This is a genomic window from Pseudomonas sp. NPDC098747 (assembly GCF_044760045.1).
Lineage (GTDB): Bacteria > Pseudomonadota > Gammaproteobacteria > Pseudomonadales > Pseudomonadaceae > Aquipseudomonas.
In genome coordinates this window covers 1-51011 of the sequence record NZ_JBIWAL010000039.1, presented here as the reverse complement: position 1 = coordinate 51011, position 51011 = coordinate 1, and the positions used below count along the sequence as shown (strand labels likewise).

Here is a 51011-nt window from a genome sequence, read left to right as displayed (position 1 = left end):
GACGAACGCCTGGCCCATCGCTGCCGGCGCCTGATCCGTCTTGAAGCCGGGCTGTTGGTCGCCCCTCTGGAGCCTTGATGGCACGTCTGCCGCTGTTGCGTCTGTTCAGTCTCGCCATCCGCCAACTGCTGCGTGATGCCCGCGCCGGAGAGTTGCGGGTGTTGTTCTTTGCCCTCGTCGTGGCGGTCGCGGCGAGTACCGCCATCGGTTATTTCGGCGCTCGCCTCAACGGCGCCATGATGTTGCGTGCCACCGAGTTTCTCGGCGCAGACCTGGTGCTCGAAGGCAGCTCGCCGGCCCGTGAGGAGCAGATCAGAAGCGGCACCGAGCTGCGTCTGAACCATGCGCAAGTGGTGGAGTTCTCCAGCGTCATCGCCACCGACAACAGCATTCAGTTGTCGAGTATCAAAGCGGTCGATCGCGCTTATCCATTGCGCGGCGAACTGAAAAGCGCCCCGGCGCCCTTCGCCACTGAAGAGCCCGGCGGCGAACCGCAATCGGGCGAAGCCTGGGTCGAGGCACGCCTGCTGACCGCGCTGGATCTGAAGATCGGCGACAGCATCGATGTCGGCTCGAAGACATTGAAGCTGACCCGGGTGCTGACCTATGAGCCGGATCGTGCCGGCAATTTCTATAGCCTGACGCCACGGGTGCTGATCAACATTGATGATCTCGCCGCCACCGGCGTGGTGCAGCCCGGCAGCCGGGTGAGCTACCGCGAACTGTGGCGCGGCGAGCCGCAAGCGCTGGAAACCTATCGACAGTTGATCAAACCGGGGCTCGCGGCGAACCAGCGGATACAGGATGCCCGCGACGGCAACCGACAGATTGGTGGCGCGCTGGGCAAGGCCGAGCGCTATCTGAACATGGCCAGTCTGGTCGCGGTGTTGCTGGCTGGGGTGGCCGTCGCACTGTCGGCCAATCGCTTCGCCAGCCGCCGCTTCGATGCCAGTGCCTTGTTGCGCTGCCTCGGCTTGTCACGCCGCGAAACCATGGTGTTGTTCAGCCTGCAACTGACCGTACTCGGTCTGCTCGCCAGCCTCAGCGGTGCCTTGCTTGGCTGGTTGGCACAACTGGGTTTGTTTGCGCTGCTGCATGACCTGGTGCCGAGTGACGTGCCAGCGGGCGGCCTGTTTCCGGCCATCGCCGGGATCGGCACCGGGTTGGTGGCGCTGGCGGGGTTCGCCCTGCCGCCGCTCGCCGCGCTGGGTCGTGTGCCGCCCTTGCGCGTGCTGCGCCGCGACATGCTGCCGATTCCATCGAGCACGTGGATGGTTTACGGCGCCGCTTTGGGCGCTCTCGGCCTGATCATGTGGCGCCTTAGCCTTGATCTGCTGCTGACGTTCGCCCTGCTCGGCGGTGGCGTGGTCGCAGCGTTAGTGTTGGGTGGCTTGTTGCTGTTGTTACTGCAAAGCCTGCGGCGGATGCTCGCCCGTGCATCGTTGCCGTGGCGTCTTGGCCTTGGCCAGTTGTTGCGCCATCCACTGGCCGCTGCGGGCCAATCATTGGCGTTCGGGCTGATCCTGTTGTCCATGGCACTGATCGCGCTGTTGCGCGGCGAACTGCTCGACACCTGGCAAAACCAACTGCCGAAAAACGCACCCAACTACTTTGCCCTGAACATTTTGCCGGCAGACAAACAGGCTTTCACCGATCACCTGATAAAGGTGTCTGCGCAAGCGGCGCCGCTGTACCCGGTCGTGCCGGGGCGGCTGATCAGCATCAACGGTGACCCGGTGCAGCAAATCGTCAGCAAGGATTCTGCCGGCGACCGCGCGATTCAACGTGACCTGAGCCTGACCTGGGCCGCCGATATGCCCGCTGGCAACAAACTGACGGCCGGATCGTGGTGGACTGAACAGCCAACCGACGATGTCCCGGGTGTGTCGGTGGAAGGCAAAGTCGCCGAGAGCCTCAAACTCAAACTGGGCGATCACATGGTGTTCAGCGTTGGCGGAGTCAATCGCGAAGCGAAAGTCACCAGCCTGCGTGATATCAACTGGGACAACTTCCAGCCGAACTTCTTCATGATCTTCCAGCCCGGCACATTGAAGGATCTGCCGGCGACCTACCTGACCAGCTTCTATCTGGCCGCGGGTCACGACCAGCAGATCGTCGAACTGTCGCGTGCCTTCCCGGCGGTGACCATACTTCAGGTCGAAGCCTTGCTTGAACAACTGCGCAGCATCCTCGCCCAGGTCACCTTGGCCGTGGAATACGTGTTGTTGTTTGTCTTGGCGGCGGGCATGGCCGTGTTGTTTTCCGGGTTGCAAGCGACGCTGGATGAACGCATTCGCCAAGGCGCGCTCCTGCGTGCTTTGGGTGCCGAGCGGCAATTGCTGATCAAGGCTCGGCGTATCGAGTTCGGCCTGCTCGGCGCGGTCAGCGGTTTGCTCGCGGCAATTGGCTCGGAAGTGGTGAGTCTGGTGTTGTATCGCTACGCGTTCGATCTGCCGTGGCATCCGCATCCGTGGCTGCTGGTACTGCCACTGATTGGCGCAGTGCTGATCGGCGGCGCCGGTGTGTTCGGCACGCGCCGGGCACTCAACGCAAGTCCGCTGACAGTGTTGCGCGAGGGTTGATAGACTCCAGCGCTCGTCACCACAAGAAGTTGCCATGAGCCGTTATCGCCCTCCCCGCACCGCCGGCACCGCGCTGATCACCCCTGAAGGTGAAGCGCGGATGCGCGCTGAATTCCATGAGTTGTGGCACGTGCGTCGTCCGCAAGTGACGCAATCGGTCAGCGAGGCGGCGGCTCAGGGCGATCGCTCGGAAAACGCTGAATACACCTACGGCAAAAAGATGCTGCGCGAAATCGACGGTCGTGTGCGCTTCCTCACCAAGCGTCTGGAAGCGCTCAAGATTGTCAGCGAAAAACCCAGCGATCCGAACAAGGTCTACTTCGGTGCCTGGGTGACCATCGAAGACGAAGACGGCAAGCAATCGCGCTACCGCATCGTCGGTCCGGATGAACTGGATTTGAAGCTGGGCCTGATCAGCATTGATTCGCCCTTGGCCCGCGCCTTGATTGGCAAGGCGCTGGATGCCGAAGTGCGCGTGCAAACCCCGACCGGCGAGCAATGCGTGTACATCGTGGCGATCGATTACCCGTAAGCGCAATCAGCGACGGGCGATCAACCCTTGCCGCGCGACCCGCACCAGTTGCTTGATCATCTGCGGTGCGTCTTCCTGGCTGGGCGCCTGAATCACGGCCAGATCAAAACTGTCAGTGGCAAACCGCGCGAGCGACTCACCGTCTTCAACGAACTGGATCAGGAACGCGGCAGGGCCGCCGCTGCGCCGTGGCCAACCATCGAGATAACGCAACAGCGTCGGCTGATGTTGACCGCCAAGGAGGATTTTTGGATTGCGCTGGGTGATGTGTGCCGTGATCGGCGCGGGACGTGCTGGAGGGCGTAATGCATTCATTGTGTCGTGTCTCTGCCTCAAAAGTCTGCATGGCAGGTGAGAGGCAACACCGAACCAGCGCTTTAGCGGTATTTCGAAGCCCTGTTCCGGCTTCTGACGGTGACTGATCGAGTCACCTGGCGCCCCGCAAGTAGCTGTTTAAATCGGCGCATGGGCAACATCCTAGAGAACGTGACCGATCAGTGTCAAGAATCAGCCAAAACAAAAAAGGCCCGCACAATGCGGGCCTTTGGCTTGAGCCAGAGCGGTCAACCGGCGATGGCGCGGTCCACCGAAAGCTTGCCGGCGCCTTCGATCAGCACCGCGAGGCTGCCACCGAGCAAAGCCAAGGCGAACTCGTAACCGTTGTTGGCCATGAACAGCCCGTTGCTGATGTGCACGGTGAAGATCGCTACCAGCGACAGGAAGGTCAAACCTAATGCTGCCGGACGGACCAGCAGGCCGATGATCAGCGCCAGGCCACCGAAAAACTCGGTGCCACCCGACAGAACAGCCATGGCATAACCCGGTGTCAGACCCAGACTTTCCATGAACTGCGCGGTGCCGGCAAGACCATAACCACCGAACATTCCGAAGAGTTTCTGTGCGCCGTGTGCGGCGAAGATCACGCCGACCACAATACGCAGGATGGTCAGGCCGTAGCCAGCGCGGGTGAACAGTACCTTGTTGATCAGAGAGCTCATGCTGCGTTCCTTGTTTTGCGAGAAGTGTGTGTTGGTTGGCCGCTATATTAATCAGTTATTTTCATGTTAAAAGCGCAAAAAACCCGCCATAACAATCAATTTAATTGATCATTTCCGTGAGACGACTTTCTGTCCACCGGGCTCCAACGACTCCCGCTCCCGATCGAACGCCAAGTAATACTTGTTCACGCTATTAACATAGCTGACGGCACCCATTCCCACCTGCTCCATGGCAATGCGCTCGACCTGGAAGAACCACTGGTTGGGGTTGAGCCCACGGCGCCGGGCTTCGGCGCGCATGCCTTGCACTCGCTCGGGGCCGATGTTGTAGGCCGCCAGCGTGAAAGCCATGCGTTCGCGCTCGTTAAGTTTGGGGCTGTTGAAGAACTTGCGGCGGATCAGCGCCAGGTACTTGGCTCCGGCCTGCACATTCGCATCGAGATTCTGGATATTGTTCACGCCGACGCGCTGGGCGGCGGATGGCGTGATTTGCATCAGCCCGGTCGGGCCACTGCCGCTGCGGGCATTGGGTTGCAGCGCCGACTCCTTGAACGCCAGCGCTGCCAGATTCAACCAATCCATGTTTTGCGCAGCCGCGTGTTTTTGCAGGGTCGGGCGCAGTTTCTCCAGGCGCTGACGGTCGGCCTTGGCCAATGGATAGTGGACCTTGTAGAGCCGACGATAGATACGTAGAAACGCTGCATCTTCGTTCGCTGGTTTCTTGTAACCGCTGATGAAACGGTCGACGCTGGCCCGCAACATCGATGCATCACGGCGCACGAACCAATATTCCTCACCCGGCTCGCTGATCATCAGTTGTCGATCCACACGCAGCTTGGGCAGGATCTTGCCCCAGCGCTCGGCAATCGGTAGTTCAACGACGGTCAGGTGGAAGATGCCGCCCTGCACCATTTCCAACACGTCTTCGACGGCCAGCGTCGGATCGACCCATTCGATCTTGATCGGCGCAAGTTTGCGCAGCGCCAGTTTTTGATTGAGCTGACTGACCGCCTCCCCTGCTGCACTGCCGGTGGGCAACGCAAGGGTTTTACCGGCGAGCTGTTCGACCTTGGTGTAGCGCCGCTCGCCTTTGATGCCCACCAGCACCAACGGCACGTTGCTGGCGATCGGCTCACTGCTGGCCACCGCATAACCCGGTTGCAGTTCGAGCAATTCCCCAGGCGCGACCAAGTCACCTTCCCCACGCTGCAACGCGCCGAGCAGTTGATCCTTGGCTTTGGGAATGATCTTGAGGGTAATTTCCTGGCCATCCCGGGAGTGACCATTGAGGTATTGCTCGAAGGCGCGCAGGCGATGGTATTCGACGCCGATTGCCTGGCCCTGGACTTCGCCGGAGCTGTTGCGGCTCTGGTTGACCAGCACCCGCAACACGCGGCTGCTGCGAATCTCCGAAAGATCGCGAACCTTGACGGCGGGCACCGCTTGCTGCGGCCCGGGCAGGCGCGCAACCGCCGTCATCGGCAGCAGCAACGATGCACACAACAGCAGCAAAACCGAGGGACGAATCATCCACTCTCCGGAAAGAATACGGGGCGAAATCAGCGGTGAACGGTTGAAATCACCGACGAAAACAGAGCGCCTGGAGCGCTGGCAACGTGCGAGAGACTGGCACAGTGATGGCATTACTGCCAACCCACGCGGCGTCGCGGCATCAAAAGACAGCGTTAACTCATTGTAGTTCTTGGCTTTTCTTATGAATCTACAGCTCTGGTATGCTTTCCGGCCTTCGGCCCGAGGTAGCAACCATGCAACTCATCGATATCGGCGTCAACCTGACCAACCCCAGTTTCGCCGAAAAACACCAGGCCGTACTCGACCGCGCCTATACCGCCGGGGTCTGCCAACTGGTGCTGACCGGCACCAGCGTCGAGGGTAGCGAGCAGGCGCTGGAGCTTTGCCAGCAACTGGACGAAAGTGGCCAACGACTGTTCGCCACCGCTGGGATTCACCCGCATTCGGCGAGTGACTGGAACGCTGACAGCGCTCGGCGCCTGCGCAGTTTGCTGAAGGAGTCGAATGTGGTCGCGGTGGGTGAATGCGGGCTGGATTTCAACCGCGATTTCTCGCCGCGCCCGCAGCAGGAAAAAGTCTTCGAAGAACATCTGGCGCTGGCCGTTGAACTGCAATTGCCGGTGTTCCTCCACGAGCGCGATGCTAGCCAACGCCTGCTGGAGATTCTCAAAGACTTCCGCGATCAACTGCCCGCCGCCGTGGTGCATTGCTTCACCGGCGAGCAAAAGGCCTTGTTCAGCTATCTCGATCTGGATCTGCACATCGGCATTACAGGCTGGATCTGCGACGAGCGCCGGGGCACGCATCTGCATCCGCTGGTTAAAGAGATCAAGCGTGGACGGCTGATGCTCGAGAGCGACGCACCGTATTTGCTACCACGCACCTTGCGACCGAAACCGAAGAATGGGCGCAATGAACCGGCGTATCTGACTGACGTGTTGCGTGAGGTGGCGTTGCATCGGGGTGAGACCGAGGAAGACCTGGCGGCGCACACGACTGCGTGTGCACGGGCATTTTTCAACCTGCCGGTTTTTTCCTGACACAAAAGCCCAATGTGGGAGCGAGCTTGCTCGCGAATGCGGTGTATCAATCAACACGGCTTCGTCTGACACAGCGCATTCGCGAGCAAGCTCGCTCCCACAGGGGATCTGCGGCGTGGCTTGTTGACGTACATCAAGGTCCCGGACCTGCATAGCGGCACAATGCTGGCACCTTGCCAAAACTGTTTCCGCTATCAGAGAAAACCTCCATGGGTGCCTGGCTTAGCAATATCTCGCTGAAATACAAATTCTGGGCGGTCAACGCGGTCGCCTTCGTCACTACCCTACTGCTGGTGCTGTACGCCGTTCAACTTGAACAGCAGGCGCGCAGTCACGCGGCACAATCGTCGGCCCAAACTCAGGCACAGTTGCTCAAAGCCTGGCCGGCCGTGCAGCCGCTGCCCAAGGCCGAGCAACTACTGACGTTTAAACGCGGCGAAGCACCGCGCCTCAACGATCAGCCGCTGCTGGAGATAACCGACAGCAACGGCTGGCACGAGATCAATCACCTGCCCCTGTTCGGCGACAATCTGCTGATCGGCGCCGAAGTCTTCAGCCGCGCCGACGGCCAGCAAGTCGCGGTCGTCGCCCATGGCCCGAGCCTTACTCAGGTGTTCGGTGAGCGCTTCGCCAACTATGCGGTGGCGGTGTTCATCCTGATGCTGGCGATGCTCGGCGCTTCGCAACTGCTGATTCGCTTCCTGCTCAGCCAGCTCAACACGTTGAAAGACGTGATGCTGCACGTTGAAAAAAGCGGCGACCTCTCCGCCCGAGTGCCGCTGGCCTGCAAGGACGAAGTCGGGCAAATGGCCAATGCGTTCAACGCGATGCAGGCCGGTTATCAGCGCGTGGTCACCACGGTCGCCAATACCGCACGGCAACTGGATGTCGGGGCTGCACGCCTGGCGTCGAGCATGAACGAAGTGCGTCACGGCATGCTCGGCCAGCAGAGTGAAACCGATCAGGCGGCCACGGCGATCAACGAAATGACCGCCACCGTTTACCACATCGCCCAGCATGCCGGCGCCACCCGCGATCTGTCACAAACCGCCGACGTCCTCGCCGGTAGCGGCCAGCAGGTGGTGGCGCGGGTGCAGCATTCGATTGCCGGTCTGTCCAGCGGCGTGCAACAGACCGCCGAGATGATTCGACGGCTGGCCGAGGACAGCCAGAAGATCAACGGCGTGGTCAGCGTGATTCACAGTATTGCCGAGCAAACCAATCTGCTCGCGCTCAACGCCGCCATTGAAGCGGCTCGCGCCGGCGAGATGGGCCGTGGGTTCGCGGTGGTCGCCGATGAAGTGCGCAACCTGGCCAAACGTGTGCAGACCTCGACTGACGAGATCACCACCATGGTCTCGGCGTTGCAGGCCGGCACGCGTGATGCGGTGGATTTCATGCAGGAGAGTTCGTACAAGGCTGACGACTGTGTGCAACAGGCGCAAGAGGCTGGCGAGGCACTCGCGGAGATCACCGGGGCGGTGGCGCAGATGCGTGAGAGCAACACGCAGATCGCCGTGGCGGCAGAGCAACAAAGTCAGGTGGCCGAGGAGATGAATCGGGCGGTGGTGAGCATTCGCGATGTGACCGAGAACACCGTGCAGCAGACAGTGGATTCGGCGACGACCAGTAATGAGTTGGCGACTTTGGCTGGGGAGTTGAGCAAAGCGATAGGTCAGCTGAAACTTTGAGGCCCCCATCGCGGGCAAGCCCGCTCCCACAGGGATCTCTAGCGGACACAAATTCTGTGGACACCCGTGAACCCTGTGGGAGCGAGCTTGCTCGCGAAGGCGTCAGCTCGGTCAACATCAATTCCTGCGATGAAGCCTATCGCGCTCATAGCCAAGCTTGATTCGCCGCCCTTCCCGCCCGGGCCTATTCTTCAATCATGTGTTCAGCATGGATCGAGGAGTAGCAGACATGGGCAAACGTCATCCCAACCTTCCCGCGTGGCAATGGCGCGCGCACCCGGGCAATCACCAGCATCCGACCCATCAGGTTCTGCACTTGATCGCCGTGCCGTTGTTCATCGTGGCGTTTCTGTTGATCGTCTCCGGCGTGTTCAGCCTAAGCCTGCCCAGCGTGGCCATCGGTGTGATTGGCATCGTCGCGGCGCTGGGTTTACAGCGCCACGGCCATCACCTGGAGGCGTGAGCGCCACGGTCGGCATTGAATCAGGCAAAGATCGTGACGGTCTGGCGACTCATGGCGATCAGTTCCCCTTGCGCGCTCCACAACTTGGCGGCGACATGACCGTAGCCGTCGGCGGCGTACTCGATGTCTGCCAGATATTGGCACCAGTCCAGCGTACTCAAGTCGCGTAGCGGCTGAACGAATTCGATGGTCCAGGTCAACGTGCTGCCGGGTGCAGGCTTCTTCAGATACGGCAACAGCGCCGGTGGCCATGCGTCAACCAGCGCCAGCAGATGCGCCTCACTGACCGGCTCTTCTTTCACATCCCCACGCAGTCGCACCCAACCGCCCATCAGCCGCGATGGGGTGCCGGTAAACGGCATGCCGCCGGTAGTCCAGCGCATCGCCAGATGGCGCATGAACTCTGGCGTCACACCTTTGATGTAGGGCAATTCCTGGCATTCGTCCCAGTGCTTCATTTGCGGCGCGGGATACGCTTCGACCGCTACTTCTGAGGGTCGCGAGGCACCGAAGCTGCCCTGGACGATTGTCACCACCTGACCGTTCTGCATCGCCCGGCCCAGCACTTGGCTGACGGCTTTGCCTTCTCGCAGAACATCGACTTCAAAACTTACCGGCACTTCAGGCTCGACCGGGCCGACAAAGGTGATCGCAAGCGAACGCACCGGGCGATCCGCCGGCACTTTGGCGCGCATGGCTTCGTATTGCAGGGCGGCGACCAGGCCACCGAAACTGGCGCGGCCCTGACCCCATTCGGCAGGAATAGTCAGCGTCGAGTCGCGGTGGACCGCATCAAGCAGATCGCTAAAGCGCATGACAACCTCAGAAAGCAAAAATGAATGCAGGGATCTTACCCAGCCCGGCAGAGCGCCGCAGCGTCTATTCCGGTCAAATGGGCAGACAGATAGGCCTTACGCCGCAATTTCGAACACGATAAACAGCCCTGTGGGAGCGAGCTTGCTCGCGAAAGCGGCGTGTCAGACGACGTTAATTCGACTGACACGGCCTCTTCGCGAGCAAGCTCGCTCCCACGATGACTGTCGGGATTTCAAAATTATTTAAAGCAGGATGAGCTGAGTTTTTCGAGCACCCGATCTGCCTTGGCTTCAGCCTTGATCATGGTCGCCTGCCACGTCGCAACACACGGCTGCAGATCCGCTTCCAACTCGGCCCGCGCCAGCCACTGCCAGCAATCATGCCAATCACCCAAGGCCCCTTGCGCAGACTTCAGCCGCTCCAGCGCTGCCGCCGGCAAGCGATCCAGTTCGGGATAGGCTTCGATGCCATAACGCACACGCTTGATCAACAGACGCAAGCGATGGCGGTCATGAGCCGGATCGTGCAGCGCCTCGTCGAGTTTTTCCCACTGTTTGCCGAGGCGTTTTTCGATGCGTTTGTCCAAACCTTTGAGCAGGCCCTGACGCTGCGAGGCCCGCAGGAAACGCGGAAAAGCGTCGAGAATCATCAGCAGCGAGGCCACTTCCTGACTCGCCGCCAGCGCCGGATAAGCCTCGGCCATCTGCGCCATGCGCCGTTGTGCGGCTTGGGGTTGATCGTGTTCGAGCAGGTACGCCGCCAGCACTTCGCGATCACGCCACGGCGTGGTCAACTGGCCGACCGCCGACGCCGCGTTTTCCAGTTGCTCGACACCCGGCAAGCCGCGCAACGGTCGCAACAGGCTGCGCAAGCGCCGCACCGTGGTGCGCAGATCGTGCAGCGCCTCGGGGTCGGTACGCGCGGTGAGGCGCGCCTGACAAGCCAGCAATCGCACTTCCAGGCTCAGGACATGAGCCACCAAGCCGTCAACCAACGCAGACATCACTTGCTCCCTGATTCAAAAAGCTTGGCAACTGAGTCTGCAACTTCGCGGCCTCAGCGCACTTGCGTTACGTCAGCAGCTTAGCGGCCAGCGCGGGATTCGCGAATGTAGAAACGCGCCTTCTCGGCCTTGCTGGCGCAGCCTTCAAAGCCTTCGAATTGCTGCTGGGTCTTGGCGGCCGTCAGCAACGACAGGGCTTTGGAATAACTCACGGTGCCGGCGAAGCCTTCGGCCTTGGCCAGGTCCAGCTCACGCCACGCGGTGTCGAGCTGGCTGCCACAGCTGTCGCGATAAGCGGTTTTACCGGCGCAACCGGCCAATACCAGGGCCATCAACGGTACACAGATCCAGGCTTTCATCACTCACACCTCAAAGATAGGTCAACAGTCGTGCACGTAAGACGATAAGGCTGAGAAAAAGTGCCTTGGCGCCCCATGAATATGCGGTGGCAGAAGGATAGCCCCGAGTGATCACAGAGTATCGAAAAAACGACGTCATCGACGCGCTGAGCGACTTCGGCGATTGAGCCGCTTGCTCGATGGGTGCATTGTGCAGCCTTGTCGGGAGGAAGTTTGATGAAAAAGCGTGTCGCACTGGTGCTGGGCTCCGGTGGCGCCCGGGGTTACGCCCATATCGGAGTCATTGAAGAGATTGAACGACGCGGTTATGACATCGCCTGTATTGCCGGTTGTTCGATGGGCGCGGTGGTCGGCGGAATCTACGCCGCCGGTAAGCTCGATGAATACAAGAACTGGATCGAAAGTCTGGATTACCTCGACGTGCTGCGCCTGGTGGACGTGAGTTTCCGTCTCGGCGCGATTCGCGGTGAAAAGGTCTTCGGCCAGATCCGCAAGATCGTCGGCGATATCAACATTGAAGACCTGCGTATCCCTTACACCGCGGTCGCCGCCGACCTCACCAACCAGCAGGAAATCTGGTTTCAGGAAGGCTGTCTGCATCAGGCCATGCGCGCCTCGGCGGCGATTCCCAGCCTGTTTACCCCGGTGATGCAAGGTAACCGGATGCTGGTTGACGGCGGGATACTCAACCCGCTGCCGATCGTGCCGGTGGTGTCGAGTCATTGCGATCTGATCATCGCGGTCAATCTCAACTCGACCAACCAGCGGCATTACAAATTACCGGTGATCCAGCGCCCTCCCGCCTTTCGTTCGCGGTTCGACAGCCTGATCAGTTCGCTCGGTTCGAAGATGCCGTTCCGCCGCACCCAGGCCGAGAAATTGTTGAAGCTGCAAGAGGAAGCACTGCGTGCCGAGGCAGCGAGCATCAACCCGTGGCTCGAAGGCGCCGAACCGGAATCGCAACAACCCGCCGCCGCGCCCGAGCGCGAAGGCGCACCGAAGTCCGCTACCGGCTCGTTCATTATCGATAACGTCGGGCCGGCGTCATTGCTGGACTTGATCAACCAGAGTTTCGAGGTGATGCAGACCTCGTTGGCGCAGTACAAGATTGCCGGGTATCCACCGGACATCCTGATCAACGTGCCGAAGCGCGTGTGCCGGTTTTTCGAGTTTTACAAGGCGCCGGAGCTGATCGCGTTGGGGCGCGAGATTGCGCGGGATACGATGGATCGGTATGAAGAGGAGCAGGGCAGAGAGTCCTGAAGTTCTCGGCTGACTGTCAGCCCCCCTTCGCGAGCAAGCTCGCTCCCACAGGAGACTGCATTCCAATGTGGGAGCGAGCTTGCTCGCGAAGGGGCCGGACCAGCCCACACAAAAACTACAGACTGCTCTCACTCAACAGCCGATAACCAACCCCCGCCTCCGTCACGATAAACCGCGGCCGTGTCGGATCATCCGCCAGTTTCTGGCGTAAATGCCCCACCACGATCCGCAGGTAATGACTGTCCTCGGTATGCGTCGGCCCCCAGATATCCTTGAGCAATTGCTGCTGAGTGATCACCCGTCCCGGATGCCGCGCCAGTTGCGCCAGCACCGCATATTCCTTGCGAGTCAGGGCCACTTCGACGCCATCAAGCAACACCCGCCGATAGGCGAGATCCACCGTCAGCGGGCCGAAACTCAGCGCTGCTTGCTGCGCCTCCCCTGCCGGCGCCTGACGCAACAACGCGCGCACCCGCGCCAGAAATTCCTGAATGCCGAACGGTTTGGTCACGTAGTCGTTGGCGCCGCCATCCAGCGCCTCGACCTTCTGCCCTTCGCTAGCGCGCACCGACAGCACCAGCACCGGCGCCGTGGCCCACTCGCGAAACTCACGCAGCACTTGCTGGCCGTCCATGTCCGGCAGGCCGAGGTCGAGCACCAGCAGGTCCGGTTTATTCAGCGCGGCTTGCGCCAGGCCCTCGGCACCGGTGCCGGCCTCCAACACTTTGTAACCTTGTGAAACGAGGCTGATGCGCAGAAATTTGCGGATCTGCGGTTCGTCGTCGATGACCAAAATGGTCGCGGTCTGGCTCATGAATTCACATCAACACAAAAGATTGGCAAGAGAGTAGCGCAGTCGGGTTCAGGCTTCATTGTCCATCCCCGGTTGCGCCTGCAATGGCAGGTGCAAGGTGATGCAGGTGCCGCGCCCGTCGATGCCGTCGGCGACACTGATTCGCCCGCCATGCGCACCGACCATGCCCTGACAAATCGCCAGGCCAAGGCCGGTGCCCTGGCCGCCGCGATCACCGCGTGCTGCGGTGTAGAACATGTCGAAAATCTTCGCCCGCTCGTCTTCGGGAATCCCCGGACCTTCGTCGCTGACCGAGAAGAAAATCTCCTTATCGTCTGCACCTGCGCGCAGTTGCAAGCGGCCGTGAGGTGGCGAGAAACGCGCGGCGTTTTCCAGCACATTGACCAGCGCCTGTTCGATCAACGCGGCGTGCACGTACAGCAACGGTAACTCGGCCGGCACCTCGGTGCTGACCTGCAACGGCGCCAGCACAGCGCGCAGACGATTAAGCGAACTGCCAACGATATCGGCCGGCGACACCCAGTCGCGCGCCAGTTTCAGCGCGCCATGGCCCAGGCGGGTCATGTCGAGCAGATTCTGGATGTAGCGGTCGAGGCGTTCGGCTTCATCGCGGGTGCCTTCGAGCAGCTCGCGGCGATCCTCCAACGGGATCGCTTCACCGAGGGCCAGCAGGCTGTCGATGCTGCCGCGCATGGACGTCAGCGGCGTGCGCAAATCATGGGACACCGAGGCCAGCAGCGCGCTGCGCAATTGCTCGGTTTCGCCGTGCAGCCGCGCTGCTTCCAAGTCATCCGCCAACTGTGCGCGGGCCAGGGCTTGGGCCAGTGGCTGACTGAGCGCGGTGAGCAACCGGCGACGCTGGCCGCTCAAGGTCTGGCCTTCTTTGGCGCACACCCCGAGCAGCGCCAGCGGACCGTCCTCGACCGACAGCGGCCACCACCACCAGCGACCGAACGGCAGCGTGCCGGTGCCCATCCCGGCCGGTTGATCATGTTGCCACGCCCAGTCGGCAGCAGCGCGTTCGGACTCGGTGAATTGCAGCGGCCCGCCGGTTTCAACTTTCCAGCCACCCTGCCCGTCACGATTGAGCAAGCAGATTTGCAGGTCGCTCCAGCCATTAAGGTGCTGCGCGGCGGCACTGACCACGGCTTGGCGGTCGGTGGCGGCGGTGAGTTTGCGCGACAGGTCGAGCAGCTCGGAGGTTTCTTCCTGGGTGTCGCGCAGCGCCTGCAATTGCCGACGCTGACGCGCAGCGAGGTTGCCGGTAAGCGCCGCCATCAACAGGAAAAACAACAACGTCAGCACGTCTTCTTCACGCTGAATGCTGAACGAAAAATTCGGTGGAATGAATAGAAAGTCGTAGGTCAGAAATGACAACGCCGCACACGCCAGTGCCGGCCCCAGACTGCTGCGCACCGCCACCAGCAACACGGCCGCAAGGAACACCAGCGAGATGTTCGGCAGCGGCAACACACTTGACACTGCCCACGCCAGTGCAGTGGCCAACACTGTGGCGACCAGCGCCAGCATGTAGTCGAACCAAACCAGCGTCAGTGGGTTTCGAGTTCGCGGTTGATGCTGTTGTTGATCGCTGTCGAGGACGTTGATTTCCAGGCCATGGGCCTGGCGCAGCAACCGCGCGGCCAGACCGCCACCGAACAAGCGACGGCGCAGACGCGGACGGGACTGCCCGACAAGCACCAGACTGGCGCGGCGTTCGGTAGCATGCTGGATCAGGGTTTTCGCCACCTCTCCGGCACGCAGCAATACCACTTCGCCGCCCAAGCGTTCGGCCAGTTGCTGAGCACTTTGCAGACGCAAACGCGATTGCTCGTCGCGCACACTGCCGTTGTCGATATGCACCAGACTCCAGGGCAAATGTCGCCGCTGCGCGACGCGGCTGGCGTGACGCACGAGGCGCTCGGCCTGAGCATCGCCATCAATGCCGACCAGCAAACGTCCACGCACCGCCGGGGCTGCCTGACCGAGCTGGCGATAGCCTTGGGCGAGGTCGTTATCGACCTGTGCCGCCGCCGTTTGCATCGCCAGTTCGCGCAATGCGGTGAGGTTGGTCTGGGTGAAAAACGCATCGATGGCTGCCCGTGCCTGCTCCGGCACATAGACCTTGCCTTCGCGCAGCCGCTCGAGCAATTCGCGCGGCGGCAGGTCGATCAGCAACAACTCAAAGGCTTCTTGCAGCACCCAGTCCGGCAGGGTTTCGCGCACCTGCACGCCGGTGATGCCGCGCACCTGATCGTTGAGGCTTTCGAGGTGCTGGACGTTGACCGTGGTGAACACGTCGATGCCGGCCGAGAGCAGTTCCTGAATGTCTTGCCAGCGTTTCGCGTGACGACTGCCGGGGGCGTTGCTGTGGGCCAGTTCATCGACCAGCACCAGTTTCGGTTTGGCGGCGAGGATGCCGTCGAGGTCCATTTCTTCGAGCATCACGCCACGGTATTCCGAGCGCACCAACGGTTGCTGCGGCAGGCCGCCGAGCAGCGCTTCGGTTTCGGCCCGGCCGTGGGTTTCGACGACGCCGGCGATGACTTTCACACCTTGGCGCAGTTGGGTGTGGGCGGCCTGGAGCATGGCGTAGGTCTTGCCGACACCGGGCGCGGCGCCAAGGAAAACCTTGAGCCGGCCACGGCCGTCGCGGGGCAGGTCTGCTAACAGTGCGTCGGCGCGGCCGGAGTCGCTCATGCTTGAAGTTCTCTCTTCCTGATAGGTTTGCGGTGGCAGTCATGGCCTCTTCGCGAGCTTGCTCGCGAATGGCCGCGCCGTAGAGTTACAGCTTCTCGAGCGCCATGTTCAGCGCCAAAACATTCACCACCGGCGGCCCCACCAGCGGCTGTTCGATGTGCGCATCAAGCAGTTGCTGCACGGTCGACACCGGCAGATTACGCGCTGCCGCGACACGCGCCAGTTGATAGGCAATTGCCGCCGGAGGCAAGTGCGGATCGAGGCCGCTCCCGGAGGTGGTCAACAGCGCCAGCGGCACCGGGCCTTGACCTGGAACCTGCAACTTGTTGGCGTCGTCGATCACGCGGGTGGCCAATGCAGGATTGCTCGGCGCCAGGTTACTCGCACTGCTGGAAACAGTGGCAAAGGCACCAGCCGATGGCCGCGGATGGAACCAGGCATCACCGACAAAATCCTGGGCGATAAGCGAGGAGCCGCGGACCTTGCCGGCAGCGTCGTGTACCAGGCTGCCGTTGGCCTGCTCGGGAAAAGCGACCTGCGCGACGCCCGTGACGACCAGTGGATAGGCAACGCCGGTGACGAGGGTCATCAGCACCAGCAGGCTCAGGGCCGGACGTATCATTGTGGACATTTCTAGTTCCTCGAATTCGTTGGGCTAACGTTGGTGGGGTGTCAGGGATGTTTCTTCCCCCTCACCCCAGCCCTCTCCCCCAAGGGGGCGAGGGGGAAAGGGAGCCGATTTTCGTGCTTTTCAAAACCTGAGTTCGACTCGTTATCTCAAGTCGGTGCATCTCCCAAAACGCCTCGGTCAGTACCCTCTCCTTTTCGGAGAGGGGCTCTTGAAATCTCGTATTCGGCTCGGTATCTCAGGTCGGTGCAACTCGCCAAAACACCTCAATCAGTCCCCTCTCCCCCCGGGAGAGGGCTAGGGTGAGGGGCTCTTTTCAGCCTCACACCAGATGCAACGCCGTGAGCAGCATGTCGATCGCCTTGATCCCCACGAACGGCACCAGAATCCCGCCCACGCCATAAATCAGCAGATTGCGTCGCAGCAACGCCGCCGCACTCGCCGCTTGTACACGCACACCGCGCAGGGCCAACGGAATCAGCACCACGATGATCAACGCGTTGAACACAATGGCCGACAGAATCGCGCTCTGCGGACTGGTCAAATGCATGATGTTCAGCACGCCCAATTGCGGGTAGATCGAGGCGAACAACGCCGGCAGAATCGCGAAATACTTGGCGATGTCGTTGGCGATGGAAAAGGTCGTCAGCGCACCACGGGTCACCAGCAATTCCTTGCCGATCTGCACCACGTCCAGCAGCTTGGTCGGGTCGCTGTCGAGGTCGACCATGTTCGCCGCTTCGCGGGCAGCTTGCGTGCCGTCGTTCATCGCCATACCGACGTCGGCCTGAGCCAGCGCCGGGGCGTCGTTGGCGCCGTCGCCGCACATCGCGACCAGACGACCGTCGTTCTGCTCAAGACGAATGCGCGCGAGTTTCTTCTCCGGGGTAGCTTCGGCGAGGACGTCATCGACGCCCGCTTCAGCCGCAATCGCAGCAGCGGTCAGCGGGTTGTCGCCGGTGACCATCACTGTGCGAATCCCCAGTTTGCGCAGCTCGGCAAAACGCTCGCGGATGCCCGGCTTGACCACGTCCTTGAGGTGGATAGCGCCGAGCAATTTACCGTCGGCGCAGACCAGCAACGGCGTGCCGCCGCTCTGGGCGATTTTGTCGATTTCCCGCGACAGCGCCGGGGCCAGATCGGCGCGTTGTTGACCGATGAAACTCAGCAGCGAATCCACCGCGCCTTTACGGTAAACACGGCCCTGATAGTCGACACCGGACAAACGGGTCTCAGCGCTGAACGGCACGGCGGTCAGGGTTTCCGGTGAAGGCTCTGGTTGCGGATGCAGACCGCGCAGATACTCGACAATGGATTTGCCTTCGGCGGTTTCGTCCGCCAGCGAGGCGAACAATGCGCCCTCGGCCAAATCACGACCCGTCACGCCCGGCGCGGCATACACCGCGCTGCAACGACGGTTGCCGAAGGTGATGGTGCCGGTCTTGTCGAGCAACAGCACATGCACGTCGCCCGCTGCTTCCACCGCACGACCGGATTTGGCGATCACGTTCAGACGCACCAGACGATCCATCCCGGCGATACCGATCGCCGACAGCAGACCGCCGATGGTGGTCGGAATCAGCGTCACCAACAGCGCCACCAAAAACACCAGCGGCAGGCTGCCGTTGGCGAAGCGGGCGAACGGTTGCAGGGTCACGACCACCAGCAGAAAGATCAGGGTCAGACCGATCAGCAGGATATCCAGCGCGACCTCGTTCGGGGTCTTCTGGCGTTTGGCGCCTTCGACGAGAGCGATCATGCGGTCGAGGGTCGATTCGCCCGGGTTGGCGGTGATCTGCACCAGCAGCCAGTCGGAGACCAATCGGGTGTTGCCAGTGACGGCCGAGCGGTCGCCGCCGGATTCTCGAATCACCGGCGCCGATTCACCAGTAATCGCCGCTTCGTTGACCGCGGCAATGCCTTCGATGACTTCGCCGTCACCGGGGATCATCTCCCCCGCTTCGACACGGACCACATCGCCCTTGCGCAAACTGGTAGCCGGTACGACCTGAAAGCTGCCGTTAGCCTGTTTACGTCGAGCGCTGAGGCCTTCGCTGCCAGCCTTGAGGCTGTCGGCGCGGGCCTTGCCGCGACCTTCGGCCAAGGCTTCGGCGAAGTTGGCGAACAGCACGGTGAACCACAGCCACAGGGCGATTTGCGCGGCGACGAACGTCGGCACATCAGCGTCTGGAATGAAGCACAGCACGGTGGTGAAAATCGCGGTCAGTTCGACCACCAGCATCACTGGCGAACGCTTTAGTTGCCGTGGGTCGAGCTTGACGAAAGCTTGCACCAGCGCCGGGCGCCAAAGTGCACTGATTGCGGTTTTCGCCTGTTCCGGCGCCTTGGCGGCAGCCGGTTTGATGGCGGGCATATTCATCATGGACTCCTTAGAAGCCTAGGCTCAGATGTTCAGCGATTGGACCCAACGCCAAGGTCGGCAGAAAGGTCAGGCCGCCCACCAGCAAAATGGTCACGGTCAACAGGGTCACGAACAGCGGGCCATGGGTCGGGAAGCTGTTCTGGCCGATCGGTGCGGTTTTCTTCATCGCCAGGCTGCCGGCCAACGCCAGAACCGGGAGGATGTAGCCGAAGCGACCGATCAACATGCCCAGGCCGAGCATCAGGTTGTGGAACGGCGTGTTCGCGCCCAAGCCAGCGAACGCCGAACCGTTGTTGGCGCTAGCCGAGGTATAGGCGTAGAGCAACTGGCTGAACCCGTGCGGGCCGGGGTTGCTGATGCTCGCCGCAGGACCCGGCAGGGTGGCGGCAATCGCGCCGAGTACCAGCACGCCAACCGGCATCACCAGCAGCGTAACCACGAGCAGTTGCACTTCGCGCGCCTGGAGTTTTTTGCCGAGGTATTCCGGCGTGCGGCCAATCATCAGACCGGCGAGGAACACCGCGATCAACACGTTGAGCAACATGCCGTAGAGCCCGGCACCGACGCCGCCGAAGATCACTTCGCCGACCATCATGTTGACCAACGCAACCATGCCGCTCAGCGGATTGAGGCTGTCGTGCATGCCGTTGACTGAGCCGTTCGACGCTGCCGTGGTGGTCACCGACCACAGCACAGTCGCGGTGGTGCCGAAGCGCGCTTCCTTGCCTTCCAGCGGTGCGGTCTGTTCGACGGCAGCGTTGTTCAGGGTCGGATTCGGCTGATATTCAGCCCACAACGAAGTCGCGCCGCCGATCAGGAACAGCGCCAGCATGCAGGCGATGATCGCGCGGCTCTGACGCAGGTCCTTCACGTAATGGCCGAACATGAACACCAGCGCCGCCGGGATCAGGATGATCGAGGCGACTTCGAACAGGTTGCTCCACGCGGTCGGGTTCTCGAATGGGTGCGCCGAGTTGACGCCGAAGAAGCCACCACCGTTGGTGCCCAGTTGCTTGATCGCAATCTGACTGGCGGCCGGGCCCAGCGGGATCACTTGATCAACGCCCTGCATCGTCACCGCATTGACGTATTGCGCGAAGGTTTGCGGCACGCCCTGCCAGACCAGATACAGTGCCAGCAACAGGCACAGCGGCAGCAGGCCGTAGAGGGTGGCGCGGGTCATGTCGACCCAGAAGTTGCCCAGCGTCTTGCTCGACTTGCGCCCGATGCCACGGCACAACGCGACCAGCACGGCGAGACCAGTGGCGGCGCTGACGAAGTTTTGCACGGTGAGGCCGACCATCTGGCTCAGGTAGCTGAGCGTCGCTTCACCACTGTAGGACTGCCAGTTGGTGTTGGTCATGAAACTGACCGCGGTGTTGAACGCCTGCGTCCACTCCTGGCCCGGCAGATTCTGCGGGTTCAGCGGCAGGTGATCCTGGAACAACAGAATCGCGAACAGCAGCAGGAAACCGGCAAGGTTGAAGGCCAGCAGCGCCAGCGTGTATTTCTGCCAGCTCTGTTCGTCCTGCGGATTGACCCCGGCCACGCGAAAACAACCGCGCTCGACCGGGCCGAGAATCGGCGTCAACCAGGTGCGCTGACCTTCCATCACTTTGTAGTAGAAGCGCCCGAGGAACGGCGCCGGCAGCAAGACCACCGCAAAGAACGCGAGGATCAGCCAATAGTCATAACTGTGCATAGCCGCTCCTAGTTCCGATCCGCGCGCAACAGCGCAACCAACAGATAAATGAACAGCCCCACTGCCAATAGCAGTGACACCCCGTCCAGAACGCTCATGGAAGATCTCCGTGTTACGGCGTATTGCCGCGTGTGCAGTGATTGTCGGGAAGGAAGCTGTAAAGGAACGAGAGCGAGGGTGCGCGCGGGGCATAAAGAAAGCGTAAAGAGTGGGTTTATGCGTTCGTTACAGCTGAGTTTTGCGGCGTCTGGACTGGCCCGCTCGCGGGCAAGCCCGGCTCCCACAGGTTCAGCGTCAGGACGCAATTGTGTGATCAACTCAAATCCCTGTGGGAGCGGGCTTGCCCGCGATGGCGGCATTACAGACTCCATCGCACCCGGCTGGAGCACAAAAATGCCGACATCCACCGCTGAACATTCCCGATACGACAGCTTTCAGCCCATTACGACCCGCCAATACAAAATGGCACGCCCACTGCACACGCCCTCCCCGAGCTTTCCAAACCGTTCAGGGAGCAAACGCATGAACACACAACTCAAACCCACGCTGGGCACGTTGCACCTGTGGGGTATCGCCGTGGGACTGGTTATTTCCGGGGAATATTTCGGCTGGAGTTACGGCTGGGGTGTGGCCGGGACGCTGGGGTTTCTGGTGACCTCATTCATGGTAGCCACCATGTACACCTGTTTCATCTTCAGCTTCACCGAACTGACCACGGCAATTCCCCACGCTGGCGGGCCGTTTGCCTACAGCCGCCGGGCCTTCGGTGAGAAAGGAGGATTGATCGCCGGGTTGGCAACGCTGATCGAATTCGTCTTCGCACCACCCGCGATTGCGCTGGCCATCGGTGCTTACCTCAACGTGCAGTTTCCGGCGCTCGATCCGAAACATGCAGCCGTCGGCGCCTACATTGTGTTCATGGGCTTGAATATCCTCGGGGTGAAACTGGCGGCGACCTTCGAGCTGATCGTCTGCGTGCTCGCCGTCGCCGAATTGCTGGTGTTCATGGGCGTGGTCGCTCCGGCGTTCAGCTTCAGCAACTTCGCTCTTAATGGCTGGGCCGGTTCAGATGTGTTCGGCGCCCCGGCGATTGCCGGGATGTTCGCAGCAATCCCCTTCGCGATCTGGTTCTTCCTGGCCATCGAAGGCGCGGCCATGGCGGCCGAAGAAGCCAAGGATCCGAAACGCACGATTCCCAAGGCGTACATCAGCGGCATTTTAACTCTGGTGGTGCTGGCGACGGGCGTGATGTTCTTTGCCGGCGGCGTTGGTGACTGGCGCACACTGGCGAACATCAACGATCCGCTGCCGCAAGCCATGAAAACCGTGGTCGGCGAAAACTCCGGCTGGCTGCACATGCTGGTATGGATCGGCCTGTTCGGACTGGTGGCGAGTTTCCACGGGATCATCCTGGGTTACTCGCGACAGTTTTTCGCCCTCGCTCGCGCCGGTTACCTGCCCAGTTCGCTGGCGAAACTGTCGCGCTTCCAGACGCCACACCGAGCGATCATTGCCGGCGGCATCATCGGCATCGCGGCTATTTATAGCGACGGCCTGATCAACCTCGGCGGCATGACCCTCACCGCTGCGATGATCACCATGGCCGTGTTCGGCGCGATCGTGATGTACATCATGAGCATGCTCAGCCTTTTTAAACTGCGTAAATCCGAACCGAATCTGGAACGTACTTTCCGCGCGCCGTGCTATCCGTTGGTTCCGATGATTGCACTGGTATTGGCAGTGGTTTGCTTGGTGGCGATGGCGTGGTTCAACACGCTGATCGGGCTGGTTTTCCTTGGCTTCATGGCGGTAGGGTTTGGTTACTTCTTGATGACCGGACAACTGCGCGCTGATGCCCCAGCGGATGCGATGTTGACTGGCCGTTGAGGATTTCGAGTGCAGCAGGCATAACGGGCCTAGAATGGAACCACTGCGAGTTCACTTCGCTCAAAAGTTGTATGCAGCGGTTCACGGCGAAATCCTCGCCCACCGATCTGCCTTTAAGGAGAGCCGTTATGCCTTGGTATGCCTGGTTGATTCTGGTCGTTGCAATCGGCTCGATCGTGGGCGGGTTGATGATGTTGCGAGACACCGCCAACAAGGTCGAACTGACCGATGAAGAACGCAAGCGCGTTGCGCAACGCAACGCGGAAATGGACGCGAAAGAAGCGCAAGACCGCTAAAGAAAAACCCCCGCCAAATTGGCGGGGTTTGTTTTTCAGACCCGTAACTGACCTTCTGCGTGTTTTTTAGAAGTAGAAGTACAGTCACCATTCAATTTTCCATGGTTATTATGGGGGTATTGTTGCGGAGAGCTCCAAATGCGTTATTCGCAGGACCATAAAGCCCAGACACATCAACGGATAATCAAGGAAGCCTCGGCACGATTCCGCAAGGATGGAATCGGCGCGACTGGCCTTCAGCCGTTGATGAAGGCTCTAGGCCTGACCCATGGCGGTTTCTATTCACACTTCAAGTCCAAGGACGAGTTGGTCGAAAAGGCATTGCAAGAGGCTAGCGACCAGGTTGATGGGCTATGCGCTGAAATCTTTTCGCAAGAACATCCGCTACAAGTGTTTATCGACACTTACCTGTCCGAATGGCATCAGACATCTCCACATGAAGGCTGCCCCCTCCTGACCATCTCTTCGGAACTGGGATTGCGCGGACAACCCAGTCCAACCAGCGACGCCGTGCTCAACGCGCGACTGGATCAGATCGAAAACACCCTCGAAAGTGACGATGGCGCCGACCGGGCCATCGTCATCATGTCGACCCTGGTTGGCGCGCTACTGCTGTCACGCAGTGTTGCGGATGCCGAGTTGGCTCAACGCATCCTCGATGTCACCCGCGAGCACCTCAAACAATCCAAAGACTAAGCCTGCCAACGCTTGAACAGCACGCTGGCATTCACACCGCCAAAGCCGAACCCATTGGATAACGCATATTCGATCGGCATCGGCCGGGCCTGGCCATGCACGATGTCCACGCCTTCGCTGGCGGGATCCGGATTTTCAAAGTTGAGCGTCGGCGGCACCACCTGATCGCGAATCGCCAACAACGTGAAGATCGCCTCGAGTCCGCCGGCAGCACCGAGCAAGTGGCCGGTGGCGGATTTGGTCGAGGTCACGGCGATTTTATTCTGCACGCCGAACAGCGCCTTGATGGCCGCCAGTTCGCCTAGGTCGCCAACCGGCGTGGACGTCGCGTGAGCATTCAGATGCTGGACCTGATCCGGCGTGATACCGCCCTGAGCCAGGGCCAGCGCCATTGCCCGCCGTGCACCACTGCCGTCCTCCGGCCCGGCGGTCAAGTGATAGGCATCGGCAGTGGTGCCGTAACCGACCAGTTCCGCCAATGGTTTCGCACCACGAGCCAAGGCATGCTCAAGCGACTCGATCACCAACAGGCCAGCACCCTCGCCCATCACAAAACCATCACGGCCACTGTCGAATGGACGCGAAGCTCGCTGCGGTGTGTCGTTGTAACCACTGGACAACGCCCGTGCTGCGGCGAACCCGGCAAGGCTGACTCGATCGATTGAAGCTTCCGCCCCGCCGCACACTGCAATGTCGGCTTCGCCGGATCGGATCAACCGCGCGGCATCACCAATCGCCTGAACGCCGGCGGCGCAGGCAGTCACTGGCGCGCCCAACGGGCCTTTGAGGTGATGCTGAATCGACACGTGCCCGGCTGCCAGATTGACCAGAAACGACGGAATGGTGAATGGCGATAAACGACGCGGGCCACGGCTATCAGTCGTACGCACCGCGTCGGCTATGGCACCGAATCCGCCGACACCGGAACCGATGATTGTCGCGGTGCGCTCCTGATCAGCAGCATTCTCCGGATGCCAATCAGCCTGCTCCAACGCCTGCCGAGCAGCCTCCATGGCAAACATGATAAAGCGGTCCATCTTCTTCTGTTCTTTCGGCGCGATGGCGCGATCCGGGTCGAAACCGGCCTCGGCGTCCTCTTCCAGGGTCGGCACTCTGCCGCCAACACTGGTGGGCAAGTCAGCGACCACTGCTTCAGGCAAAGTGCGTAACCCCGACCGCCCTTGCAGCAAACGCTGCCAAACAACTTCGACACCACTGCCCAAGGGTGAAACCAGGCCCATGCCCGTGACAACTATTCGACGCTGATCCATACCGCGCGTACCTCTAACTGATTCAGAAGAACTTACTTGTAACGACTGGCTGCCGAACTGCGTGACAGGTTCGGCGCCATCACCAACCGCGCAGCCACAAAGGCTTGCCACTCACCCGCATCCGGCAGCGACGGGATGGTAATGAGCTCGCCCTGATCCAGACCTGCCAGCGCGGCATCGACCATCTCGCCAGCTTCCATGACCATTTCGGCCGGGATGCCACTGGCGTCAATACCGGAACGCTCCCAGATTTCCGTGCGGGTAACACCGGGCAGCACCGCCTGGACCTTGACACCTGTACCGTCGAGTTCGGCATTCAGCGATTGAGTCAGGCTCAGCACATAGGCCTTGCTGGCGCTGTAAGTGGCGTTGAAACGCTCAGGAACCAGAGCCACCACCGAGGCGATGTTGATAATTGTGCCGCGACCCGCCTTGGCAAAACTCGCCGCCGCGGCCGATGCCAGACGAGTGACCGTGGTGACGTTGAGCTGGATCAGACGCTCCAGGTTATCGAGATCTGCGTTGGCCAACAGACCGTCAGCCGCAACGCCGGCGTTGTTGACCAGCAGGCTAATACTGGAATCACTGCGCAGGCGCTGCTCCAGTTTGAGCACGTCATCCTTTTGCGTCAGGTCCGCCTTGAGCACCTCGACCTGAACACCATGGACGTCACGCAACTTGCTCGCAGCACTTTCCAGACGCTCTTGGTCACGGGCGACCAACAACAAATCGAAACCACGCGCTGCCAACCTCTCAGCGTAAATCGCACCGATACCGGACGATGCGCCAGTGATGAGCGCTGTACCTTGAGACGCAACAGAATTCATGACAGTACTCCTGGAATGCTTGAGGGATCGCCCTCTGGATCTCATCGATGCAGAGCGCTCGGGAATTATTATAGGCATAATCCCAAGGCAATATGATAGCCGTAATTTTTAGCTGACCGACGAGCGTTCTGTCGGGCTCCCCAGCTAAACTCGTTCGCAGAAAAACAAAAAGGCCGGTCAATGACCGGCCCCTTGGCGTTGAACAATCAGCTTAGTTCACTTCCAGCTTGTCGCGATTGCGATCCAGGATCGCCTTGCCGATACCTTTAACTTCCAGCAACTCGTCAATCGATGCGAACGGCCCGTTTGTTTCACGATACGCAACAATCGCCTTGGCCTTAGCCTCGCCTACACCCGATAGTTCTTTCTGCAGCGTTGCCGCATCGGCGCCGTTGAGATCCACTTTTGCGCTTTGCGAAGAGGCAGAAGCGTCGACCACGATCGGCACTTCTGGCGGCACAGGTGGCGAAACAGGCGCCGCGATTGCGGCAATCGAGGCGCTGGTGAGCAGAGCAAACATCAGGGAATAGAAATAACCGGTACGCATTAGTGACGCTCCATCATCATTTGAGAAAGCAGCTTTTCCGAAGCTGCTCTTCAAAAGTAGGCCATGACGGGCACAAGTCAAAAATGCGTGCGTTACAGAATGTGAAACAATCAGGGTTCGAGACGGCGTTGCTGGTAGATCCAGTCGACGATTTCCCCGTCGGGGGTGTAGCCGGAGACGGTTTCGCGCAGGAGTTGACGGACTCGGGAATAGTCATCCGCTTCAACCGCCGCGAGCAACGCTGCGAGCCGGGATTTCAAAACCTCCCAAGGCAAGTGGTCCTCGTTAGCAGTCATGATCATCGGGTGCGGTGTCGCGGCAACGTTGTCGCCGATCAACAACTCTTCATAGAGCTTCTCGCCGGGACGCAAGCCGGTGAACTCAATGGAAATATCGCCTTGTGGATTACGCTCGGAGCGGATGCTGAGACCGGACAGGTGGATCATTTTCTCCGCCAGTTCGACAATTTTCACCGGCTCGCCCATATCCAGCACGAACACATCCCCGCCCTGTCCCATTGAGCCTGCCTGGATAACGAGTTGCGCAGCTTCGGGGATCGTCATGAAATAACGGGTAATTTTGGGATGGGTGACCGTTAGCGGGCCCCCGGTTTTGATCTGGCTGTGAAACAGTGGGATCACCGAGCCGGAGGAGCCCAAGACATTGCCGAAACGAACCATTGTGAAGCGAGTTTTGTTGACTCGGGACACATTCGCCTTGTCGCCGAATAAAACCGGGGCGACTTCACGACTCAATGCTTGCAGCGTCAGTTCAGCGAGTCGCTTGGTACTCCCCATGACATTCGTTGGCCGAACGGCCTTGTCGGTGGAGATCAATACAAAGTTAGCGACACCGGCCTGCAATGCAGCCTGAGCAGTATTCAGCGTCCCAATGACATTATTCAAAACACCTTCAGCGATATTGTGCTCAACCATCGGCACATGCTTATACGCAGCTGCATGGTAAACAGTATCGACACGCCAGGTTTTCATCACATCCAGTAGCTTGTCCTGATGCCGAATCGACCCAAGTATTGGCAGTAACCTAACCGGTGCCGACTCTCTGCAGCCGCGCGCCTCTAGTTCAGAAAGAATACTGTAAAGGTTGAACTCGCTATGTTCGAAGAGCAAAAGAGTTGTGGGACCGAATGCAAAAATCTGTCGACACAACTCAGAACCAATCGATCCACCTGCTCCGGTCACCATCACGGTCTTGTTTTTAATGCACCGTTCGAGCAGATCGGACTGCGCGGGTACAGAATCCCTGCCCAGTAAGTCAGCTATGTCAACTTCCTGAATATCTTCGACCTTGACTCGTCCGCTAGCCAGATCGGTAAAATTCGGAACGCTGCGTACATGAAGAGGAAAGCCTTCCAGCAGATTGAGGATTTCCCGACGCCTTGCTCGGGTAGAGGATGGCAACGCCAGAAGGATCTCCTGCGCCCCGGTCACATCAATCATTTGTTGTATGTGTTTGGGCTTGTAAACCTGCAGCCCTGAAATCGAACGGTCGGAAATGCCGGAATCGTCATCGATGAATGCTACTGGACGCAGCACTCTCCCCATGCGAAGTGCGGCGACCAGTTGATTACCGGCGACACCTGCACCGTAAATTGCAACTTTGGTCAGCCCATCGTCTCGACTGGTAAAAGGAACGTGCTGTGCTGCTGTGAACCAGTCGCCCATGAAATACTGCCGCAAGCATAGGCGCAGTCCGCCAATGATGACCATGCTCAACCACCAATAGTTGAAGATGATCGACCGCGGAACAACAGACTCATGATTGCTGTACCAGAAAACCACCACAGCCAGTAACAATGAAGAAAGACTGACCGCCTTGACGATAACTATCAGTGCGTCGTTGCCAAAGTAGCGCATGACAGCGCGATACATGCCTAGGCGAATGAAGAAGGGAATTGCGATCACAGGAGCACTTGCAAAAAGCCAGATATGCGCTTTGATCGGGTTGTACATGTCATCAATGCCCAAACGCACAATGAAGGACAGCCACAAAGCGAGCCATACCAGTACAACGTCTGTCACTACTTGTAACAAACGCTTTTGTTTGCGAGGCAAACCAAGCAAGAGCATCCGCACTTTATCCATTCGCAAGTCAGAGCACGCGGCTCCCTCCTTCAGCATTCGAGGTCGGGCATTGTACCCCCAATGCTTGGATTTTCAGCGCATTACTTGGTCCGCATTGCGCCGTAAGCCAGTGGAAACGACGGTGCCTCCCGATCAGCACGAGCAATTTGGCCGAAGCATGGCTACAATCCGCATACCGAAAATGCAAGACGCTCTTGAATTTGCGGGGCGATGATAAGCCCCTTGCTGCCGATAAGCTCCAGCGAGACATGCGATGGATCAGAAAAAGTAGGGGACACAGATTTTGCCCTAGCTCGCTCAGGCCTCTACTTCAGCAATTATCATTTTCCTATTTTCAGTGTTCAACGAGAAATCATGTCCGAAAATCTTGTAGCCAATATCCCAGCCGTCGACGCCGAGCGCCGCAGCATCATAAAAAACCAGACACCTATCGTCATATGGCTAACAGGACTTAGCGGCGCAGGTAAATCATCCATTGCCAACGCTTTAGAACTGGCACTTTGCGATGAAGGGCGTCATACCTATTTGCTGGACGGTGACAATGTCCGGTTGGGCCTATGTCACGACCTCGGATTCAGCGACAAGGACCGCATCGAAAACATACGGCGCATTTCCGAAGTAGCCAAACTGTTTATTGATGCTGGACTAATTGTAATTACCGCATTCATTTCACCTTTCGTGCGGGATCGCGCTCTGGCCAGAGACGTTATCGGAAAAGACAATTTCGTTGAAGTATTTGTCGATACCCCCCTCAATGAGTGTGAACGCAGAGATCCCAAGGGTCTCTACAAAAAAGCTCGCCAGGGACTGATCAAAGATTTCACCGGCATCGACTCTGCTTATGAGGCACCGACAAATCCCCAGATCAGGATTTGCACTCTGGAGGATGATCTGGAAACTGCGGCACGGCGCATCATCGACTTCATCAATAAACAAGCGCGCACATGAATACTCTAGTCATCATCGGTGCGGGTTTTAGTGGAACCGTCGCCGCCATCGAGTTCTTGCACGAGGCACCCAAGGGTGCCCGACTAATCATAATCAACCGCTCCGGCGCCATGGCACGAGGCCTGGCTTACGGCACCAGCAGCTCAAAACATTTGCTGAATGTCCCGGCGGGCAACATGAGCGCTCTTGTAGATGATCCGGACTCATTTCTGCGCGCCTGCCAACGTTCTTCACCTAGTACCACCTCCGGCTCCTTTGTTCCCAGGAAGCAGTATGGCGAGTATCTCGCTTCTCTTCTGGAAGCAACGGAAAAAGAGGCCCAAGGGCGGATCGGTGTCGAACGTATCACTGCAGAGGTCACAGCACTGACGGCGCAGGAGCGGGCTTCGCGAGTGGAACTGTCTTGCGGGAAAACAATCTTTGCCGATCACGTCATTCTGGCTTTCGGCCACTTTCCGCCACGCACACCACCTGCACTTGAAAGCATTCTCGACTCTCCACGCTACATTGCAAACCCATGGAGTGCGTCGATTACGGCTGCGCAGAGCAAAGACGCATCAGTGCTCTTACTGGGAAGCGGCCTTACTGCGCTGGATGTCATTTCCACCCTTGAAAAAGCTTCCGATGGCATTCGAATTCACATGCTGTCGCGACGCGGACTTTTACCTCAGCCTCACCGCGTGAGCAAAAGTACGCTACATGCGCCATTGTCTTTTCAGGATGATTTACTGAGCGGCCCAGCGACAGTCCTGAGTTACTTGCGCACAATCAAAAGGCAAATTGCATCCGGGAAAGCAAGCGGTCTTGATTGGCGGGATGTTATCGCCTCAGTTCGTCCGATCACCTCCCAACTCTGGATGCGTCTCCCGATTGAGGAGCGCAGACGGTTTCTTCGCCATCTGCAACCTTATTGGGATGTTCACCGCCATCGCGTAGCGCCAGAAACTTACGAGCTCTTTGAACAGGCGCTGAATCTCAAACAGATCATCCCGATTGCCGGCCGGATTCATTCAGTTGAAACCTGTGGTGAAAAAACATTGATCATTTACCGTCGCCGCGGAAACGAGAAATTGGAAAAACTGGAATTTGACCGCGTGATCAATTGCACGGGGCCAAACTCCAATCCGCACTTGATCAGCGAGCCACTGATTAGGCAGCTGATTACAGACGGCTTGATTTCTATCGATGAACTGGGCCTCGGGGTACAAGTCGATGACAGTCTGGCAGTCCTCGGCAAAACAGGTATGCCGTCCGAATGGCTGAGCTACGTCGGACCGATGCTCAAGGCTAACTTCTGGGAAGCCACAGCAGTACCCGAGTTGCGTTTGTATGCATCAGCCCTCGCCAGAAGAATAGCCAGGAAATTCAGCGCCATTTGATGATGCAGGGGCCAGTTGCCGGGTGCATACAGAACGTCTACTCAGCACGCGGCGCCCCTGTTTTGAACGGTTTGAGCGGAAGTCACGGCTCTAATGCAATCGAAAAAACCTCTTCAGGACCTGATCAGATAATGAAGTCTGTACTTGTACTCGGCGATTCGCACGCTTTGGTTTTCAGTTCAGAGCAGATGAAGGCTTTGTTTCCCGAGCAGACATTTGAAGTGATTTCAGTGGGCGGTGCCACTGTGTCGGGATTACAGAACCCGAATTCCGCTACCCAAGCGATGCCGCAGTATCTGGCGGCGCTGCAATCGACTGCGGCTAAAACGGTAATCGTGATGTTGGGAGAAGTCGATACAGGTTTTGTGATCTGGTACCGCGCACAAAAGTACGGGAGCTCCGTGGAGCAGATGCTTGAGCGGGCCGTCGACAATTACCAAAAGTTCCTGATGAGGATCGCGCAATCATTCCATGTGATCTGTATCAGCACTCCGCTTCCGACCATTCGAGATGACATGCAGTGGGGCGATGTCGCCAACTTGCGAAAAGAGGTAACAACGTCTCTGCGCGAGAGAACTCGATTGACCATAAAATTCAATACACTAATGGAATCGTTCTGCAATCGTCAAGCGATAAGCCATCTGAATCTGGATAAAACTTCCGTCGACGAGATGGGCCGACTCAAAGAAATCTTGCGCAACCCTGATCCTAATGATCATCACTATGAACCAACAGCCCACGCAATGATGATAGCGCCACTTTTGAAACCGTTGTTAAGGCAACACCACTGCACGGAGCGCGAAAGCTTCGAACAAGTTACCGCGACAGGCGAACGGCATACTGAAAAACGCTCCTTCCTCGGCAAGCTCTGCAGACGTCTTCTACGGCAGAAATGAATAAGCCTCGTTGATCACCCAACGGGGCTTATTCCCAGCAAAAATCAGCGAACTGCGTTCAAGGCAAACTGGCGGACGAAGTCTTCTCCAACCACTCCACAAACCGCTTCAGGCCCTCTTCAAAACTGACGGCCGGCGCCCATCCTAGTACATCCCTCGCTCGTTCGATGCTGAGAACACTAAAAGGCACGTCAAAACCGCGCGCATGTTGGTAATCCCTAATCGCTTTGCGCCCGGTAATCTTCTCGATCGCGTCAAGTACATCATTCAGGCTGTGCCCGCGACCAGAGCCGATATTGAATACGTGCTCCTTCCCGGAAGGCTCGAGAGACGTCAGCAAGGCTTGCACAACATCGGCAACGTGAATGTAGTCACGTACCACCGAACCATCTCCCCAGATCTCGATAGGCTCATTACGCAAGACTTTACCCAGGAATACCGCGACGGCACCTTGGCTCGCGTGCGTACGCTGACCTTCTCCAAATGGGTTCGCCAGTCGCAAAACCGTGTAATCAAGGCCGTGGAGACGATGAAAAAGTGCCAGGTACTTCTCGATCGCCAATTTTGCAATCCCATAGGAGCAAACAGGCTCCGTGGGATGTGTCTCTGGAATGGGTAACTCGACTGGATCGCCATAGACGGTGCCACCCGACGACACGAAAATTACCTTCTTGATACCCGCCTCGACCGCTAATGTCAGCAAGCGGATCGTACCGACCAGATTGCTTTCGACGTCGAAAATCGGATCCGCGTTCGACGACTTGGGCAGAGTTGTAGATACGAGATGAAAGCAAAAATCGCAACCTTGCAAAGCCTCGCTTATATCGGCCTCGCTCGTGAAATCACCCTCACACAGTTCGAAATTTGGATTTTCTACGTGAGAGGCTCCAAGCGCGACTACGTTTGGTCGATCAAAACAACGCACGACATGCCCCTGATCGAGCAATGCATCGATCAGGGGAGTACCGACGAAGCCTCGCCCGCCCAATACCAGCGAACGTGTCGCTCTGACGGTTGAGGTGTTCTCGGTTTTTTTCAAGGTTAGCCTCCAATGCTCAACAGCCTGTGTCACCAGAGTCTCATGCAGTGACTGCATCACCGCGCAAGCCTGCATTCACAGAGCGTTGCGAATATAAAATGTATCAGTCACGGGCGAAGCGGTACAAAGCGAGTCGATAAAATACATTAACTCATTCATGACGCTTCGGATCTTACCCTACAACGTGTGCTGCATCTGAGCCGATCTACCGCCGCCAACATGCCTGCGGCGGTAGACGCAAGAGCGCTCAACCAGCCTGATCGCCTCGACTGGCCTTGATGTCGCGCTCGAACAGACGAACGTACTGCGCTGCCACGGCATCGATTCGATAGCGACTGGAAACCTCTTTGACCAATCCTAGCGCTGAGCTATACCGTTCGTTATCAGTCGCAAAACCGGCAATTACTTTCGCCGCCTGTTCAACTGGCACTTCCCAGTCTTCTAGTACAATCACATCCCCGGCAATTTTCTCATCTATCGTCAACATGTTTCTGATATCACCGACATCGGAAGCGATATACGGTTTACCGCCAAAAAGGCAGTCCACGATTGTCAGAGGGAAGCTCTCGGACTTGAACTTGGTCAGCATGATGCCCATGTCGGCAGCCGCATAGTGGCCGACCGAGTTGTCACTGAAACCCGCCAAGTAGACGAAATCAGGAACACCTACCCGGCAGTATTCGTCATAGACCGGACCATTACCGACGAGCAGCAAACGTATATCACGACCGGAGAGCTCGCGTGCCAACTCCACGGCTTGAATCGTCTCCTCCCAACCCTTGTCAGGAATCGCACGACTCACGCAGCAGAGTACAAAGGCATCCCGTGGAATACCCAGTTGCTCGCGCTCGATTGCCACTACGTCCTGAGGTTGCAGGCCGTTAGGCACTTTAAGGAAGCGTTCAGAATCTTTGTCATACAACGAAAAATTCTCGAAAGGGACAATGTTCTTGTCGGCAGTGTAAACCCAGGTTGTTACTCCACTATCGGCAGCGCGAAGCTGTTCTTCAGTCACCGCGAATGCATCACCATGCTCGATCATGCCGTGCAGAGACGCTACGTGGGATCCGAGCTCCGAGAACACGTCGGAAAGTTGAGTCGGGTACTTCTGAATGTGCCACTGGTGAGTGTTCATGGCTTCAACGCCAAACTCATGAATGACAGATTTCACTTCGGCCAGATCAGAGGTTTCAACCAAGGGAACGTCTGGGCGAAGCATACGGCGAACACCGTCCTCACGAGCCGTCAGACCGGCGCTTAACAGGAAAACCGAATAGCCTTGACGCTTGAATTCGTTCGCCAGTCGAATCGGCAGGATTTCTGCCCCACCTGGGTAGAAACCAATCGTAGAAACCATGATGTTCGGCGACCGATTGGCGCGCGCTTCAAAGATGGCATCGCGGCCGTACCACACTTGAAACTCTTCACGTGAGTTACCGACGTTATGATTGTAAAGCCGTTCACTGCTTTCTTCACAAAGCTCAAGTACTGAAATCGGCACATTATAGAGTGCCTGAACTGTCCGGCTTGCCATGCCGAGTTCGTTATAGAAGACTTCTCTCTTGTACGTCGTTTGTGCAGTACTGCCCACGTACCGGCGGAAGAAATTCGTGCCTTCGATCGAATAGGCGATTTTGCCGCCACGAATCAGGTGCAGGTAGAAAACCCAATCGCCCGCCACACGCATGGAAAGCCACGATTCGTCCTCAAGCAACGGCATATCTACCGGACGCTTGAAGACAACGCCACTCGCGTTAGGAATAGTATTTTTAATTCCCAGCGCAGTACGTACTTCATTGTGTGCCGTCTCGACGTAAGAGTTCCGCCACTTTTCGGCGCAATCCAAATCGCTCACGTATATATGGAATTCGTCATCCATGACGACTTCATCGCTGGTAACAAACTCACAACGAGCATAAGCCAGCATCACTGCTTCATCATCAAAGCAACGAACCAGGGCTGTCAGGAAATTTTCGTCGCAGTAGTCGTCACTTTCGGCAACCCAAACAAGATCTCCGGTCGCCGCTTTGATACCTTTCGCCCACTGCCGAAATACGCCACCGGAATTGGTCTCATTGAACAGTTTGATCGTTACGTCGGGAAACTTTTCGGCGTACTCACTTAATACCGCACGACTTTGGTCCGTCGAACAATCGTCCATCAAAATTACTTCAATATTGCGGTACGTCTGGCCATAAATACTATCCAAGCGCCGACGCAAAAAGCGCTCATGATTGAAATTCGGCACAATGACTGAAACTTTTGGCATCAGTTGATTCGAATCAATATTCAATAAAGCGCAGCTTGTTTCGTTCAAACGACCGAAACCGGCGACCTTGTCTGGCTCAAGAAACAGGCCATTACTCCAGTCGTTCCAAGCGTTCACGAATACCAGTTGCCGATCCTCGGAGTGTATGCGCTGGGTACTAAGAATTGCGGCATCCAGCCAACGACGATATTCCGCGGAAGTGAAACGCGTGTACACCAGCGGCAAGTCTGCACTAACCGCAGACTCATCCCTTGCCAGAGTAATCCCGTTAAATACGGGCAACGAATGCGTCTGGGCGGTTTGGATACGCTTGATGCCGTTGGCCACAACCACCGAATACGGAACTGCAGAAACTCCGGATCGGAGACGAGGTTCGAACGCACCAGTTTCCCCCGGGACAGGCTCCACCGGAAGATCCAGCAGGGCGTCACACAAAGACGAGAGTTTATCGCTTCGTACAAAGTCACACGTTTGAGCCGACCTGATAATCAGATAAGCATCAATATCAAGCTTGGCGAACTCGTTTTCTAGAAGGGTCAGCGCTCCGACATCGTTCTCACCCGAGCACTGCGCGATGATCACAGGGCGACCATCAATACGCAGATAACGCGGATCGCAAAGCGCTTCCGCCAGACGTACTGGCAACATACCGACGTCTTGGGAAACCATCACACAGAAATTTAAATCGATCTCCTTGTTATCAAGGAAAACATCTACAGGCTGTCGGGCCGCACCTTCCCATGTGAAACAGAAGCCATAGACTCCGTGATTTTTAGCCAACTCGGCCTGTTTACGCAGTACACGGCCATCAAGCGACTCATAAAAACCGAGGTAGTCATTCGGGATCAACTGTGCTCCGCCCTTAGACGATGAGCGAGCATTGCGCAACTTATCCCAGCATGGAGAAATATAAATAGCGATCAGCTTGACAATACTGTTCAAAGCGCCAAACCGGACATCTTCTTGATATCTGAGTGCCGAACTTGGCACCGCTATTCGATGCTCGGAAGCGCCAGCTACCACATAATGCCAAAACGGATTGATATCTGCTGCCTTGATATCTTTGTACATTTCAAGGTAAGAAAGAGTATCAAAATCATCGCACGGATTTTTCCCTTCTCGCCAACCACGCTCACAGTAGTGGCGTAGCGGATCCAGAACCGCCTGCTTCAGTTCCGGGTACATCGCAAAGTAATAACCCGCATCAAACATGCCGGACTTTTGAATGACGTCGACCTGCGCATCAACAATCGATGCAGGAATCGGAGAGAGAATTTGCTGGGAAGCAGTGGCATCAGCCCCAGGCGTAGTCACCGCGTCGGTGCGCGAATGCGAGGCAATCGACCGCCCCTCTAGTTGACCACTTCTAAGGTAGTGAACCAACGGGTTCACACGACCTTGTGCGACGTCCGGATTATCCGAAAGATACTTGGAGGTACTGAAAAAACCAGACGGATCTCGACCTTCTCTCCACCCGTGAAGCATAAAATGCTTGAGCGGATCGACGCCAAGTGCGCGGACATCGTCGTTATTTGCGAGATAGTACTCTTTGTCAAACAAAGGGCTTTCGCGAAGCTGCGCAACAGTGGTCTTGTTGTAGAAATCACGACGATTCCTCAGCACTTCGACAACCTTGCCCAATGAAAGCATATGCCGTACTCGGCGATTCAAACCACCGGCCCTGCGCAACGGCTCAGTAACACGCCACGACCGAGACATCAGGAGTTGATGGAGCTCTTGGCGAACCAAATCAATATCCGCATCTTTTTGCCGAGTGATACGCAATACTTCATTCTTCAGGCTGCCGACTTCACCGTCGCGCTCGACAATGGCGTGCTTCAGATTATTGATCTGGCCATCGCGCTCACCCACGACACTTTGGAGCTGGGAAATTTGTCCATCACGATCGAGCAACGCATGGTTAAGACTTTTAATCGTCTGAGTACAGTCGCTGATCTCGCCTTCACGAGCGTTATCAATATGCGTAAAGCCTCGCAACTGAGCTTCGAGCTCGACAACGGAATATCTCAGGCTGGTGATTTGTACATCCAGCTCGGTGATTGTTTGCGTCAATCCGACGATCTGGCCATCTCGCTCGACCAACGCATGACACAGCTCAGTGATCTTCTCGTCATATTCGACGACACGGGCGTTGGTGAGGCTGCGATTCAACAAATCAGCTTCGAGTTCATCAATTCGACGCTTGAGCTTTCCTATCTCGGTCTCGCGATCAACCACTAGAAGAGATAGATCGTTGATTTGCACACTGCCTTCGCTCATGGAGGCGTTCAGCGACTCCACTTTTGCCTCAAGCGCGCTCGCTGTCTGACTGAGGACTGCAAGTTGCGCCGTGCGTTCGCCAAGGCGCTGATGGCGTCCACGGATAAGCATTATTGCGCGCAATGCCAGCTGTAGCTCATCTTCGGAAAACGATTCTTTGGATTCTGGCAACTGCGTGTCATAACCGAAGACTGAAAAATCTTCGGCGTACAAAGTACGGATCAGGCTAGCGCTACGTTCCGTCAAAAACTCCGGAAGATAGGGAATCAGGCTCTCATTCGCCCGGCGTTCGGCAAAGGGATCAGGGAAGAATTGCCCCAAGTGCTCGGACAGTGCCTGACTCAGCGGCAGAGTCTCTTCAATTTTCACCAGCATGGTGTAATTGATCAGGTCTGGGCGTAACAACGTCACTTGAGGGGTCCAATGCTGATCCCAATAAGTTGGCGCCTCCTGAGTGGCAAGGTGCTCGAGGAAACCTTCGAACGCCAAGGCAATATCTTCGGCACCTTTAAGTGGTCGATGATAAAAATCTCTCTGAAGATAGGGGCCAACCTGCTGCGGTTCCTGCAGGAGCAATTTCGATTGCCAAGCCGAAAATATGCGCTTGTAAGGGTTTCTTACAACAGCAAATCGGAAGTAGGCATCTGATGTCAGCGCCTCTTGCAGTGCGTCTGGGTGCAGGCCGGTAACATGCGGTGCAACTCGGTGCATTTCATGCACGACTTGATCGGGATTACTTTCAGCACTATCGGTGATTTTGTTCAGAGCCTTAGAGCACCCTTCCAATGATGCAAACCACCACTTCAGAGAGGTGCATGCAACTTTTGGAGTACTCACATAGAAAAGCTTGTGCCGCTCCGAACGATAGCCACTCCAGCGGAGATATTCAAATACTGTTTCTTCGTCACCTGGTGGCCAATCACTGATATTTAGCATGTACGTCATAAACCCTATGAATATGCTGCTATGCAGCATCAAACTTCCAAGCCGATTTAAATCAAACAGTCAACAACGCTGTTGTTGACTGTCAGACCTCACATCCAATTGCCTGCGAACAATCACGGCAGGCGCTTACATTTACTTAATCATGGATCCCTTCCCAACATCCGCCTGAGGCGCACTTGTCATCAAATCCACATAGCCGAAAGAATTCGATTTTTCTCCCGGGGCTACCCGAAACATGATTGCATCCATGATCCTGTGCGCACAACTTGGTTCTTGATTAGACCAAACTCCGCCTCCTACAAAGTAGGTGCCAGGTAATAAATTCATCTGAAAAGAAAATTTAACATTAAATTCGCTCCCGGCACGGACGGACTCAAAATAAGAACCGTCCTCGGGAAAACGCTGACCTGTCAAAACCGCGCCCGAAACGTTACGGATATGAATACCCCAGAACGTAGCGTCAAAGTCTTGGTCGAAGTGCCCTGCCATTTGAATCTGATAGGTCTTTCCGGACTGCAAAACATTCACCAGCCGGCCTTCAGCATCAAAAATGGTGAAGGATTTGATTTTGGCACCTTGCGTGGGATAGATCGCGGTAGTTTCAGGAACCAAGCCGGCATCAAATGCATCAGTCGCCTGTTCGCTGGAATTCACCGATCGCTCGACAACCGCTTTCTGAAGATCAATATCCTCCCCGGACTTATCAGCCGCCAAATAGGCCTCAACGAGTCTTTTGTACTCTGTCTCAGGGGCATAGATGAGCTTTTGATAGGCTCTCACTGCCTGTGGAGCGGCGCCGTACATCAAACGGACACCATGATCCAGCAACAAGGTTCTGTCGCAGTGTTCGATAATGCTTGGCCCAGAGTGCGACACGAACAAAATCGAGGTGCCGTTGTTTTTCAGCTCCTCCATTCTCGCAAAGCACTTGCGCTGAAATTTTTCGTCCCCTACGGCAAGCGCCTCGTCAACGATGAGGATATCGGGCTTGATCATCACTTGAACCGCAAATGCCAGTCGAACGACCATGCCGCTCGAATAGCTTTTTACTGGCTGCTCAATAAAGGTACCAATATCCGCAAAAGCCGCGATCTCATCGAATCGCTGATCGACCTCTTCCCTCGCCACCCCGAGAACGGCCGCATTCATGTAAACGTTGTCTCGGCCAGAGAACTCTGGATCGAACCCGGACCCCAGCTCAAGCAAAGCTGCAATACGCCCGTTAGTTTGCACGGTACCGGAAGAGGGATTCAACGTGCCACAGATCATCTGCAGCAGAGTGGATTTACCACTGCCGTTACAACCGATGATTCCGACCGTCTCCCCTTTCTTTACTTCGAAAGAAACGTCGCGCAGAGCCCAGAATTCACGGAAGAATTGACTACGCTTCAAATGCACAGCGCCTTGCAGGCGAGGCACGATAAATTGCTTGAGCCGGTCACGCGGCTGATCATAGATTTCGTAGCACTTGCTCAGGTTCTCAACCTTAATCGCGACTTCAGAGGACATCAGCAAATCCTTTACGTGTTTTCTGGAACCAGGCAAAACCCAACCATGCGATGCACGTCGTGGCAACCCAATAGATTCCCAATACTTCAAAATCCGGCAACTTGCCCCAGAACAGAACGTCACGAGTCATCTCGATAGCTGGAGTCAGCGGATTGAGATAAAGCAGGTGACGATACGACTCGGGAAGTGCCGTCGCAGGGTAAAAAATCGGACTCAAAAACATCAGGACGGTAGTCAAAATCCCTATGAATTGTGAAACATCACGTAGGTAGACTCCCAAGGAAGCGAGTGCCCAACTGACCCCCATAATGAACATGATGAAAGGAATGATGATCAGCGGAAGGTAAAAGGCTGTGGCGTGTGGCACGCCGAAGAAAATCCCATAGGCGATGAACCATACGCCCAGACTGATCGCAGCATGAAACAACGCTGAGCCCAGCACCACTACGGGTAGGATCTCTAGGGGGTAAACCACTTTTTTTACGAAATTGACCTTGCCGAGAATCAAGCCGGGCGCCCGGTTAATGCACTCGGAGAACAAGTTGAAAATGATCAGCCCTGCAAACAGAATCAGCGCGAACTCAGTCTTCGAATCGCTATCCACGCTCCATCGGGCACGCAGTACCGCGCTGAAGACGAAGGTATAAACCGCAAGCATCAACAACGGATTGAAGAACGACCAAAGCAACCCCATCGCCGAGCCGCGGTATCGCCCAAGCACCTCGCGGATCGTTGATGCTTTGATCAGGGCAGTATTGCGCCAGAGACTGGCGAACATTTCCAATGGATTGGCAGAAAATCGGCGCATCAAACAAAAGCCTCAACAAAAAAATACGTACCAGCGGCCATCATGGGCCGAAAGCGAAGGGGTCATATCCGATAATGAAAAGCGAAGCACTCTGGAAAAATATCGCATTTTTCTACAGAAGGCGCGAGACAAGCCTATGAGTTGTCTTACAAAGTCGGTGAGTTCCATTCAATAGAAGCGCAGCTCCTTAAAATTTGCGGAGCCCATTATCGCCGAAATCAGACCGGCCATGGGATTGGTGCGTGGGTAGCACGGGACACAAAAAAATAATGAGACGTGCAGCCAGATCTTCGAAAACCTGTGCGACCACGTCGAATGAGGAACAAGCTGTGCACCCCGGACCGCCATCTCGAATATAGAGGGAGCTAAAATCAACCGATGACTCGCCAGATATCCAATAGGCCCATGCTGCATTTTCGCAAGCTGGTCGGCTAGCTCAGCTCTCCGAGCAGACGTCTTCAAGCCAATATTCTGGCGGATGATAACATTCAAACTCACGCAGAATCACGAAATTTCCCACGCATCACGTCGACATCCAAAGCGAAAATGCGCTGAGCTACCGAGCGTTGGCGATGCTGCCAGAAATCCAAGCCCGACAGCCTAAAACTGTGGCGTGCCCCCTACTCCGCCGAGCCTTTGCAGCAGCAACAGCAAAAAAGCCGCCTGAACAGGCTATTGCCAATCAGCTGAGCCTTCTCGCTTGAAATCATCGAAGTACCCGATCATAAAGAAAAATGCCAGTCAGCTAGGCTGACTGGCATTTGCCTGAGCAGGCAGCTTTTTCCGGAGAGTCATAAGAAAAAAAACAGAAGTTACTCATAGCCCGCACAAGATGCCACTGCACGACTCTTCGCTGTGTAATAGGCATCATGGAGTTGCTTATGACGCCCGACTCTCACGCTCGGATCCGCAGGCGTCCTGAATAAGGAAGTAGTCTTCGGAACATAACAAAAATGGTTCTTATAGCCATAACGCAACCAAAGATTCCAATCTTCAAGATTACTCATATCGGTTTCGAAACCGCCTCGTTCCACAAACAGGTCACGCTTGAACAGTATAGACTGAATCGGTATGTAATTATGATCAAGCAGAGTCTCGTAATCGAACTCCTGCTTATAGGCAGCATTCGTTTCGTAACTCACCTCGACATACCGCCCACTAGCCTCGTCGATCACGGTACCTACCTCCATGGCCAGAGAGTAAGCGGCAACTGCTTGCTGGTCTTTCAAAAGAGCATCCAAAAGAACTTCGACGTGATCAGGAAAAAGCAGGTCATCGTCGTCCAGGAACATACAATATTTTCCCGAGGCCATTTCAAGACCATAATTTCCAGTTACAGAGCGCCCGACCTTTTCCAAACCAAAGAATCGCACACTTGCCCCCCATAACAATGAAGCCTCTTCCACCTGAGCTTGCATTGTCCGCCCGCCATCCTCGACAACAATCAGTTCAATATTCTGGTAAGTCTGATTGATGACCGACATTATTGATTGCCTGAGAAACTCTGCTCTCCCTCGATAGGTCCGAGTGACAATCGTAATCAGAGGTTGCTCAACGAGAGGGCCACCAACCTTCCAGAAAGCTCCATCTCTGATCATTTCATAGTCAAACCCTCTGAACGGATGTTTGACCGCTTTCTCAGGTCCTTTACCTCTGAGAAAATGGGGCGCTGTTTTCACTAGACGAAGAATATTCTTCGTTAAATGGAGGCGTGAGCCAGGGTACACCTGTGGTCGGAGCATCAACAAAATCTGAAGCGCGAGACCTCCGACTTTATCGAAAAAGCAACCATAACGAAATCTGATATTAGCGTTCGCCAGAGTGCTTCCGACATACTGAAGAGGCTTGACCTGGTTTTCGTGCTCATAGGTGTAGTGAAATACAACGGCGGAAGGACAGTATTTAAGCCGATAACCAAAAGACCTGAACCGGTAAGACAGCTCAACATCTTCACCATACATAAAAATCTGACTCTCATAACCGCCAACACGCAAATAAGCATCACGCCTGATAAGGATGCAAGCATGAGAAGACCAGTTAGTGTCCAGCGTGACAGGATCATAATATTTCGGGTGTTCAAAAGGAGCTTGCCTCATTTCCCATGAGGCGACGTCGTTTTGACCATGCGAAACAGCATGAGCAACTATCTGTTCAATTGCATCATCGGACAATTGGATATCTATATTACTAACCAGAAAATAATCCGCCCGGCCTTGGGCAATCGCACGATCATGCCCTGCACCAAACCCGACATTTTCTCCACGCAGTATATGAAACCCACCGACCTTGCCAACGAGTTCTCTTTGCCAGTGCTCAAGCTTTTCGACCGTATGGTCTACGGAGCCATTATCGACAAAAAAAAGATTCAGTTTCTCACACGGATAACTTTGCCGTTTTAACGACTCAAAAAAATCGTCAACCCACTTCGAACTGTTATAAGTGACGATCGATATATCAATGACCAGATGCTCGCCGAGCTTGACTTTAGAAAAGACATGGGAGAACCGTTTTTCCGTCAACGCCTGTAGGGCGACGAGGTTATTTTTGGAGTTAACGAGGACAAGAAGCCTGGTCCGAGCGATCCGAAAGAAAACCCTTACTCTTACCCGAATACTCGCCAAAAAAGGGAATCGTTGATACACAGGCCGGAGAACTGCCTTCGGGTTAGAAAACGACAGGCGCAACCCTGCCAGAAAACGTGTGAATAGCGACTTTTTCGAAGTCCTCATATCGAGCAATTTATCCTTTAAAAACGAGTCTTTCTCTGTCAACCAATCAGACTGCTCATCGCTTGAGCGCAAATTTCAAGGCATTGTTCCGATTGGTAACCTGCCGTTGACTTGAAGGTGCGCATTATTCAGCAAATCCAAATCTGCACACAATTGTTTATTTTTTTGATTCCAGCAAGAAAGTGTACGTCTGCTGTTGATACTCTTCAGATCGGATCGCAGGCGCTTCGTCTTCCCGCATCTCCATCTTCGCAAAGAGCCAAAGCGGCGCGTGAAATAGAGGAGGGCCGGCCGGAGAGACAGCGAAATCGGATGATCTGGGAAAATTAATTAATCCCCGGCCCTGATGCTTCCGGCACTCCGGCCTTGTATTTGATTGCGCCTAATATCAACGGAATGTAGGCAATGGCAAGCGCTAGCACCCCTGAGACCAAACCGATAGCGGTCATGACGGCGAGCGGAGTGAGCCAAAGCAGATTTATTGCCAGGACGGCATACACGACTGTCTTGTGGCTACCATGATGCCGAGAGGCATACTGATAAGCGTGGCTACGATGCGCTTCATAGATCCTGTCCCCCCGAGCAAGACGTCGCAAGAGAGTCCAAGTCGCGTCCACTATAAATACGCCCAATAGTATGAGCCAGCACCACAGCAAATCAGGCATCTTGCTACACGAAATAATTGCTAACAGTCCTACCATCAGGCCTAGAAAACCACTACCGGCATCCCCCATGAAGATTCGCGCAGGAGGAAAATTCCAGCATAGAAATCCAGCAACACAGGCTACCAGCAGAAAAGGAGTCCACATCAGAGCGTAATAACCGCTGACCCAATAAACCAGACATGCACAAAGGCAGACCGAGATAGCCTCAACACTTGCCAACCCGTCAATGCCATCCATAAAGTTGTAGAGGTTGAGCATCCAGACCAGGTAGACCGCAAGCAAGATTCCTGTAATCCAGTTCAAACCGATCAAATAACCAACCAGGGAAATCTGAGCTTCGCCACCCAGCCAGAACAATGCCCAGCCGGCCGCCGCAAAATGGCCGACGAGTCGCCAACGAGCGGCAATGTGCCCATGATCATCAGCAAAACCTAACATCGCAACCAGTCCACCTGCACCGCATAACCCGATCATGGTCGGAAAATCAACCAATTGCAGTTTGTACGATACAGGCAACGCAATCAGGAACGAGACGACGATGGCCACGCCGCCGCCTCGAGGAGTCGGAATGGAATGAGAACTTCGTGAATTAGGGATGTCGATCAGACTGTTGGCCAAAGCATACTGCCGGAGCGCGTAGGTCAGCATTAAAGAAGCGACGAACACCGTTAACAAAAATCCAGAAAATATCATTTTTTTTGAGCATCCAGATATTGAGCTACGGTTCGACGAATTGCGCGCTCAACACTCACGGGTGGAGACCATCCGAGAACAGTTCGGGTTCGCGAAATATCAACTTCGAGCGAATCAAACAAGCGCTGGGCAACTACCCGCCTCCCAATCAAAAACAACATACCTTTTAGAAGGCACGACGGAACTGGAACGAGATATGTGGCACGCCCGAGAGCTTCACTGATACTTGTAAGTAATCGTGTAGTCGAAAAACTGACGCCATCACTGACCAAAAACGTATTACCCGCCGCCGCAGGGTGATCTACGCACAGCACAACCAAATCGGCAAGATTACCAACGAAAACCAAGCTCCTCTGATTGGCGATGCCTCCAAAAGGAAGTGGAACTCCCTTGCTAAGCCAATTCATCATACTCAAAAAATTCGCTTTGACGCCGGGACCGTAAATCAGCGGTGGACGAATGATCACCACTTCCATACCAGTCTCTCGACTGATCTCCAGCAAAATCTGTTCGGCTTCATGCTTGGATTGAGCGTAAGGGTCCTGGGGAGCAGGAACGTCGTCATATCGGAAGGGAGCGGCTTCAGATGTGCGCTCACCATTCACCTTGATCGAGCTTATAAAAATGAAACGCCGGACACCGGCCTCTGCAGCTTTGCGCGCGAGAGCCGCTGTGCCATCGACGTTGATCTTCCGAAACTCCGCCAAAGCATCCTGCGCTACCTCATTCATCACATGAACGCGCGCAGCACAATGAACCACTACTGCAACGTCGTCCAGTGCGGGCAATTCTGAAGTATCACCGAGCGAAAAAGGTACGACCCGGCAAAGACCAGACAAACGCAAACTACCACGGACGGCGGCTACGGGCACATATTTACGGTCGAGCAACAAACGAAGCAATACCGCTTCACCCACAAAACCACTTCCGCCAGTCACCAAAACTTGCCGTTTATTCATTCAACTTTTTTCCCGATTATTGCTGTGGCCCAGCAAATAAGGAAAAAAAACACCTTGTCGCGTACACGCCGGCGGCAATTCCAAGCCTTTAATGAGAGAGCGATCAATTGTCGGCGCTCCAGTCGAAACCAAGGGCGAACGAATGGATCCTCGCGCTTGCCCACTAGAGCGGCAATCAGCTTTACTTGAGAAAACCACCAACCATCGTGAATGGCTTTATAGCGCATCAATAGCGAGTTGATCCCGACGTTGGCGCCGACCTGATTGCTCTCATGTTGACGATACTTCATAGAAGGCACGGGATCGGTGTACCACCGAAAACCATTACTCCTGGCGAACGCATAGCAATACCAGTCATGCAAACCAATATCCTGTACTTGATGCCAATTGGCACATACCGCAGCCTTGAATTCGACGGCAAGCTTATTACCTAAAACATAAGTACAGCCTGGCCCGGCGGCTTCGAACAGATAGTCCCAAGACGCCTGAGGTTGAGCCTTGTCGATCAAATGCGTTTTGCCGCTACTCCAAAAGGCAATGACGTTGCTGGAGTAGCCATCAAGCTTTTGCGTTCGAAGTATATGGATTGCCCGATACAGCTTATCTTTATCCCAGACGTCATCCTGATCAGCGAATGCGACAAAATCATAGCCGTCGAAGTTAACGTCTCGAATCAGTCGGAAAAAGTTGCGCGACGCGCCGCCGAAGTTGCCCGCTGGCGGCAAGACGACGACACCAGGGTTAACAGCAGCGAATTCGTAGCACCAGTTCTCGGTACCGTCCGATGAAGGATCGATACTGATGTATACCGTCACATCAACCGCAGTCTGCTCGAGAATCGAGGCAAGTTGCTCCTCGATCCAATGCATACCGTTAAAGGCAGCCAGCAAAACCGCAACCCTGGGAAGTCTTACTGGCATACCAATCCTGTTAAACCGGTTGGAACGTTGCCGTTCGAAAAGGAGAATACCCTCTCTTAATGAGAAGGCGCGTCCAGCAACTTTTGCAGGTATTGCCCGTATCCAGTCTTTTTGAGAGCTTCAGCTTGCGCACCCAACTGCTCGGCAGTGATCCAGCCGTTGTGAAATGCGATTTCTTCCAGGCACGCGACTTTCAGCCCCTGACGTTGCTCGATTGTATGCACGAAATGGCTGGCCTCCAGCAACGAATCGTGAGTCCCGGTATCCAGCCATGCAAATCCACGACCGAGCATCTCAACCTTCAGTGTTTTGCGCTCCAGATATGCTCGGTTCACATCAGTGATCTCTAGCTCTCCGCGCTCCGAAGGTTTGATGCTCTTGGCGATTTCCACCACATCGTTGTCATAGAAATACAATCCTGTGACCGCATAGTTGGACTTTGGCTTCAGCGGTTTTTCTTCGATGCTCAGAGCACGACCCGACTCGTCAAATTCAACAACCCCGAAACGCTCGGGATCGGAAACGTGGTACCCAAAGACAGTAGCACCCTGTTGTTGAACACTGGCCGAACGCAGATTGTCCGAGAAGTGCTGACCGTAAAAGATGTTATCGCCAAGTATCAAGCAGCAAGGATCATTGCCGATGAACTCTTCACCAATGATGAACGCTTGCGCCAAACCATCAGGGGTAGGCTGCTCGGCATAAGTAAGTTTAATTCCGTAGAGGCTACCGTCGCCCAGCAACTTGCGGAAACAAGGCAGATCTTCCGGGGTAGAAATGATGAGTATTTCACGCATACCTGCCAGCATCAGCACGGACAGCGGATAAAAAATCATCGGTTTGTCGTAGATCGGCAACATTTGCTTGGACACGCCAAGAGTCAACGGATGGAGACGCGTGCCCGAGCCGCCTGCGAGGATGATGCCTTTACGATTTGTCGTAGTCATTTGTTCAGAACTTCCCTAAGCATTCGGGTTACACCACTTTGCCAATCCGGCAAGTGTAGAGAAAAGTTGTCGCGCAGCTTCTGAGTATTCAATCTTGAATTCAGAGGACGACGTGCGGGTGTCGGGTAAGCAGGGGTATCGATCGGGTTGACGTTCTTGACGGCGAGTTGCTCGCCGTTGTGTTTTGCGAATGCGATCACATGGCTTGCGTAACCATGCCAGGACACCTCGCCGCTGGCTGCCAGATGGTACAAACCCGACAGCTCGGGACGCTGCATGACTTGGCGGATGGCCAGGGCCGTCACGTCGGCAATCAGGTCAGCCCCCGTCGGCGCGCCGATCTGATCAGCGATAACGTTCAGCGTGTCTCGATCCGTCGCCAGACGAAGCATGGTCTTGGCAAAGTTGTTGCCACGTGCGCCATACACCCAGCTCGTGCGAAAGATCAGGTGCTTGCAACCCGACGCACTGATGGCTTGCTCTCCCGCCAGCTTGCTCGAACCGTAGTGATTCACCGGCGCGACTGCGTCGGTTTCCTGCCACGGCGTCGAGCCTTGTCCACTGAAAACATAATCGGTGGAGTAATGAATCAGCCACCCCCCCAGACTCGCCACTTCCTCGGCCATGAGCTCGCTGGCTTGACTGTTCACACGGTGAGCAAGATCCGTCTCCGACTCAGCCTTGTCGACTGCCGTGTAGGCTGCTGCGTTGACAATGACATCAGGCTGGACTTTCCGGATAGTTGCGCGCAACTCATCCAGGTTGGCTAAATCACCGCACAAACCATCAACGGCATGGCGATCAAGCGCTATCAGCTCGCCAAGCGGAGCGAGGGAGCGCTGCAGCTCCCAACCTACCTGACCGTTTTTGCCCAGCAAAAGAATTTTCATGCCTTGTTCGAGCGATCTGCGTAGTTCTGATCAATCCACTGCTGATAGCTACCGCTTTTGACGTGCTCTACCCATTCAGTGTTGGTGAGGTACCACTCGACGGTTTTGCGAATACCAGTCTCAAAGGTTTCCTCCGGCGTCCAGCCCAGCTCACGCTGGATTTTGCTCGCGTCGATTGCATAGCGCTGGTCATGGCCCGGGCGATCCTGAACGTAGGAGATCAGGCTTGCGTGTGGACGATGTACAGACTCAGGGCGCAACTCATCAAGCAAAGCGCAAAGTGTGTGAACCACCTCGATATTCTGCTTTTCGTTATGACCACCAATGTTGTAAGTCTCACCAATCACGCCTTCAGTGACGACTTTGTATAACGCACGAGCGTGATCTTCGACATACAGCCAGTCACGAACCTGATTGCCTTTGCCATAGACCGGCAGCGGCTTGCCTTCCAGCGCATTGAGAATGATCAGCGGGATCAACTTCTCGGGGAAGTGACAAGGGCCATAGTTGTTCGAGCAGTTCGTCACCAGAGTTGGCAGACCGTAGGTACGAGCCCACGCGCGAACCAGATGATCGGAACTTGCCTTGCTGGCCGAGTATGGCGAGCTTGGCTGATAAGGAGTGGTTTCGGTGAATAGATCTTCCGGACCTTCAAGGTCGCCGTAAACTTCGTCAGTCGAAATATGGTGAAAGCGGAAAGCAGCTTTGCGGGTGTCATCCAGCACCGACCAGTACTGGCGGGCTGCTTCCAGCAGAGTGTAAGTACCGATGATATTGGTCTGGATAAACTCGGACGGACCAGTGATCGAGCGATCGACATGCGATTCTGCGGCCAGGTGCATGATTGCATCCGGTTGGTGCTCACGCAGGACACGGTCGATTTGGTCACGATCACAGATGTCAACGCGCTCAAATACGTAGCGCGAATCACCGCTGACCTCGGCTAGCGACTCAAGGTTACCAGCATACGTCAGCTTATCGACGTTGATGACTGCGTCGGAAGTATTGGAGATGATGTGACGGATCACTGCGGAACCGATAAACCCGGCGCCGCCGGTTACTAGAATTTTCACGCGAAAACATACCCTTGAGTTGCTGACAGGGCCGTCGAGCGAGCGCTGTCTAATCCATGAATGCAAAAGCCATCATTTCAGCCGTGGCTTCTGACGATGTCAGTCTGAACCGATATGGGAATCTGCCAGTATCGGATAAGCGCAGCATTTTACAGCTTAATGAACGTTTTACTAATGGATATAGACAAGCTGTGGCCAAAGTCTGGATCGCGGTTTGCTTTACGCCGATGTCAGTCCAGGCGCTTGCGGTTAGTTCTGGACGTACGCCCCAGAAACCAGCCAAGAACCGGTCCGATCAACATACCGATCAGCAACGCCAGCACGAGAACCACTGACACCGGAAGTTGCGGCCCCGCCCAGCCAAGAAACAGCAATGAAACTGATTGCTGGTTATCCAGAACGAAGGCGAGCACTGCCATTACCAGCACGAGAATAAGCACGGCCAACAGGATGCGTTTTAGATTACGCATGCGCAGTCCATTTGAGTACGGTAACAATCAAACCCCCTCCTCCTCTTCTTCGTTGACCCGATCTCGCAGTTCCTTTCCAGGCTTGAAATGCGGAACGAACTTGCCGTCCAGACTGACGGACTGACCGGTTTTCGGATTGCGACCTACGCGCGGCGCGCGGTAGTGCAGGGAGAAGCTGCCAAACCCGCGGATCTCGATGCGATCACCGGTAGCCAGGCATTGGGACATTTGTTCAAGCATGGTCTTGATGGCCAGCTCCACATCCTTGGATGAGAGCAGCCCTTGATGGGTGACAATTCGTTCGATCAACTCCGACTTCGTCATATTTTTCCCTTCTTTTTCAAGCAGCTAGATCAGCGCTTGAAAGGTTTTAGCACGCCCCGAAGATTTTGAACAGCCCATGGATTGACATATATTCCTCCGCATCGAAACGCCCATTTTCAGGGCATCAACACCAAACCGGATCAGCGCGAGATTAGCGACAGATCACCAACATGGTTCGAGTCACCATGCCCGCAGGGTTGAAGCCGAACGGGTATTCATCCTCATCTTTGGCATCGTCGGATCGTGTAATCACTTTGTAGCCTGCCCCCTTGCACTCCTTCGCTGCACGCTTTTGACACCTCTCCCAACCAGAACCCAATCCAGAACAATCGACCTCTATACCACTGACGCCACGCACAGCATGTGTCTTGGCACTCGTGGTACAGCCCGCCAACGCCAGCACTGCCATGAAGACAATAAACTTGTTCATCCATTTCCTTATGCCAGGCTGCAGCCCGACGACTACGCAGTTAAGACCAAGCTTAGTCGCGAATAGGCGATTGATCCGATTAAAGAAACAGACAGCCAGGAAATACAATTGGTTTCACCCACGGCGCCCGACACTCCCGCACGCGATCTCTTTTCATCAAATCGCAGGCACAAAAAAGGGCGACCGAAGTCGCCCTTTTTAATGGTTAGACAGAACTCAGTTCTGTTTAGCCATTGCTTGACGCAGCAGTGCCGCCATAGTGGTGTCAGCTGCTTCGCCTTCCGGAGCGGCTTTCAGGCTCTGGATAGCTTCTTTCTCTTCAGCGTCATCTTTCGACTTGATCGAGAGCTGGATTACGCGGCTCTTGCGATCAACGCTGATGATCTTGGCTTCTACTTCCTGGCCTTCTTTCAGAACGTTGCGCGCGTCTTCAACGCGGTCACGGCTGATTTCGGAGGCTTTCAGAGTCGCTTCGATATCGTCGGCCAGAACGATGATGGCGCCTTTGGCGTCAACTTCTTTCACGGTGCCAGTAACGATTGCGCCTTTATCGTTAACCGAGACGTACTCGGAGAACGGGTCGCTTTCCAGCTGCTTGATACCCAGGGAGATGCGCTCGCGCTCTGGGTCAACCGACAGGATAACGGTGTCCAGCTCGTCGCCCTTCTTGAAACGACGAACAGCTTCTTCGCCAACTTCGTT

The 51011-nt window shown here is 56.2% G+C and carries 42 protein-coding genes and 2 pseudogenes; 13 read left to right on the top strand and 31 right to left on the bottom strand.

Features of this window, described 5'->3' with window-relative positions:
• The 3 genes and pseudogenes from ACIQVE_RS21100 to greB form a co-directional block, all read left to right on the top strand.
• A pseudogene (locus tag ACIQVE_RS21100) lies at positions 1–78 on the top strand (ABC transporter); the annotation flags it as partial.
• On the top strand, positions 78–2582 hold the full coding sequence (locus ACIQVE_RS21095) for an ABC transporter permease (RefSeq protein ID WP_402811675.1): 2505 nt from the start codon (positions 78–80) through the stop codon (positions 2580–2582). The pseudogene ACIQVE_RS21100 and the gene ACIQVE_RS21095, both read left to right, overlap by 1 nt.
• A 34-nt stretch (positions 2583–2616) precedes the next feature.
• Positions 2617–3114 carry a transcription elongation factor GreB gene (gene greB, locus ACIQVE_RS21090; protein WP_402811672.1) on the top strand — a complete coding sequence of 166 codons (498 nt, stop codon included), beginning with the start codon at positions 2617–2619 and terminating at the stop codon, positions 3112–3114.
• A gap of 6 nt (positions 3115–3120) precedes the next feature.
• Here the strand turns inward: greB and ACIQVE_RS21085 are convergent, their stop codons facing one another.
• The 3 genes from ACIQVE_RS21085 to ACIQVE_RS21075 all read right to left on the bottom strand — a co-directional run bounded on the left by ACIQVE_RS21085 (position 3121) and on the right by ACIQVE_RS21075 (position 5642).
• On the bottom strand, positions 3121–3429 hold the full coding sequence (locus tag ACIQVE_RS21085) for a class I SAM-dependent methyltransferase (protein ID WP_402811669.1): 309 nt from the start codon (positions 3427–3429) through the stop codon (positions 3121–3123).
• A gap of 248 nt (positions 3430–3677) precedes the next feature.
• Complete coding sequence (locus tag ACIQVE_RS21080; protein ID WP_402811666.1) at positions 3678–4112, bottom strand: DoxX family protein; 435 nt, start codon at positions 4110–4112, stop codon at positions 3678–3680.
• 108 nt (positions 4113–4220) lie between these two features.
• Positions 4221–5642: a transglycosylase SLT domain-containing protein gene (locus ACIQVE_RS21075; protein WP_402811664.1), complete on the bottom strand. Its 1422-nt coding sequence runs from the start codon at positions 5640–5642 to the stop codon at positions 4221–4223.
• Positions 5643–5878: 236 nt separating this feature from the next.
• Here ACIQVE_RS21075 and ACIQVE_RS21070 point away from each other — a divergent pair, with 236 nt between their 5' ends.
• The 3 genes and pseudogenes from ACIQVE_RS21070 to ACIQVE_RS21060 all read left to right on the top strand — a co-directional run.
• Positions 5879–6685, top strand: a complete 807-nt coding sequence (locus tag ACIQVE_RS21070) for a TatD family hydrolase (RefSeq protein WP_402811661.1) — start codon at positions 5879–5881, stop codon at positions 6683–6685.
• 209 nt (positions 6686–6894) lie between these two features.
• Positions 6895–8376 carry a methyl-accepting chemotaxis protein gene (locus ACIQVE_RS21065; protein WP_402811658.1) on the top strand — a complete coding sequence of 494 codons (1482 nt, stop codon included), beginning with the start codon at positions 6895–6897 and terminating at the stop codon, positions 8374–8376.
• A 229-nt stretch (positions 8377–8605) separates the two neighbouring features.
• Positions 8606–8836 (top strand): annotated as a pseudogene (locus ACIQVE_RS21060) (terminase); the annotation flags it as partial.
• A 23-nt stretch (positions 8837–8859) separates the two neighbouring features.
• On the opposite strand, the gene ACIQVE_RS21055 reads toward ACIQVE_RS21060, so the two are convergent.
• The 3 genes from ACIQVE_RS21055 to ACIQVE_RS21045 form a co-directional block, all read right to left on the bottom strand.
• Positions 8860–9654: an acyl-CoA thioesterase gene (locus ACIQVE_RS21055; RefSeq protein ID WP_402811655.1), complete on the bottom strand. Its 795-nt coding sequence runs from the start codon at positions 9652–9654 to the stop codon at positions 8860–8862.
• Positions 9655–9893: 239 nt separating this feature from the next.
• Positions 9894–10658: a CHAD domain-containing protein gene (locus ACIQVE_RS21050; RefSeq protein ID WP_402811653.1), complete on the bottom strand. Its 765-nt coding sequence runs from the start codon at positions 10656–10658 to the stop codon at positions 9894–9896.
• Between the two features lie 80 nt (positions 10659–10738).
• Positions 10739–11017 (bottom strand): hypothetical protein, encoded by a 279-nt coding sequence (locus tag ACIQVE_RS21045; RefSeq protein ID WP_402811650.1) that lies wholly within the window; start codon positions 11015–11017, stop codon positions 10739–10741.
• A 216-nt stretch (positions 11018–11233) separates the two neighbouring features.
• Between ACIQVE_RS21045 and ACIQVE_RS21040 the strand changes: the two genes are divergently transcribed.
• Positions 11234–12280: a patatin-like phospholipase family protein gene (locus ACIQVE_RS21040; RefSeq protein WP_402811647.1), complete on the top strand. Its 1047-nt coding sequence runs from the start codon at positions 11234–11236 to the stop codon at positions 12278–12280.
• 115 nt (positions 12281–12395) lie between these two features.
• Here ACIQVE_RS21040 and ACIQVE_RS21035 read toward each other — a convergent pair whose 3' ends face one another.
• The 6 genes from ACIQVE_RS21035 to kdpF all read right to left on the bottom strand — a co-directional run bounded on the left by ACIQVE_RS21035 (position 12396) and on the right by kdpF (position 20605).
• Positions 12396–13094 (bottom strand): response regulator, encoded by a 699-nt coding sequence (locus ACIQVE_RS21035; RefSeq protein WP_402811644.1) that lies wholly within the window; start codon positions 13092–13094, stop codon positions 12396–12398.
• 48 nt (positions 13095–13142) lie between these two features.
• Entirely contained in the window at positions 13143–15794 is a 2652-nt protein-coding gene (locus ACIQVE_RS21030; RefSeq protein WP_402811642.1) for a DUF4118 domain-containing protein, read from the bottom strand.
• Between the two features lie 85 nt (positions 15795–15879).
• Positions 15880–16425, bottom strand: coding sequence for a potassium-transporting ATPase subunit KdpC (gene kdpC / locus ACIQVE_RS21025; protein ID WP_402811640.1), 546 nt, complete (start codon positions 16423–16425; stop codon positions 15880–15882).
• A 319-nt stretch (positions 16426–16744) separates the two neighbouring features.
• A complete protein-coding gene (gene kdpB, locus ACIQVE_RS21020; RefSeq protein WP_402811637.1) occupies positions 16745–18802 on the bottom strand; it encodes a potassium-transporting ATPase subunit KdpB in 2058 nt (685 codons plus the stop codon).
• A 10-nt stretch (positions 18803–18812) separates the two neighbouring features.
• Complete coding sequence (gene kdpA / locus ACIQVE_RS21015; RefSeq protein ID WP_402811634.1) at positions 18813–20507, bottom strand: potassium-transporting ATPase subunit KdpA; 1695 nt, start codon at positions 20505–20507, stop codon at positions 18813–18815.
• An 8-nt stretch (positions 20508–20515) separates the two neighbouring features.
• Positions 20516–20605 (bottom strand): K(+)-transporting ATPase subunit F, encoded by a 90-nt coding sequence (gene kdpF / locus ACIQVE_RS21010; RefSeq protein ID WP_007899818.1) that lies wholly within the window; start codon positions 20603–20605, stop codon positions 20516–20518.
• Between the two features lie 424 nt (positions 20606–21029).
• Between kdpF and eat the strand changes: the two genes are divergently transcribed.
• The 3 genes from eat to ACIQVE_RS20995 all read left to right on the top strand — a co-directional run bounded on the left by eat (position 21030) and on the right by ACIQVE_RS20995 (position 23386).
• Positions 21030–22394, top strand: a complete 1365-nt coding sequence (gene eat, locus ACIQVE_RS21005) for an ethanolamine permease (protein ID WP_402811630.1) — start codon at positions 21030–21032, stop codon at positions 22392–22394.
• Between the two features lie 128 nt (positions 22395–22522).
• Entirely contained in the window at positions 22523–22690 is a 168-nt protein-coding gene (locus tag ACIQVE_RS21000) for a DUF2897 family protein (RefSeq protein ID WP_103305695.1), read from the top strand.
• Positions 22691–22828: 138 nt separating this feature from the next.
• A complete protein-coding gene (locus tag ACIQVE_RS20995) occupies positions 22829–23386 on the top strand; it encodes a TetR/AcrR family transcriptional regulator (protein ID WP_402811627.1) in 558 nt (185 codons plus the stop codon).
• Here ACIQVE_RS20995 and fabF read toward each other — a convergent pair.
• From fabF to ACIQVE_RS20975, 4 genes are all read right to left on the bottom strand, one after another.
• Positions 23383–24657 carry a beta-ketoacyl-ACP synthase II gene (fabF, locus tag ACIQVE_RS20990; protein WP_402811624.1) on the bottom strand — a complete coding sequence of 425 codons (1275 nt, stop codon included), beginning with the start codon at positions 24655–24657 and terminating at the stop codon, positions 23383–23385. The genes ACIQVE_RS20995 and fabF overlap by 4 nt on opposite strands.
• 32 nt (positions 24658–24689) lie before the next feature.
• Complete coding sequence (locus ACIQVE_RS20985) at positions 24690–25484, bottom strand: SDR family NAD(P)-dependent oxidoreductase (RefSeq protein WP_402811621.1); 795 nt, start codon at positions 25482–25484, stop codon at positions 24690–24692.
• Positions 25485–25695: 211 nt separating this feature from the next.
• The gene (locus ACIQVE_RS20980) at positions 25696–26031 is read right to left on the bottom strand and encodes a ComEA family DNA-binding protein (protein ID WP_402811618.1); all 336 of its coding nucleotides are present in this window, start codon (positions 26029–26031) and stop codon (positions 25696–25698) included.
• 110 nt (positions 26032–26141) lie between these two features.
• The gene (locus tag ACIQVE_RS20975) at positions 26142–28136 is read right to left on the bottom strand and encodes a polysaccharide biosynthesis protein (protein ID WP_402811615.1); all 1995 of its coding nucleotides are present in this window, start codon (positions 28134–28136) and stop codon (positions 26142–26144) included.
• Positions 28137–28490: 354 nt separating this feature from the next.
• Here ACIQVE_RS20975 and cysC point away from each other — a divergent pair, with 354 nt between their 5' ends.
• The 3 genes from cysC to ACIQVE_RS20960 all read left to right on the top strand — a co-directional run bounded on the left by cysC (position 28491) and on the right by ACIQVE_RS20960 (position 31359).
• Positions 28491–29084, top strand: coding sequence for an adenylyl-sulfate kinase (cysC, locus tag ACIQVE_RS20970; RefSeq protein WP_402811613.1), 594 nt, complete (start codon positions 28491–28493; stop codon positions 29082–29084).
• The gene (locus ACIQVE_RS20965) at positions 29081–30463 is read left to right on the top strand and encodes an FAD/NAD(P)-binding protein (RefSeq protein WP_402811610.1); all 1383 of its coding nucleotides are present in this window, start codon (positions 29081–29083) and stop codon (positions 30461–30463) included. The genes cysC and ACIQVE_RS20965 overlap by 4 nt, the downstream gene beginning before the upstream one ends.
• Positions 30464–30594: 131 nt before the next feature.
• Positions 30595–31359, top strand: coding sequence for an SGNH/GDSL hydrolase family protein (locus tag ACIQVE_RS20960; protein WP_402811608.1), 765 nt, complete (start codon positions 30595–30597; stop codon positions 31357–31359).
• 58 nt (positions 31360–31417) lie between these two features.
• Here ACIQVE_RS20960 and ACIQVE_RS20955 read toward each other — a convergent pair whose 3' ends face one another.
• The 15 genes from ACIQVE_RS20955 to ACIQVE_RS20885 form a co-directional block, all read right to left on the bottom strand.
• Positions 31418–32398 (bottom strand): NAD-dependent epimerase/dehydratase family protein, encoded by a 981-nt coding sequence (locus ACIQVE_RS20955; RefSeq protein WP_402811605.1) that lies wholly within the window; start codon positions 32396–32398, stop codon positions 31418–31420.
• Between the two features lie 247 nt (positions 32399–32645).
• Entirely contained in the window at positions 32646–37922 is a 5277-nt protein-coding gene (locus tag ACIQVE_RS20950; RefSeq protein ID WP_402811602.1) for a glycoside hydrolase family 99-like domain-containing protein, read from the bottom strand.
• 102 nt (positions 37923–38024) lie between these two features.
• Positions 38025–39401: an ABC transporter ATP-binding protein gene (locus ACIQVE_RS20945; RefSeq protein WP_402811599.1), complete on the bottom strand. Its 1377-nt coding sequence runs from the start codon at positions 39399–39401 to the stop codon at positions 38025–38027.
• On the bottom strand, positions 39391–40209 hold the full coding sequence (locus ACIQVE_RS20940; protein ID WP_402811597.1) for an ABC transporter permease: 819 nt from the start codon (positions 40207–40209) through the stop codon (positions 39391–39393). The genes ACIQVE_RS20945 and ACIQVE_RS20940 overlap by 11 nt, the downstream gene beginning before the upstream one ends.
• An 812-nt stretch (positions 40210–41021) precedes the next feature.
• Positions 41022–42938 carry a glycosyltransferase family 2 protein gene (locus tag ACIQVE_RS20935; protein WP_402811594.1) on the bottom strand — a complete coding sequence of 639 codons (1917 nt, stop codon included), beginning with the start codon at positions 42936–42938 and terminating at the stop codon, positions 41022–41024.
• A 326-nt stretch (positions 42939–43264) separates the two neighbouring features.
• Complete coding sequence (locus ACIQVE_RS20930; protein WP_402811592.1) at positions 43265–44296, bottom strand: glycosyltransferase family 4 protein; 1032 nt, start codon at positions 44294–44296, stop codon at positions 43265–43267.
• Positions 44293–45255 (bottom strand): UDP-glucose 4-epimerase family protein, encoded by a 963-nt coding sequence (locus ACIQVE_RS20925; RefSeq protein ID WP_402811590.1) that lies wholly within the window; start codon positions 45253–45255, stop codon positions 44293–44295. The genes ACIQVE_RS20930 and ACIQVE_RS20925 overlap by 4 nt, the downstream gene beginning before the upstream one ends.
• Entirely contained in the window at positions 45252–46175 is a 924-nt protein-coding gene (locus tag ACIQVE_RS20920) for a glycosyltransferase (RefSeq protein WP_402811588.1), read from the bottom strand. Before ACIQVE_RS20920 ends, ACIQVE_RS20925 begins: the two co-directional genes overlap by 4 nt.
• Positions 46176–46231: 56 nt before the next feature.
• On the bottom strand, positions 46232–47122 hold the full coding sequence (gene rfbA, locus ACIQVE_RS20915; RefSeq protein ID WP_402811585.1) for a glucose-1-phosphate thymidylyltransferase RfbA: 891 nt from the start codon (positions 47120–47122) through the stop codon (positions 46232–46234).
• Positions 47119–48012 carry a dTDP-4-dehydrorhamnose reductase gene (gene rfbD / locus ACIQVE_RS20910; protein WP_402811583.1) on the bottom strand — a complete coding sequence of 298 codons (894 nt, stop codon included), beginning with the start codon at positions 48010–48012 and terminating at the stop codon, positions 47119–47121. Before rfbD ends, rfbA begins: the two co-directional genes overlap by 4 nt.
• Positions 48009–49085 carry a dTDP-glucose 4,6-dehydratase gene (gene rfbB / locus ACIQVE_RS20905; RefSeq protein ID WP_402811580.1) on the bottom strand — a complete coding sequence of 359 codons (1077 nt, stop codon included), beginning with the start codon at positions 49083–49085 and terminating at the stop codon, positions 48009–48011. Before rfbB ends, rfbD begins: the two co-directional genes overlap by 4 nt.
• Before the next feature lie 230 nt (positions 49086–49315).
• Positions 49316–49555: a lipopolysaccharide assembly protein LapA domain-containing protein gene (locus ACIQVE_RS20900; protein ID WP_402811577.1), complete on the bottom strand. Its 240-nt coding sequence runs from the start codon at positions 49553–49555 to the stop codon at positions 49316–49318.
• Positions 49556–49582: 27 nt separating this feature from the next.
• Positions 49583–49879, bottom strand: coding sequence for an integration host factor subunit beta (ihfB, locus tag ACIQVE_RS20895; RefSeq protein WP_003189779.1), 297 nt, complete (start codon positions 49877–49879; stop codon positions 49583–49585).
• 151 nt (positions 49880–50030) lie between these two features.
• Positions 50031–50309 carry a hypothetical protein gene (locus tag ACIQVE_RS20890; protein WP_402811573.1) on the bottom strand — a complete coding sequence of 93 codons (279 nt, stop codon included), beginning with the start codon at positions 50307–50309 and terminating at the stop codon, positions 50031–50033.
• A 216-nt stretch (positions 50310–50525) separates the two neighbouring features.
• The coding region (locus ACIQVE_RS20885; RefSeq protein ID WP_402811570.1) for a S1 RNA-binding domain-containing protein at positions 50526–51011 on the bottom strand (486 nt) is incomplete at its 5' end.

What these genes read in the sequence shown, in the direction of transcription:
- ACIQVE_RS21095 (WP_402811675.1), top strand. Translation starts at nt 78, where the DNA reads ATGGCACGTCTGCCGCTGTTGCGTCTGTTCAGTCTCGCCATCCGCCAA.
- greB (WP_402811672.1), top strand. Translation starts at nt 2,617, where the DNA reads ATGAGCCGTTATCGCCCTCCCCGCACCGCCGGCACCGCGCTGATCACC.
- ACIQVE_RS21085 (WP_402811669.1), bottom strand. Translation starts at nt 3,429, where the DNA reads ATGAATGCATTACGCCCTCCAGCACGTCCCGCGCCGATCACGGCACAC.
- ACIQVE_RS21080 (WP_402811666.1), bottom strand. Translation starts at nt 4,112, where the DNA reads ATGAGCTCTCTGATCAACAAGGTACTGTTCACCCGCGCTGGCTACGGC.
- ACIQVE_RS21075 (WP_402811664.1), bottom strand. Translation starts at nt 5,642, where the DNA reads ATGATTCGTCCCTCGGTTTTGCTGCTGTTGTGTGCATCGTTGCTGCTG.
- ACIQVE_RS21070 (WP_402811661.1), top strand. Translation starts at nt 5,879, where the DNA reads ATGCAACTCATCGATATCGGCGTCAACCTGACCAACCCCAGTTTCGCC.
- ACIQVE_RS21065 (WP_402811658.1), top strand. Translation starts at nt 6,895, where the DNA reads ATGGGTGCCTGGCTTAGCAATATCTCGCTGAAATACAAATTCTGGGCG.
- ACIQVE_RS21055 (WP_402811655.1), bottom strand. Translation starts at nt 9,654, where the DNA reads ATGCGCTTTAGCGATCTGCTTGATGCGGTCCACCGCGACTCGACGCTG.
- ACIQVE_RS21050 (WP_402811653.1), bottom strand. Translation starts at nt 10,658, where the DNA reads ATGTCTGCGTTGGTTGACGGCTTGGTGGCTCATGTCCTGAGCCTGGAA.
- ACIQVE_RS21045 (WP_402811650.1), bottom strand. Translation starts at nt 11,017, where the DNA reads ATGAAAGCCTGGATCTGTGTACCGTTGATGGCCCTGGTATTGGCCGGT.
- ACIQVE_RS21040 (WP_402811647.1), top strand. Translation starts at nt 11,234, where the DNA reads ATGAAAAAGCGTGTCGCACTGGTGCTGGGCTCCGGTGGCGCCCGGGGT.
- ACIQVE_RS21035 (WP_402811644.1), bottom strand. Translation starts at nt 13,094, where the DNA reads ATGAGCCAGACCGCGACCATTTTGGTCATCGACGACGAACCGCAGATC.
- ACIQVE_RS21030 (WP_402811642.1), bottom strand. Translation starts at nt 15,794, where the DNA reads ATGAGCGACTCCGGCCGCGCCGACGCACTGTTAGCAGACCTGCCCCGC.
- kdpC (WP_402811640.1), bottom strand. Translation starts at nt 16,425, where the DNA reads ATGTCCACAATGATACGTCCGGCCCTGAGCCTGCTGGTGCTGATGACC.
- kdpB (WP_402811637.1), bottom strand. Translation starts at nt 18,802, where the DNA reads ATGAATATGCCCGCCATCAAACCGGCTGCCGCCAAGGCGCCGGAACAG.
- kdpA (WP_402811634.1), bottom strand. Translation starts at nt 20,507, where the DNA reads ATGCACAGTTATGACTATTGGCTGATCCTCGCGTTCTTTGCGGTGGTC.
- kdpF (WP_007899818.1), bottom strand. Translation starts at nt 20,605, where the DNA reads ATGAGCGTTCTGGACGGGGTGTCACTGCTATTGGCAGTGGGGCTGTTC.
- eat (WP_402811630.1), top strand. Translation starts at nt 21,030, where the DNA reads ATGAACACACAACTCAAACCCACGCTGGGCACGTTGCACCTGTGGGGT.
- ACIQVE_RS21000 (WP_103305695.1), top strand. Translation starts at nt 22,523, where the DNA reads ATGCCTTGGTATGCCTGGTTGATTCTGGTCGTTGCAATCGGCTCGATC.
- ACIQVE_RS20995 (WP_402811627.1), top strand. Translation starts at nt 22,829, where the DNA reads ATGCGTTATTCGCAGGACCATAAAGCCCAGACACATCAACGGATAATC.
- fabF (WP_402811624.1), bottom strand. Translation starts at nt 24,657, where the DNA reads ATGGATCAGCGTCGAATAGTTGTCACGGGCATGGGCCTGGTTTCACCC.
- ACIQVE_RS20985 (WP_402811621.1), bottom strand. Translation starts at nt 25,484, where the DNA reads ATGAATTCTGTTGCGTCTCAAGGTACAGCGCTCATCACTGGCGCATCG.
- ACIQVE_RS20980 (WP_402811618.1), bottom strand. Translation starts at nt 26,031, where the DNA reads ATGCGTACCGGTTATTTCTATTCCCTGATGTTTGCTCTGCTCACCAGC.
- ACIQVE_RS20975 (WP_402811615.1), bottom strand. Translation starts at nt 28,136, where the DNA reads ATGGATAAAGTGCGGATGCTCTTGCTTGGTTTGCCTCGCAAACAAAAG.
- cysC (WP_402811613.1), top strand. Translation starts at nt 28,491, where the DNA reads ATGTCCGAAAATCTTGTAGCCAATATCCCAGCCGTCGACGCCGAGCGC.
- ACIQVE_RS20965 (WP_402811610.1), top strand. Translation starts at nt 29,081, where the DNA reads ATGAATACTCTAGTCATCATCGGTGCGGGTTTTAGTGGAACCGTCGCC.
- ACIQVE_RS20960 (WP_402811608.1), top strand. Translation starts at nt 30,595, where the DNA reads ATGAAGTCTGTACTTGTACTCGGCGATTCGCACGCTTTGGTTTTCAGT.
- ACIQVE_RS20950 (WP_402811602.1), bottom strand. Translation starts at nt 37,922, where the DNA reads ATGCTGCATAGCAGCATATTCATAGGGTTTATGACGTACATGCTAAAT.
- ACIQVE_RS20945 (WP_402811599.1), bottom strand. Translation starts at nt 39,401, where the DNA reads ATGTCCTCTGAAGTCGCGATTAAGGTTGAGAACCTGAGCAAGTGCTAC.
- ACIQVE_RS20940 (WP_402811597.1), bottom strand. Translation starts at nt 40,209, where the DNA reads ATGCGCCGATTTTCTGCCAATCCATTGGAAATGTTCGCCAGTCTCTGG.
- ACIQVE_RS20935 (WP_402811594.1), bottom strand. Translation starts at nt 42,938, where the DNA reads ATGAGGACTTCGAAAAAGTCGCTATTCACACGTTTTCTGGCAGGGTTG.
- ACIQVE_RS20930 (WP_402811592.1), bottom strand. Translation starts at nt 44,296, where the DNA reads ATGATATTTTCTGGATTTTTGTTAACGGTGTTCGTCGCTTCTTTAATG.
- ACIQVE_RS20925 (WP_402811590.1), bottom strand. Translation starts at nt 45,255, where the DNA reads ATGAATAAACGGCAAGTTTTGGTGACTGGCGGAAGTGGTTTTGTGGGT.
- ACIQVE_RS20920 (WP_402811588.1), bottom strand. Translation starts at nt 46,175, where the DNA reads ATGCCAGTAAGACTTCCCAGGGTTGCGGTTTTGCTGGCTGCCTTTAAC.
- rfbA (WP_402811585.1), bottom strand. Translation starts at nt 47,122, where the DNA reads ATGACTACGACAAATCGTAAAGGCATCATCCTCGCAGGCGGCTCGGGC.
- rfbD (WP_402811583.1), bottom strand. Translation starts at nt 48,012, where the DNA reads ATGAAAATTCTTTTGCTGGGCAAAAACGGTCAGGTAGGTTGGGAGCTG.
- ACIQVE_RS20900 (WP_402811577.1), bottom strand. Translation starts at nt 49,555, where the DNA reads ATGCGTAATCTAAAACGCATCCTGTTGGCCGTGCTTATTCTCGTGCTG.
- ihfB (WP_003189779.1), bottom strand. Translation starts at nt 49,879, where the DNA reads ATGACGAAGTCGGAGTTGATCGAACGAATTGTCACCCATCAAGGGCTG.
- ACIQVE_RS20890 (WP_402811573.1), bottom strand. Translation starts at nt 50,309, where the DNA reads ATGAACAAGTTTATTGTCTTCATGGCAGTGCTGGCGTTGGCGGGCTGT.